45 protein-coding genes and 2 pseudogenes (2 of these 47 cut by a window edge) are annotated in these 57,671 nt (G+C 65.2%); 28 read left to right on the top strand and 19 right to left on the bottom strand.

All coding sequences use genetic code 11. From position 1 onward, the window contains the following. Window positions 1-821, bottom strand: the 5' portion of a protein-coding gene (locus tag JDV76_RS09520; protein ID WP_198736665.1) for a septum formation family protein. Its footprint begins 205 nt before the window's first position; the window shows 821 of its 1,026 coding nt (coding positions 1-821); it begins with the start codon at window positions 819-821; the stop codon falls past the left edge of the window. 90 nt (window positions 822-911) lie between these two features. After that, on the bottom strand, window positions 912-1,679 hold the full coding sequence (locus JDV76_RS09525; protein ID WP_198736666.1) for a GntR family transcriptional regulator: 768 nt from the start codon (window positions 1,677-1,679) through the stop codon (window positions 912-914). A gap of 101 nt (window positions 1,680-1,780) precedes the next feature. Between JDV76_RS09525 and serS the strand changes: the two genes are divergently transcribed. The 4 genes from serS (at window position 1,781) to JDV76_RS12805 (ending at window position 5,867) form a co-directional block, all read left to right on the top strand. Continuing rightward, window positions 1,781-3,040 (top strand): serine--tRNA ligase, encoded by a 1,260-nt coding sequence (serS, locus tag JDV76_RS09530; protein WP_198736667.1) that lies wholly within the window; start codon window positions 1,781-1,783, stop codon window positions 3,038-3,040. An 89-nt stretch (window positions 3,041-3,129) separates the two neighbouring features. Continuing rightward, window positions 3,130-4,098 carry a lysophospholipid acyltransferase family protein gene (locus JDV76_RS09535; protein ID WP_198736668.1) on the top strand — a complete coding sequence of 323 codons (969 nt, stop codon included), beginning with the start codon at window positions 3,130-3,132 and terminating at the stop codon, window positions 4,096-4,098. Continuing rightward, window positions 4,095-4,919, top strand: a complete 825-nt coding sequence (locus JDV76_RS09540; protein ID WP_198736669.1) for a Cof-type HAD-IIB family hydrolase — start codon at window positions 4,095-4,097, stop codon at window positions 4,917-4,919. The genes JDV76_RS09535 and JDV76_RS09540 overlap by 4 nt, the downstream gene beginning before the upstream one ends. Before the next feature lie 303 nt (window positions 4,920-5,222). Continuing rightward, the gene (locus tag JDV76_RS12805; RefSeq protein ID WP_198736670.1) at window positions 5,223-5,867 is read left to right on the top strand and encodes a TetR/AcrR family transcriptional regulator; all 645 of its coding nucleotides are present in this window, start codon (window positions 5,223-5,225) and stop codon (window positions 5,865-5,867) included. A gap of 77 nt (window positions 5,868-5,944) precedes the next feature. Here the strand turns inward: JDV76_RS12805 and JDV76_RS09550 are convergent, their stop codons facing one another. After that, window positions 5,945-7,969 carry an N-acetylmuramoyl-L-alanine amidase gene (locus JDV76_RS09550; RefSeq protein ID WP_198736671.1) on the bottom strand — a complete coding sequence of 675 codons (2,025 nt, stop codon included), beginning with the start codon at window positions 7,967-7,969 and terminating at the stop codon, window positions 5,945-5,947. 196 nt (window positions 7,970-8,165) lie between these two features. Here JDV76_RS09550 and JDV76_RS09555 point away from each other — a divergent pair, with 196 nt between their 5' ends. Together JDV76_RS09555 and glf are read left to right on the top strand one after the other, a co-directional pair. After that, window positions 8,166-8,351, top strand: a complete 186-nt coding sequence (locus tag JDV76_RS09555; RefSeq protein ID WP_198736672.1) for a hypothetical protein — start codon at window positions 8,166-8,168, stop codon at window positions 8,349-8,351. Further along, entirely contained in the window at window positions 8,348-9,547 is a 1,200-nt protein-coding gene (glf, locus tag JDV76_RS09560) for a UDP-galactopyranose mutase (protein ID WP_198736673.1), read from the top strand. The genes JDV76_RS09555 and glf overlap by 4 nt, the downstream gene beginning before the upstream one ends. Window position 9,548: 1 nt before the next feature. On the opposite strand, the gene JDV76_RS09565 is transcribed toward glf, so the two are convergent. After that, the gene (locus tag JDV76_RS09565) at window positions 9,549-10,958 is read right to left on the bottom strand and encodes a DUF5129 domain-containing protein (protein ID WP_198736674.1); all 1,410 of its coding nucleotides are present in this window, start codon (window positions 10,956-10,958) and stop codon (window positions 9,549-9,551) included. A 208-nt stretch (window positions 10,959-11,166) separates the two neighbouring features. Between JDV76_RS09565 and JDV76_RS09570 the strand changes: the two genes are divergently transcribed. The 11 genes and pseudogenes from JDV76_RS09570 (at window position 11,167) to JDV76_RS09615 (ending at window position 28,371) form a co-directional block, all read left to right on the top strand. Continuing rightward, window positions 11,167-13,194, top strand: a complete 2,028-nt coding sequence (locus tag JDV76_RS09570; RefSeq protein ID WP_198736675.1) for a glycosyltransferase — start codon at window positions 11,167-11,169, stop codon at window positions 13,192-13,194. Next, a complete protein-coding gene (locus JDV76_RS09575; RefSeq protein WP_198736676.1) occupies window positions 13,187-13,699 on the top strand; it encodes a phosphatase PAP2 family protein in 513 nt (170 codons plus the stop codon). The genes JDV76_RS09570 and JDV76_RS09575 overlap by 8 nt, the downstream gene beginning before the upstream one ends. Continuing rightward, window positions 13,696-14,676, top strand: coding sequence for a decaprenyl-phosphate phosphoribosyltransferase (locus JDV76_RS09580; RefSeq protein ID WP_198736677.1), 981 nt, complete (start codon window positions 13,696-13,698; stop codon window positions 14,674-14,676). Before JDV76_RS09575 ends, JDV76_RS09580 begins: the two co-directional genes overlap by 4 nt. A gap of 140 nt (window positions 14,677-14,816) precedes the next feature. Next, window positions 14,817-15,842, top strand: a complete 1,026-nt coding sequence (locus tag JDV76_RS09585; protein WP_198736678.1) for an alpha/beta hydrolase — start codon at window positions 14,817-14,819, stop codon at window positions 15,840-15,842. A gap of 453 nt (window positions 15,843-16,295) precedes the next feature. Further along, entirely contained in the window at window positions 16,296-18,284 is a 1,989-nt protein-coding gene (locus JDV76_RS09590; protein ID WP_198736679.1) for an alpha/beta hydrolase-fold protein, read from the top strand. Next, window positions 18,284-18,823 (top strand): DUF732 domain-containing protein, encoded by a 540-nt coding sequence (locus tag JDV76_RS09595; RefSeq protein ID WP_198736680.1) that lies wholly within the window; start codon window positions 18,284-18,286, stop codon window positions 18,821-18,823. Before JDV76_RS09590 ends, JDV76_RS09595 begins: the two co-directional genes overlap by 1 nt. A gap of 5 nt (window positions 18,824-18,828) precedes the next feature. Further along, on the top strand, window positions 18,829-19,809 hold the full coding sequence (locus JDV76_RS09600) for a cutinase family protein (RefSeq protein ID WP_198736681.1): 981 nt from the start codon (window positions 18,829-18,831) through the stop codon (window positions 19,807-19,809). A 109-nt stretch (window positions 19,810-19,918) separates the two neighbouring features. After that, window positions 19,919-21,763, top strand: coding sequence for a FadD32-like long-chain-fatty-acid--AMP ligase (locus tag JDV76_RS09605; protein ID WP_198736682.1), 1,845 nt, complete (start codon window positions 19,919-19,921; stop codon window positions 21,761-21,763). Window positions 21,764-21,930: 167 nt separating this feature from the next. After that, a pseudogene (locus JDV76_RS09610) lies at window positions 21,931-25,600 on the top strand (beta-ketoacyl synthase N-terminal-like domain-containing protein); the annotation flags it as partial. Between the two features lie 191 nt (window positions 25,601-25,791). Next, entirely contained in the window at window positions 25,792-26,796 is a 1,005-nt protein-coding gene (locus tag JDV76_RS13060; protein ID WP_418884424.1) for an alpha/beta fold hydrolase, read from the top strand. Window positions 26,797-26,820: 24 nt separating this feature from the next. Continuing rightward, entirely contained in the window at window positions 26,821-28,371 is a 1,551-nt protein-coding gene (locus JDV76_RS09615; protein ID WP_198736683.1) for an acyl-CoA carboxylase subunit beta, read from the top strand. 119 nt (window positions 28,372-28,490) lie between these two features. Here JDV76_RS09615 and JDV76_RS09620 read toward each other — a convergent pair whose 3' ends face one another. Beyond that, window positions 28,491-28,760 carry a PLDc N-terminal domain-containing protein gene (locus JDV76_RS09620; RefSeq protein WP_198736684.1) on the bottom strand — a complete coding sequence of 90 codons (270 nt, stop codon included), beginning with the start codon at window positions 28,758-28,760 and terminating at the stop codon, window positions 28,491-28,493. A gap of 623 nt (window positions 28,761-29,383) precedes the next feature. Here JDV76_RS09620 and JDV76_RS09625 point away from each other — a divergent pair. Continuing rightward, on the top strand, window positions 29,384-29,839 hold the full coding sequence (locus JDV76_RS09625) for a hypothetical protein (protein ID WP_198736685.1): 456 nt from the start codon (window positions 29,384-29,386) through the stop codon (window positions 29,837-29,839). Window positions 29,840-29,842: 3 nt separating this feature from the next. Then, a pseudogene (locus tag JDV76_RS12640) lies at window positions 29,843-30,028 on the top strand (helix-turn-helix transcriptional regulator); the annotation flags it as partial. Window positions 30,029-30,958: 930 nt separating this feature from the next. Here JDV76_RS12640 and JDV76_RS09635 read toward each other — a convergent pair. The 6 genes from JDV76_RS09635 to JDV76_RS09660 form a co-directional block, all read right to left on the bottom strand. Further along, a complete protein-coding gene (locus JDV76_RS09635; protein ID WP_336244254.1) occupies window positions 30,959-31,447 on the bottom strand; it encodes a DUF3054 domain-containing protein in 489 nt (162 codons plus the stop codon). Between the two features lie 91 nt (window positions 31,448-31,538). Beyond that, window positions 31,539-32,705 (bottom strand): N-acetylglucosamine-6-phosphate deacetylase, encoded by a 1,167-nt coding sequence (nagA, locus tag JDV76_RS09640; RefSeq protein ID WP_198736686.1) that lies wholly within the window; start codon window positions 32,703-32,705, stop codon window positions 31,539-31,541. A 106-nt stretch (window positions 32,706-32,811) separates the two neighbouring features. Next, entirely contained in the window at window positions 32,812-33,642 is an 831-nt protein-coding gene (locus JDV76_RS09645) for a DeoR/GlpR family DNA-binding transcription regulator (RefSeq protein WP_198736687.1), read from the bottom strand. A gap of 137 nt (window positions 33,643-33,779) precedes the next feature. Beyond that, window positions 33,780-34,616, bottom strand: coding sequence for a class II fructose-bisphosphate aldolase (locus JDV76_RS09650; protein ID WP_198736688.1), 837 nt, complete (start codon window positions 34,614-34,616; stop codon window positions 33,780-33,782). Window positions 34,617-34,645: 29 nt separating this feature from the next. Further along, a complete protein-coding gene (locus JDV76_RS09655) occupies window positions 34,646-35,602 on the bottom strand; it encodes a 1-phosphofructokinase family hexose kinase (protein WP_198736689.1) in 957 nt (318 codons plus the stop codon). A gap of 31 nt (window positions 35,603-35,633) precedes the next feature. Further along, window positions 35,634-36,530, bottom strand: coding sequence for an SIS domain-containing protein (locus JDV76_RS09660; protein ID WP_198736690.1), 897 nt, complete (start codon window positions 36,528-36,530; stop codon window positions 35,634-35,636). A 592-nt stretch (window positions 36,531-37,122) separates the two neighbouring features. On the opposite strand from JDV76_RS09660, the gene JDV76_RS09665 reads away from it, so the two are divergent. The 5 genes from JDV76_RS09665 to JDV76_RS09685 all read left to right on the top strand — a co-directional run bounded on the left by JDV76_RS09665 (window position 37,123) and on the right by JDV76_RS09685 (window position 41,815). Continuing rightward, window positions 37,123-37,566: a PTS sugar transporter subunit IIA gene (locus JDV76_RS09665; RefSeq protein ID WP_198736691.1), complete on the top strand. Its 444-nt coding sequence runs from the start codon at window positions 37,123-37,125 to the stop codon at window positions 37,564-37,566. 56 nt (window positions 37,567-37,622) lie between these two features. Beyond that, complete coding sequence (locus JDV76_RS09670) at window positions 37,623-37,907, top strand: PTS sugar transporter subunit IIB (RefSeq protein WP_198736692.1); 285 nt, start codon at window positions 37,623-37,625, stop codon at window positions 37,905-37,907. A gap of 39 nt (window positions 37,908-37,946) precedes the next feature. Then, window positions 37,947-39,281, top strand: coding sequence for a PTS ascorbate transporter subunit IIC (locus JDV76_RS09675; RefSeq protein WP_198736693.1), 1,335 nt, complete (start codon window positions 37,947-37,949; stop codon window positions 39,279-39,281). A 117-nt stretch (window positions 39,282-39,398) separates the two neighbouring features. Further along, the gene (locus tag JDV76_RS09680; RefSeq protein ID WP_198736694.1) at window positions 39,399-40,148 is read left to right on the top strand and encodes a sugar isomerase domain-containing protein; all 750 of its coding nucleotides are present in this window, start codon (window positions 39,399-39,401) and stop codon (window positions 40,146-40,148) included. A gap of 194 nt (window positions 40,149-40,342) precedes the next feature. Beyond that, window positions 40,343-41,815, top strand: a complete 1,473-nt coding sequence (locus JDV76_RS09685; protein ID WP_198736695.1) for a hypothetical protein — start codon at window positions 40,343-40,345, stop codon at window positions 41,813-41,815. Between the two features lie 438 nt (window positions 41,816-42,253). On the opposite strand, the gene JDV76_RS09690 is transcribed toward JDV76_RS09685, so the two are convergent. From JDV76_RS09690 to trmB, 4 genes are read right to left on the bottom strand one after another with little or no spacing between them, the layout of a single operon-like run. Continuing rightward, window positions 42,254-43,348 (bottom strand): lysylphosphatidylglycerol synthase transmembrane domain-containing protein, encoded by a 1,095-nt coding sequence (locus tag JDV76_RS09690; protein WP_198736696.1) that lies wholly within the window; start codon window positions 43,346-43,348, stop codon window positions 42,254-42,256. Next, the gene (locus JDV76_RS09695; protein ID WP_198736697.1) at window positions 43,345-45,663 is read right to left on the bottom strand and encodes an MMPL family transporter; all 2,319 of its coding nucleotides are present in this window, start codon (window positions 45,661-45,663) and stop codon (window positions 43,345-43,347) included. Before JDV76_RS09695 ends, JDV76_RS09690 begins: the two co-directional genes overlap by 4 nt. A 47-nt stretch (window positions 45,664-45,710) precedes the next feature. Further along, entirely contained in the window at window positions 45,711-46,397 is a 687-nt protein-coding gene (locus tag JDV76_RS09700; RefSeq protein ID WP_198736698.1) for an NYN domain-containing protein, read from the bottom strand. Window positions 46,398-46,451: 54 nt separating this feature from the next. Further along, entirely contained in the window at window positions 46,452-47,219 is a 768-nt protein-coding gene (trmB, locus tag JDV76_RS09705; RefSeq protein WP_198736699.1) for a tRNA (guanosine(46)-N7)-methyltransferase TrmB, read from the bottom strand. A gap of 313 nt (window positions 47,220-47,532) precedes the next feature. On the opposite strand from trmB, the gene JDV76_RS09710 reads away from it, so the two are divergent. Beyond that, window positions 47,533-49,362: a phosphoenolpyruvate carboxykinase (GTP) gene (locus tag JDV76_RS09710; protein WP_198736700.1), complete on the top strand. Its 1,830-nt coding sequence runs from the start codon at window positions 47,533-47,535 to the stop codon at window positions 49,360-49,362. A gap of 694 nt (window positions 49,363-50,056) precedes the next feature. Here the strand turns inward: JDV76_RS09710 and JDV76_RS13065 are convergent. Beyond that, on the bottom strand, window positions 50,057-50,296 hold the full coding sequence (locus tag JDV76_RS13065; protein ID WP_198736701.1) for an IS110 family transposase: 240 nt from the start codon (window positions 50,294-50,296) through the stop codon (window positions 50,057-50,059). 1,404 nt (window positions 50,297-51,700) lie between these two features. Between JDV76_RS13065 and JDV76_RS12935 the strand changes: the two genes are divergently transcribed. After that, window positions 51,701-52,057, top strand: a complete 357-nt coding sequence (locus JDV76_RS12935; RefSeq protein ID WP_198736702.1) for an LPXTG cell wall anchor domain-containing protein — start codon at window positions 51,701-51,703, stop codon at window positions 52,055-52,057. Between the two features lie 196 nt (window positions 52,058-52,253). Here the strand turns inward: JDV76_RS12935 and JDV76_RS09725 are convergent, their stop codons facing one another. Then, complete coding sequence (locus JDV76_RS09725; RefSeq protein ID WP_248140929.1) at window positions 52,254-53,033, bottom strand: class I SAM-dependent methyltransferase; 780 nt, start codon at window positions 53,031-53,033, stop codon at window positions 52,254-52,256. A 42-nt stretch (window positions 53,034-53,075) separates the two neighbouring features. On the opposite strand from JDV76_RS09725, the gene JDV76_RS09730 reads away from it, so the two are divergent. After that, window positions 53,076-54,194: a glycosyltransferase family 4 protein gene (locus tag JDV76_RS09730; RefSeq protein WP_198736703.1), complete on the top strand. Its 1,119-nt coding sequence runs from the start codon at window positions 53,076-53,078 to the stop codon at window positions 54,192-54,194. Here the strand turns inward: JDV76_RS09730 and JDV76_RS09735 are convergent. Continuing rightward, the gene (locus JDV76_RS09735; RefSeq protein WP_198736704.1) at window positions 54,139-55,635 is read right to left on the bottom strand and encodes an MmpA family trehalose lipid delivery protein; all 1,497 of its coding nucleotides are present in this window, start codon (window positions 55,633-55,635) and stop codon (window positions 54,139-54,141) included. The genes JDV76_RS09730 and JDV76_RS09735 overlap by 56 nt on opposite strands. Window positions 55,636-55,645: 10 nt before the next feature. Continuing rightward, window positions 55,646-56,836: a cell envelope lipid trafficking protein PgfA gene (gene pgfA / locus JDV76_RS09740; RefSeq protein WP_198736705.1), complete on the bottom strand. Its 1,191-nt coding sequence runs from the start codon at window positions 56,834-56,836 to the stop codon at window positions 55,646-55,648. 73 nt (window positions 56,837-56,909) lie between these two features. Between pgfA and JDV76_RS09745 the strand changes: the two genes are divergently transcribed. Continuing rightward, window positions 56,910-57,671, top strand: partial view of an acyltransferase family protein gene (locus JDV76_RS09745; RefSeq protein WP_198736706.1) — the 5' portion only. The gene runs 453 nt beyond the window's last position; only the first 762 of its 1,215 coding nucleotides appear in the window; the start codon lies at window positions 56,910-56,912; its stop codon lies beyond the right edge, outside the window.

A 57,671-nucleotide genomic window follows, 5' to 3' on the forward strand; every position in this document is an offset into this window, starting at 1 on the left:
GGGTCATCGCCGCCGAGGTGATCCTGGGCGGCCTGGGTGCAGGCGTTCTTGAGATAGGCGTCCTGGTCCTCGACGGTGGGGGTGCCCTCGGGGAAGACGGGCTTGAGATCGATGACCGCGGTGATCTCGAGCTGGTGCGGGTCGGCGCAGTTCACCGCGCGGGGTGCGCCGGCTGGGCCGATGGTTACGCACTCACCCGGCTGGAAGATCCGGGACTGGTCCTGCTCGGCGGCCCGACCGCGGGTGGCTAGTGTCCGGCCGTCGTCGTCGGTGACCTGCACGCCGCAGAGCATGGTGCGGTCCCCGGCTTCCCAGGCGCTCGCCGGGGGCAGGATCGGGGCGATGGAGTACCGGCCGTGCGGTGTGTAGCGCCCGCCCAGGTAGTCGATGGTTGGGGTCTTGCAGAGCTCCTCGCGCAGTTGTGCCTGTCGGGTGAGGTTGGGCGCGGGGGCGGAGGGGCCGAACTCGCTCGAAGGGTAGGTGCCGAGATCCTCCCGGGCGGAGACCTCGAAACGGTGTTCAGCGGCACAGTCCGCCTTCTGGAAGTTCGAGACCGTGCCGTCGGCGGCGGTGTCCCAATTGAGGCAGTCCCCGACATCGGCGGTGGTGAACGGGGCGGCTTCCACCTTGGTGGTCGTCGTATTCTCGGTGCTTGTCGACCCCTCGCTGGTCACGGTGCCGGTGCCGGTACCAGAGCTGGGGGCCGCTGTGGATTCAGAAGCGACATAGCTGTAGGACCCGACGCCGACGGAAGCGACGAGCATCGCGATGAGTGCCGCCTGGACTGCGGTAGCTGAACGCCAGGATCTGGTTGCTTTCATGATTCCTCCATCATGCCGGGTGTACCGGTCGGACGCACGCAGCGCCCGGCTGCGGGGGCGGGGACCATCGGGAGGCGTGGCGGGACCGTGTCAGTCGGAGGTCGGGTCCGTGGCCCGTTCCACGTGGGTCTTCAGCGTGTACCGGTCGGTGCGGTAGAGCGAGGAACACCACTCGACGGGGTGCTCCCCGGAGAGGGACAGTCTGACGATCTTGAGCAGCGCCGTACCGGGTTCCACATCCAGTATCCCGGCGGTCGTCTCATCCGCGTTGACGGCGGTGGCGATCTGCTCGGCTTCCGTGACCGGAAGCCTGTAGTCCCTGTCCAGGATGCCGTAGATGGATGTGCGGACATCCTTGCTCAAGAGGTCCGGGGCGTGGACCCTGTTGTACCAGCTATCGTCGATGGCGTAGGGGCGGCCGTCACCCAGCCGGAGGCGGCGGAGGTGCACGTGCTGCCGTCCCCCGTTGCGGAAGAACGCCTCCACCTCCTCGGGTGCGGTGGTGACCTCGGAGAGCAGGACCTCAGAGGTGGCCTGCAGCCCCTGGGAGCTCATCTCGGAGGAGAAGGAGGCGAGATGTAGGCGGGAGATGAGGGGCGCGGGGGCGACGAAGGTGCCCTTCCCGCGGGCCCGCTTCAGGCGACCGGAGGCGACGAGGTCCCCGATGGCGCGGCGGACGGTGATCCGGGAGACGCCGAAGGTCTCCTCCAGGACGCGTTCGCCGGGCAGCATGTCCCCGGGTTCCAGCTTGGTGGTGCAGATTTCCTCGAGAATTTCCCGCAGCTGTGCGTGTTTCGGTTTCGGCCCGTCGGTGAGGCGGCGGGCCGGGAGCTCCGGAAACTTCGGGGAGGTGGCCATGCACTCAGTATACCGCGGTGGTCATAACCGGATGGCTCTCTTTGTTGTGATGATCCACCACCCCGGGCCGTCGTGCTGCACCGTTCGGTAGGCTGGCACCCGTGATTGATCTCAAATTCCTCCGCGACAACCCCGACGTGGTCCGTGCCTCCCAGCGCACCCGCGGCGAGGATCCAGAGCTCGTCGATCAGTTGATCGCCGCTGACGCCACCCGGCGGGAGGCGATCGTCGCCGCCGACAGTCTGCGCTCCGAGCAGAAGGCTTTCGGCAAGAAGATCGGCCAGGCCGCCCCCGAGGACAGGCCTGCCCTCCTGGCCGGCTCCAACGAGCTGAAGGCCAAAGTGAAAGAGGCCGAGGCGACCCAGAAGCGGGCCGCCGAGGAAGTCGACCGACTCCAGTCGCGCATCGGGAACATCGTCGAAGGCGCGCCGGCGGGCGGCGAGGACGACTTCATCGTCCTCGAGCACGTGGGCGAGCCTCCGAGCTTCGACTTTGAGCCGAAGGATCACCTTGAGCTCGGTGAGTCTCTCGGGCTCATTGACGTCGAACGCGGAACCAAGGTCTCCGGCTCCCGGTTCTACTTCCTCACCGGATACGGTGCGCTCCTGCAGCTCGGCATGCTCACCCTCGCCGCGCAGCGCGCCACCGCGGCCGGATTCACCCTCATGATCCCGCCGGTCCTTGTCCGTCCGGAAACGATGCAGGGGACCGGGTTCCTGGACAGTCACGCCGACGAGATCTACCACCTTGAAGAGGATGACCTGTACCTCGTGGGCACCAGTGAGGTTGCGCTCGCCGGTTTCCACTCCGACGAGATTATCGACCTCTCCGGCGGGCCGCTGCGCTACGCCGGCTGGTCCTCCTGCTTCCGCCGTGAGGCCGGCTCCTACGGCAAGGACACCCGCGGGATCCTCCGCGTCCACCAGTTCGACAAGGTCGAGATGTTCAGCTGGTGCAAGCCGGAGGACGCCACCGCCGAACATCAGAAACTCCTCCAGATGGAACGCGACATGCTCGCCGCCGTCGAGGTTCCCTACCGCATCATCGATGTCGCAGGCGGCGACCTCGGTAGCTCTGCGGCCCGGAAGTTTGACACCGAGGCGTGGGTCCCGACCCAGGGCACCTACCGCGAGCTCACCTCGACCTCGAACTGCACGACCTTCCAGGCCCGTCGCCTGAAGGTCCGCTACCGCGACAACGACGGACGCACCCAGCCCTGTGCCACCCTGAACGGCACACTCGCCACCACCCGATGGCTCGTCGCCATCCTCGAAAACAACCAGCAGGCCGACGGGTCCGTCCGGATCCCGCAGGCGCTGCAGCCCTTCGTGGGCCGCGAGATCCTCGAACCCGTGAAGTAGACACCCGGCTCTTCCCGCGGGACCACAACCCGCCCGCGGGTTGGCCGGGCGTCGATACGCGCCGCCAGCAGACACAGACAGGACCCCCAATGACCGAGCGTGAGTTCATCCGGGAGGGCATCTTCCGCTACCCCGCGGGCCTCGTCCGGGTATCCGACCACCCGACCGAAGCGACAGAGCCGTTTTACTCCCGCATCGTTGCCGCAGTCCGCGCGCTGATGGGGGCCCAGGACATCACCATCACCATCGAGGGCGTCGAGAATGTCCCCACGGAGGGTGGCGCGCTCCTCGCCTACAACCACACCGGCTACTACGACTTCATCTTCGGTGGCGTCGCCGGATACTTCCGTGGTCGCAGGCTGGTGCGTTTCATGGCGAAACGCGAGATCTACGATGTCCCCGTCGTCGGGTGGTTCATGAACCGCATGCGTCACATCCGCGTGGACCGCTCCGCCGGTCGGGGGGCCCTCGACGAAGCCGTGAACCGGCTCCGCGGGGGTCAGCTCGTCGGTATCTTCCCAGAGGGGACCATCTCCCGCAGTTTCGAGATGGACCGGTTCAAGACCGGTGCCGCCCGCATCGCGAAGGCCGCCGACGTGCCCCTCATCCCCGTTGCCATGTGGGGCTCGCAGCGCATCATCAGCAAGGGCGTTCCCCGGAACCTCGGACGCAAGCACATCCCCGTCTGGATCCGCATTGGCGAGCCCCTCTCCGCGGCCGGGGATCCCATCGAGGTCACCGACACCCTGCGGCATGCCGTCGCCGAACTTCTCGACGGCGTGCGCGCCGACTACGCCGCAGAGTACGGCGACTTCGCGGGCGCGCCCTGGATGCCCGCGTCCCTCGGCGGCAGCGCGCCCACCCTCGAGGAGGCTGCCGTGATTACCGCCGAGAAAAAGCAGGCGCGCGCAGACAAAAAGGCAGCCCGGGCGGCCGCACGGGCGGATCGACGGGCGGATTTCGCGCTTGAGAAGATCACCGAACATGGCCGTGCACTCCCGGCCCGGCTCCACCGCGCTTTCGCCCGGCTGGGGGCTTTCCTCCGGGGACTCCGGTGAAACGCCCCTTGCTCGTCGGAAGCGACATCGACGGCACCCTGATCACCACCGCCGACCGGGTCAGCCCCCGCACGCGTGAGTGTCTTAGCCGGTTCATCGACGCCGGGGGAGTTCTGGCCCTCGCGACGGGTCGGCCGCCGCGCTGGCTGCTCCCCGTCCTCGAGCAGTTACCGGTCCGCCCGATGGCCGTGTGCGCCAACGGGGCCGTCCTCTACGACAGTGCGGCGGACCGCATCATCGACACTCACCCGCTGCTCCCCGATCAGCTGCGGGCCATCGTTGACACCGCCCGGTCGGTCCTCGCCGACGACGGTGGCGTGGGCGTCGCGGTGGAACGTGCCGGAACGAGCGCCTTCGATCCCCAGCCTGAGCTCTTCATCATCGCCCCCGAGTGGGCACACGCCTGGCCGGCCATCGACTTCGGTGAGGCAGACGAGGACGATCTGCTCGCCGCGCCCGCGATCAAGCTTCTGCTCCGCAACGAGGCGCTGGATAGTGCGGACATGTACCGGCGCCTCGCACCGGCTATTCCCCCGGAGATGGCGCACCTGACCTACTCCGTCAGTGAGGGACTCCTTGAGGTCGCCGCGCCGGATATCACGAAGGCCGTTGGGCTCCGCGAGATCGCCCGCACCCTGGGGATTCCAGCCGAGCGGGTCATCTGCTTCGGTGACATGCCCAACGACACCGAAATGCTCCGCTGGGCCGGTACAGGCATCGCGATGGGTAACGCCGCGCCCGAATTAAAGGACATTGCCGACGAGTCGACCGCCACCAATGACGAAGACGGGCTGGCGGCCGTACTGGAGCGCTGGTACTGAGCAGCTTGCGGAAACGCTGCCGATGATGAAACTCGTTTATAGTAGCTCCATTGCCGTGAAACGAAATCGGATTTTCGGAGATAGTACTTCTGCCGGAACAGGGCCATGCTCGGCGTCACGGACACGGTCGGCCCGACCGCCTGCCGACAGGCAGAACGGGATCGGGTGCGGCTCCCTGTTCCGACTGTCACCTGTACGAAGCTACGGTGTGGCGGCAGGGCCGGGAATCGATCGCCTCCACGGCCCACCGCCACCGGAAAATGGGGAACGGTGAAAAACGCCAGGGATGCAAGAGGTAGAGCCGTGAGCGGTCGGCGCGGTCGTCCGCTCACGGTATCCCGCGACAAGGTCATTGAGATCACCGCACGCCAGATCCGGGACAATGGTGCGGATGGCTTCTCGATGCGGGGAGTGGCCGAGGAGATCGGTGTCACCGCCATGGCGCTCTACCATCACTTCGACAGCAAGAACGCCCTCATCGCGGAAGCGTTCCTCCGAACTCTGGAGGTACGGACACCCACGGAGCTCCCCGACGATCCGGTGGAACGGATAGTCGCCATTGCCTTGGAGATCATCGACCAGCTCGAGAGCTTCCCCTTCGCCAAGGAGATGATGATCTCCGGTGAGGACACGTCCATCGTCTTCGGGGCCCTCTACAGTGAATTCGCCAGGATCGCCCACGATTCTGGGGCTCCCGGCGAGGCCATCGTCCGGAGCGTGCAGTCGCTGCGCCGCATCATCGTCGGCGAGGTCATCGCCCGCCAGGTGGACAGTGCCGCATCTGCCGCGGGCAAGTCGTTCTACCTCGGCGACTCCCTCCCGGAGTCACTGCCCTGGGACCCCGAGCGGGCGGCCCGTCTCCTCGAGGAAGGCGCGCGTTCCTACTCCGTCGACGAGCTCCTGCGCATCGTTGCCATGGACATGCTCGGCGAACACGCGCGGAGCTGACGCCCCGGACAGGTTGTTCGGACACCGGGAGGGGGCGGCTCGCCGAGCCACCCCCTCCCGGTGTGGTGTCCTGGGAATCAGGATTCGTGGATTTGGACGTCACCGGTCGCCGGGTCGAAGGTGATCCACCCGCCCTGGAAGTCGGTGCGGATCAGATTGCCGTCCCGGTACTCTTCGTTGACGGGCATGCCCAGCGGGCCGGCGTCGAAGCCCTGCGCCGCCCACGCGTCACCGATCGCGCCCCAGATGGCGTGCGTACCGGTCTCGGGGGAGGACACGACCAGTCCACCGTCGAACGGCGTCACTTCGATGCGCGAGTTCCGCTCACCGACGGGCGTCGCGACCTGTGTGCCGCCGCGCTGGGAACCGAGCACCGGGCCGACTGCGGTGGTGACCCGGTCCCAGGCGCCCTTCACCTTAGGGTTGCTGCTGAATGACACGGCCTTGTCGACGAGGGCAGGGACATCGGAGAGCTTCAGCCCGGCGATCACTGGTGTTTGGCCGATCTGCGAGATGCGTTGCTGTCCCGCGCCCCGGGAGGTGAGGAACGCGACGGCGACGGCGAGGAGGGACCCGGCGACCCCGAGGACCGAGTTCAGTCGACCATCGCTACTGCCGAGGCTGGTCACGGCTGGCGTGGGTTCGGGGTTCTCCGGGTTGTCGGTCGGAGTGGGTTCCTTCGTCGTGGTCGTCGCTGTGGTCTCCGACTCCGTGGTTGCATCCGCGGTCGTCGTCTGTTGGGTCGTGTCCTCGCCGCGGAGCAATGCCCTGTACTTCGCATCGGCGAGTCCCCTGATCGTGTCCATCTGCGCGTATCCGGCATCGCCTGGACAAGAGGTGTTGCCGACGTCCCGGTGCGCGAAGATGTTCGGCAGCGTCACTTCCGTACCGTACGGGTACTTCGTGTACGAGGTGCCTTCGGAGTAGTGGGTGTCGGAGCCCATGGGGTCGAATCCGGCGACCTTCGCGCGCCATCCGGCGAGCTCACCCACCGAGCCCAGCATCTCCGGGGACGGCGTGACGGTGGAGTAGTCGCCGATCATGGAGATGGCCCACGTGTTCTCGTTGAATCCGCCTGCATGTGCGCCCTGCACGGCGCGGTTCATGCCGCCGTAGCGGCCTTCGTATATCCGGCCGTACTTGTCCACGAGGGACTGGTAACCGATGTCGCACCAGCCCAGTGTCTGGGCGTGGTACTGGTAGATGCCGCGGACGATACCGGCGGCCTGGCTGCGGTCGTAGTTGTTTGATCCCGCGGTGTGGTGGATGGTCAGTGCACTGACCTGATTGTCGTAGGTGACGTTTCCGCAGCGTTTGGACTCGTCCGCGCCCCAGCCCTTGCGGGAGATGACCTTCGGCATACCCCGGGCGTCCTCCTCGGCGTTCACGAGATCGACTGATGTACCTTCGGAGGCTTTACCGTCGACGAATACCGCCTCGATTGCGTCTGGGTCGATGGTCTCTGCGACGGGGGCGATCTCACCGACGCTGGTGGTGTACCCGATCTCGCTCGCCGGGGTGCCGTCGATCTCCGGGACACCGGTGAACACGGCGGGTTGCGCGGCGGCCGGAGTGGCGGTGTCGGCGACTGCGGTACCCGCAACCGGGGTGTCGTCGCCGGGGGTGATGTCGATGTTGCCCGTGGACACCTGAATCGTGTGTGTCGGTTCCACGTAGATGAGTTCTGTGCCGTTCGAGCCGTTCGGGTTTTGGAGGTCACCGGCGGGCTCCGCGTCGTACCAGGGGCTCCACGAACCGTCGGCACGCTTCGAGCGGAAGAATGCGGCGATGTCTTTCTCTCCGTGCCAGGTCAGGGCGAACATCGAGAACTCCTCGTCCCGGGTGAATTCCTTGACCGCCCGCAATCCGGTGGTCTCCTGGCCCTGGCTGATGATCGCCGCGTCCGGTACGACGACGTTCTCCCCGTCCGCGAAATTCTCTGTGGATATCGCAGCGGTGATCGGTTCCGTGCCGACGGTGTCTGTCCGGAGGATCGACTGGTTTCCCACCCCGACAACCGCCGAGGTGATCAGCGCGGCAGAAAGGACCACCGCCAGGGCCGGGCGTCTGGACTGCGTGGTGATGCGGCGTCGCTGCTTCACGTTTTTGGTTCTCCTTGATGTGACAGGTGGGGACCGCCGGCTGTTCCGCGGGCTACGGGTTCACCGGGATGGCCTCATGTGGCAAAAGGTGTCACTGTTGGGTGTTGGGACAAAAGGCACGGCAGAATAGCTACGGTGCCAATGGTAACAGTGATGCCGGTGTGATTGGTGGGATAATATTGCGTGTCGTTGAAACATGACCGCGAACACCGACCTCGGGAACTGGCGTGGAAGCCACCGGGCTGTGCCTGAGCCCGCGGAAGACTCCGGGCGCCACCGTCGACGACGGGGCGTACGCGGTGCACACCGGCAGGCCACCCACGCGGTCAACGGCGTGCCCGCAGGCCGTGCCGCTGTCCGGGCATTACTCTGGGGCCCATGACAAATCCCTCGACCAGCCCCGCCACGAACACCCCGTACGACCTCATCGTCGTCGGTTCCGGTCTCTTCGGACTGACCGTCGCCGAACGGGCCGCCAGCCAACTGGGGAAGCGCGTGCTCATCATCGAACGTCGCAGCCACCTCGGTGGCAACGCGTACTCGGAGGCGGAACCGACCACGGGCATCGAGATCCACAAGTACGGAGCGCACCTGTTCCACACCTCGAACAAGCGGGTCTGGGACTACGTCAACCAATTCACCGAGTTCACCGGCTACCAGCACCGGGTCTTCGCCATGCACGACGGACAGGCGTATCAGTTCCCGATGGGGTTGGGCCTGATCGCCCAGTTCTTCGGCCGGTATTACAGCCCCGACGAGGCCCGCGCACTGATCGCGGAGCAGGCGAGTGAGATCGACCCGGAGACCGCCTCCAATCTCGAGGAAAAGGCGATCTCCCTCATCGGGCGTCCGCTCTACGAGGCGTTCATCCGGGACTACACCGCGAAGCAGTGGCAGACCGACCCCACCGAGCTGCCGGCGGGGAACATCACCCGACTGCCCGTGCGGTACACCTTCGACAACCGCTACTTCAACGACACCTACGAGGGCCTGCCGAAGGACGGCTACGCGGCGTGGCTGGAACGCATGGCGGACCACGAGCTCATCGACGTCCGGCTCGACACCGACTGGTTCGAGGTCCGCGATGAGGTCCGCGGTGCCAGCCCCGATGCGCCGGTCGTCTACACCGGGCCGCTCGACCGCTACTTTGACTACTCCGAGGGCAAGCTCGGTTGGCGCACCCTCGACTTCGAGACCGAGGTCCTCGACACCGGTGATTTCCAGGGCACCCCCGTCATGAACTACAACGACGCCGACGTCCCCTACACCCGAATCCACGAGTTCCGGCACTTCCACCCCGAGCGTAAGGACACCTACCCGGACGACAGGACCGTCATCATGAAGGAGTACAGCCGCTTCGCCGGGGACGCCGACGAGCCGTACTACCCGATCAACACCCCCGACGACCGGCAGATGCTGCTCGCGTACCGCAGACGCGCGGATGAGGAGACCGCCGCGAACCGGGTGTTCTTCGGTGGACGCCTGGGCACCTACCAGTACCTGGACATGCACATGGCGATCGCGAGCGCCATGAACCTCTTCGACAACAAGCTCTCCCCGTTGCTCACGGGGGAGTAGCTCACCAGCCGCCGGACGCGGATCCGCCGGAGAATCCGCCCGAGGAGTATCCGGTGGTCGTGCCCGAGGAACCGGCTGAGGAACCCGTCGCCGATTCGTGCCACGAGTTCACCGTCACGAATGGCACGAATCCGGCGTACCCGTATCCCGGACGCCATGAATCATCCCAGATCCGTGGCGCAGGGGTGACGCCGTCCGGCTCCACGTCATCGAATTCGCGCCTGCGCACGGCCTCGATGACGATCCGGTAATCAGTGATGATCTGCGCGTAGGTCTCCATGAAATCCGGTGCATCCGGCGTATCCCGGAGCGCCAGGACCCGCTCGTCGATCTCCTTCAGATCCGCGCGCAGACCATCGTCGGACACCGTCGCCCGGGCTTCCGTCAGGTCCTCGTGCATCTCCGTCAGGCGCCGCCGACGGACGGTGCCGTCGCCGTGCTCCATCCGGAAGAACTCATCGATGTTGCCCTCCGCGTTTTCCATCTGCTGCACCGTCTCGTAGGCCTCGTTGATCTCCCGCCAGCGTCTGGCCAGCTCACGGTCACCGACTTCATCGCCGATACCACTCAAACGCTGCACCGTGCTGTCGATGGCCAGGAACCTGGAACGCACGTCCTCCCAGTCTCGGCGCACGGCATCGTCGGCGAGCGGAGAGGACAGGGAGTGGGCCTGGACGTTGATCGAATCCAGGTGCGCCGCAACCCGCGCGTAGTTGTCCACAACGTGGTTGTAGTGTTCCCGCATCCGCCGCCGGTGGTTGCGCAGGGCCCAGAACAGGCCCCCGGCGGTGCCCACGGTGGACACACCAAAGATCCCGCCGAAGATCCACCATCCCGACACACCGGAATCCTCCTTCTCCTCCGCGACGACCGTCGTGTCCCCGGACGCCCGGGCACCGGCCAGCAGCGCCGCCGCAATATTCGGGTCGCCCGACTGGCGCAACGGCACCCGCATCTCATCGAGGATCCCGTCCATGCGGCCCGCGCCGTAGAAGTTGATCGCGTTGCACACGTCGTCGCCGCAGGCCACCCCGACGCGGCGGGGATCCATACCCACCGCCACAATCAACGACCCTGGGGCGAACTTGTCTTTCGCCTCAGACAGCAGCGATCGGTCGTCGCGCTCCGCGTAGTAGCGGAGTGAATCGTTCAGGTTGGACTCATTCGATTCAAATACCAGGTACACCACCCGGTTGACCGCCGCGGGCAGCGACAGTCCCGGGGTCTCGTTCTCCAGGAGTCGGACATCGCCGTCTGTCAGCTGGCCGCCGCGTAGCGGCACCTCCACCGACCGTGCGGTGGTGGCGATCTGTGCGGTGGCCGCCGTCATCGGCAGGAGCAGCGCGACGAACAAGACGAGGAGGGCCGCCACTGGCCGGGTGTACCGGAGCGGGAAGTCGAGACGGTTCATGCAGCCAGTCTAGGAGAGACCCGGGGAAGAGGCTTTCCGTTGTGGTCCCCATCTGGGACGTCGGGTGAACCGGGTTTTCGGTGCCGTTGTCGTGGCGGATGCCCGCGGCCGGTGACGCCTGTCACCGCGTGGGTAACGCTGCCCACGCGTGGCAACGATTACATTGAGACGGGTACCAGACCAAAGGCCGAAAGGACGTTGAAACGTCATGAGCGAATCTTCCGCGCCCGCTTCCCGGGAAACGCCTGCTGCTCCGTTGGATCCCCAGGTGCCAGCTGATTCCAGGGCGGTGGAGCAGTTGCAGCGTGTTCTGCTGCCGAGGAGGGGCGAGCCGCACGACGTCCGTACGCTGTACCTGCTCGAGGCCGAGACGAACACTCAGCGGGTGACGTGGCCGGACCGCACGAGCTTCAGCGTCCGCGCCGGTCAGGAGGTCAGTTTCCAGACCTACTTCAACGCGTTCCCCGCGTCCTACTGGCGCCGCTGGTCACAGCTGACCACCGTCGTCCTCCGCGTTGAGGTCACCGGTGAGGCGCGTGTCGACGTCTACCGCTCGAAGATCGACGGTTCCCGGATCGCGGTCGCCGGGAAGCTCGTCGCTGACGGCGCCGCCGAGTTCGAGCTGTCACTGGACCCGTTCGAGGACGGCGGCTGGCTGTGGTTCGACGTGACCGCGGAGACGGATGCCACGATCACCCGCGCCGGCTGGTTCGCGCCGTCCGCACCCGCGCCGCAGACCATGCCCGATGGCACGACTGTCGGGCCGTTCGAGCCGCGGGTGACGGTGGGCATCCCCACGTTCAACCGCCCCGCGGATGCGGTCGCTGCGCTCGAGGCACTCGCCAGCGACCCGCAGGTTGACGCGGTGATCGACACCGTGATCATGCCCGATCAGGGCACCCGGCATCCGGCGGACGAGCCCGGTTACGCGGCGGTGACCGAGCACTTCGGGGACCGGTTCTTCGAGTTCCGCCAGGGTAACCTGGGTGGTTCGGGCGGTTACTCGCGCATCATGTTCGAGGCCCTCGGCGGCGTCGACGGCGCGGGGGAAGCCGGTGCGAAGAGGTCGCCGTACATCCTGTACATGGACGATGACATCGCGATTGAGCCGGACTCCGTGCTCCGGGCCCTCCAGGTCGCGCGCTACGCGAAGAGCCCCATGCTCATCGGTGGCCAGATGCTCAATCTCCAGGAACGCAGTCACCTGCACTCGATGGGGGAAGTCATCGACCGGTCGATCTTCATGTGGACCTCCGCGCCGCACGTGCGCTACGACCATGACTTTTCCACGTTCCCGCTGTCCCACCAGGGCCGACCGGGTGACGGCCCGAAGGACCGCAATTCGCGGGATCTCCACCGACGCATCGACGTCGACTACAACGGCTGGTGGATGTGCCTCATTCCGCGGGTCGTTGCGGAGCGGATCGGCCAGCCGCTGCCCCTGTTCATCAAGTGGGACGACGCCGAGTACGGTCTCCGCGCCGCGAAGGCAGGCTTCCCGACGGCGACGTGGCCAGGCGTGGCGATCTGGCATATGGCCTGGTCCGACAAGGACGACGCCATCGACTGGCAGGCCTACTTCCACCTGCGCAACCGGTTGATCGTCGCCGCCATGGACCACGATGGCGGCCCGGAGGGAATCGTGCGCAGCATGAAGAAGGCGACGTTGAAGCATCTGCTGTGCCTCGAGTACTCGACCGTCGCGATCCAGAACGAGGCGATGAAGGACTTCCTCGCCGGCCCGGACCACCTCTTCGACATCCTCGAGACGTCCCTGCCGCGCATCAACCAGCTGCGCCGCGACTATCCGGACGCCGTGGTTCTGCCGACTGCGGCGGAGCTGCCGAAACCGTCGGGTGCGCCGGGCGTACCGGTCAAGGACATCGGTGGCCGTCTGGCTCCGGTGAAGAAGGCAGTCTGGCTGGCCAAGGGACTGCTGCACTCCGTGCGCCCCCACGACCCCGCGCACCACGAGGTGCCGCAGGCCAACTTCGCCCCGATCGAGGCCCGCTGGTTCTCCCTGTCCCGCGTCGACGGAGCGACCGTCACCACCGCGGACGGCCGGGGCGTGGTGTATCGCCAGCGCGACCGGGAGAAGGCGAAGGCACTCCTCGCCGAATCGAACCGTCTGCAGCGTCAGGTCCTCGAACGCTTCGATGATCTGCGCTCCGCCTACCGTGCCGCCCACGCGGAACTCACCAGCCGTGACAGCTGGGGAAAGGTATTCCATGCGTGAGTCCGACCTCCTGGTGAAGATCCAGGACACGCTCTATGATCTCCCCGCTACGCTGCCGATGGCCAGGGGACTCAGTCTCTTCGGTGAGCACGCCGCCGGGTGGATGGCGCTCGGTGCCGTGGGAGCGGCCGTCGACGGGAACCGACGTGGACCGTGGTTGGCGGTGACCGGATCGGCGTTCCTCAGCCACGCGGCCTCGGTCGTCATCAAGCGGGTCGTGCGTCGGAGGCGCCCCCACGACCCACGGATCCGGGTCGGGGTGTCCACGCCGTCAAATCTGAGCTTCCCGTCGTCACACGCGACGTCCACCACCGCGGCCCTCGTCGTGGTGAGCCGGATCGTCCGGTCGCCTTGGCCGTTGGCCGGGGTGCCGGTGATGATGCTGTCGCGTATGGTGCTCGGAGTGCATTACCCGACCGACGTCGCAGCGGGGGCCGCCCTCGGGGCCGCAACCGCCGGTGCCGTGAGCCGGGTCGTCGACAAGCGTGAAAGGAACAACGCATGAGCCAGCCGCATGACGGGCTGCTCGGGTCAGAACCCCACACCCAGGGAATCGAGGGCACCCGCAAGCACCAGCCCCCGAAGAACCTCCCCGACGCCATGATCAAGGCACTCCGTCCCAAGCAGTGGGTGAAGAACGTCCTCGTCGTCGCGGCGCCCGCCGCGGCTGGATCCGCTGCGCTCCTCAGTGGCCGCACCATCGCCGACGTGGCGATCGCGTTCCTCGTCTTCTGCCTCGCTGCGTCTTCAATCTACCTGGTCAACGACGCCCGGGACGTCGACGCCGACCGGGCGCATCCCACCAAGCGCTTCCGCCCCATCGCCGCGGGCGTGCTCCCCGTGCAGCTCGCCTATGCGATGGCCGTCGGGCTGATGGTCGCCTCCGTGTTGATCTCCCTGCTGGCCTCGGCGGGCGTGAACCTCGCGGTCGTCGTCGCCGTGTACATCGCGCTCCAGCTCGGCTACTGCTTCGGCTGGAAAAACCAGCCCGTGATCGACATCGCGTTGGTCTCCTCGGGGTTCATGCTCCGCGCCATGGCTGGTGGCGTCGCAACCGGGATCGAACTGTCCCAGTGGTTCCTCCTCGTCGCGGCTTTCGGTTCCCTGTTCATGGCCTCCGGTAAGCGATACGCGGAGATCCTCCTCGTCGAGTTGTCCGGTGCGAAGATCCGGAAGTCCCTCGAGGGGTACACCGACACGTACCTCCGATTCGTCTGGACGCTGTCGGCCACGGCCGTTGTCATGAGCTACGCGCTCTGGGGCTTCGATGTCAGTCGTGCGATGGATGGGGCCGGTGGGGTCTGGTACCAGATCTCCCTGGTTCCGTTCACCGTCGCGATTCTCCGTTACGCCGCTGATATCGACCGGGGCGATGGTGGGGCGCCTGATGAACTCGCCCTGTCCGACCGGACCCTGCAGGCGCTCGCCGGGCTGTGGGTGGTCTGCATCGTGATCGCCGTCTATGTCATGCCGGCCCTGTAGGTGCACCCGGAAAGACGCCACAAACGCAGGCCCCAGTGTACGGTGATTGTGTAACGAAACGATCAAGCCCGGGGATAGTCCGACCGGTCGCAGTTTTCAGCGACCACCTGTTTTCGGAAAAGCGTCCCGCAAGGAGAACCATGTCAATCGCCTCTCGCCTGCACAGCGCAGGGAAGAAGGTCACATCCGTGGTGGCCGCAACCGCCGTGACGGCCACCCTCATGGTCGTCGGCGCGGGAACCGCCGAAGCCGCCAACCGCGACTGGCTGCGGCCGGACGCTACTGGCACCTGCGAATGGGATGCCTCCGGACACGGAGTGCAGCGCTGCGACGTGTGGTCGCCCTCCATGAACCGCACCGTGCCCGTCCTCGTACAGCCCTCCCAGCGCGGTGGCGACGCAGGTTTCTATCTGCTCGACGGGATGCGTGCGGATTCGCACCAGACCGGCTGGACGATGTACTCCGATGCGCCGGCCACGTACGAGGACAGCAACATCAACCTCATCATGCCGATCGGCGGCGCGGGCACATTCTACAGTGACTGGATCGCCCCCGGTAACTTTGGTTCCTCCGCACCTGAGGTTATTAAATGGGAGACCTTCCTCACCGCTGAGCTGCCGGGATACCTGCAGCAGCACTTCGGGGTCAACCCCCACCGCAACTCCATCGCGGGGCTTTCCATGGGGGGAACCGCGGCACTGAATATCGCAGCGCGCCACCCCGAGATGTATCAGCAGGCCATGAGTTTCTCCGGATATCTCACCACCACTGCTCCGGGTATGCAGACGTTGATGCGCATCGCTCTTCTTGAGACCAGTGGCCTGAACCTCAACTCCATGTATGGAGCGCTGATCAGCCCGCGGCGCTTCGAGAATGATCCGTACTGGAACATGGAAGGCTTGCGTGGTAAGGACATCTACATCTCCGCCGCGACCGGTATGTGGGCTGGCGGCGATTGGAATGTTCCACTCTGGGATCGCATCGTCGGGTGGGGCCTCGAGTGGGTCGCCCGCAACACCACGGTTGCCTGGGAGCTCAAGGCCCGTGCGATCGGCCTGGATCCGGCGGTCGACTATCCACCGACGGGTCTCCACAACTGGGGTATCTGGACCGATCAGATGCACAAGACCAAGGGCCGCGTCCTCGACGTCATGAACGCCTGGTGATTGTCCGCTCAACGTCATCCCCGCCGGAACCTGAAACGATTGGTTCGGGCGGGGATTCTCTCTGTCTGGATCGGGTGCCCGCGCGGATACCCCGGTTCGTCGCGGGCGGCACGCCCCGGTCCTCGGGGACGCCGGGTGACGTGGCTCGTGACGAGGTGACGCGTGGGGTAATGTCGGCGTGTCGCACGGTCAATATCGACGAATCGCGGCGAACTGCCTAAACTTAAAGTCGATCTTTAGGGTTTGGGTCGGACGCTAGTACAGCGGTTAGTAACGACCCGACCCTTGAGCGACGACATAGCAATACGAAAAGCCGGTGGCGGTTGTCACTGCCCATTCCGGGGGAGGGGAACTCCCGGAGCGGAGCAGGACACCAGTTCATGCCACCGGTTGCACCGGTCGGCCATTTTCCGGCGACCATTGATCTCAAGAACCGATACAAAGGACACCTTCATGCGCGACACCGCATCCAACAGCAGCCGGCGGCCTTACCGGATCGCCCTCGCTGCAGTCCCCACTGCCATCGCCCTGGGCGTCGGACTCCTCTCCCCGGTCGCCTCGGCCGAGCAATCGACGGTCCTGGCACAGAGCTCCGGCCTCGATGGCCTGTCCAGCGCATTCGGCTCATCCGGGGGAGTCTCTGACTACCTGAAGGAGGACAACGTCCCGGAGCGGACCCCCGTCAAGACGGAGTACCCCGACATCGACGGTCTCCCCGAGGGCGTTGACGTCGTCCGTCAGGAGTGGCTGAGCACGCACCGCATCGCCTTGTTCATCAAGTCGGCTGCGATGCCGGAGCAGCTGATGCAGGTGCAGATCCTGCTCGCCCGCGACTGGTACTCCCAGCCGGACGCGAAGTTCCCGAGCGTATGGCTGCTCGATGGCCTGCGCGCCGTCGATGAGGAGTCCGGCTGGACCCTGAACACGAACGCCGAACAATTCTTCGCGGACAAGAACGTCAACGTGATCCTGCCGATCGGCGGCGAGTCGTCGTTCTACACCGACTGGAACCGCCCCGACAACGGCAAGAACTACCGCTGGGAGTCATTCCTCACGCAGGAACTGCCCGCCGTGCTGCGACAGGGCTACCGGGCGAACGGTGAGCGTGCGCTCGCAGGTCTGTCGATGGGCGGCACCGGCGCCGTCAACATCGCCGAGCACCGCCCCGACCTCTTCAACTTCGTCGGCTCCTTCTCCGGATACCTGGACACCACCTCCACCGGTATGCCGGCGATGATCTCCGGGGCGCTACAGGAGGGCGGCGGCTACAGTGCCGACGCCATGTGGGGCCCCGCGGGCTCCCAGCGCTGGATTGACAACGACCCGAAGCTCGGCATCGAGGCGCTGAAGGGAAAGACCGTCTACATCTCCGCGGGCTCCGGGCGCGACGATTTCGGTGAGCCTGGTTCCGTCGCCACCGGTCCCGCCAACGAGGCGGGCAAGGGGCTCGAGGTCATCGCCCGGATGACCTCGCAGACCTTCGTCGAGGCGGCCAAGGACGCCGGTGTCCCCGTGATCGCCATGTTCCGGCCGTCGGGCGTGCACAACTGGCCGTATTGGCAGTTCGAGCTGACCCAGGCGTGGCCCTACATCGCCGATACCCTCGCCCTGAAGGACGCGGACCGGGGCGCGGACTGCGTCACCATCGGCGCGATCGCGGAGGCGACCGCCTCCGGCGCATGGGGCAACTGCGTGAACAACGAGTACGACGTCGTCGCCGGTGACGGTGACGCCGGTAAGGCGCAGGACTTCCGCGGGGGCCAGGCGTACTGGTCCGCGGACACCGGCGCGCACGTGATCATCGGACGCATCGCCGCCCGCTACGCGGAGCTCGGCGGGCCGCGCTCCTTCCTCGGCTTCCCGAAGACCAACGAGCTGGCCACGCCGGACGGCAAGGGTCGGTATGTCCACTTCGAGAACGGGTCCATCTACTGGACCCCGGAGACCGGCGCCCGTGAGATCCCGGGCGACATGTTCGAGGCTTGGGGCGATCAAGGCTGGGAGACCGGCGTGCTCGGGTACCCGGTGGCCGAGGCCAAGGAACTTGAGGGCAGCTGGATCCAGCAGTTCCAGGGCGGCTACGTCATCCGCACCCCGAAGAACGGGACATTCTGGTCCCGCGGCCTCATCGCCCGCAAGTACGGCGAGATGAAGGCTACCGCGTCGAAGCTCGGTGCACCGACCTCCAACGAGTTCCTGATCGCGGGGGGCGCGCTGCAGAACTTCGACAACGGCACGATCTACTGGTCCGCCTCCACTGGTGCACACGCTGTGTACAACGGCGACATCCGCGACCACTGGGGCAAGAACGGATGGGAGAACGGCAAGTTCGGGTGGCCCACCACCGATCTCGAGGAGATCCCCGCCGGTGGCCTGAAGCAGTCCTTCCGACACGGCACGATCAAGCAGATCAACGGTCGAATCGTCGAGGAAATGAACTGATGCGTAGGTTTACCTTTCCCCTGCTGACCGTCGCGGTGCTCGCACTCGCGGGATGCGGCGGAGCTACCTCTGAGAGTGGTGATGCCACCGAGACCCAGGCGATTACGTCCTCGCTGCCGACAGCGTCGTCTGCCGCCTCCGCGGAGGAGAAGGCCGCCCGCGAATCGAAGGAATCGTCACTCTCCTCCGCCAGCCCGGAGCACCGGGAGGTCGCCCCCCAGCCGGTGGTTCCCGCAGTGCCCGAGCCCCGGGACGGGGCAGCCAGGGAGATTGATGAGATCCCCGGGCTTGCCCAGGACCGCAGTCCCGCCGACCTGGACTACCTGAAGGCGCTCACGGGCAGCGGAATCACCGTCGACGGTGTCGAGGACCAGATGATTGGTGCCGCTGCCGAGGTGTGCCGCTCGGCCGCCAGCGGCGTGGAGAACTACACGCTGGAGGCCGTCGCCGGTCAACTCGTTGAGCAAGGGCGGGCCTCCGCCCCGGTCCCGGAGATCGCTAAGCGGATTGCCTCCGCCGCCAAGTCGGCGTACTGCTAGACGGTATGAAAAAGACGCTGACAGTCCTGGCCGTCATCATCGTGGTCGGCCTGATCGCCGTGGGAACATGGCGCTGGGTCAATGATGAGGGGATCATTCCCGGCCAGGAACCGGGTGGACCCGGCGGGCCCGCCGCCACCGGACCGGTACAGCCGGACTGGTGCCCCGACGTCGAGGTCATCGCCGCGCCGGGCACGTGGGAGTCGTCGCCCACGGACGATCCGGCCAACCCGTCGTTCAACCCCAACTCGTTCCTGCTGACGGTCACCCGGCCGCTGCAGAACACGTATCCGGCGGACCGGGTGAAGGTATGGACGCTGCCGTACACCGCGCAGTTCCGCAATCTCAACGCTGATCAGGAGATGACCTACGACGAGTCCCGGAACGAGGGCACGTCGACGCTGGAGAATGAGCTCCGGATCACCCATCGGGACTGCCCGCTCACCGACTTCGTCATGACGGGATTCTCCCAGGGAGCGGTCATCGTCGGTGACATCGCCAGCGAGATCGGCAACGGACACGGCGCCGTGCCTGCTGAACGCGTCAGGGGTGTCGCCCTGATCGCAGACGGTCGGCGCGAGCCCGGTGTCGGGCAGTCCGTGGGCAACCCGGTGTCCGGTGTCGGTGCCGAGATCTCCCTCGAATTGCTGAACCCGGCCGTGCAGCTGGTCACCCCGGGCGCCACGATGCGCGGCCCGCGGGATAGCGGCTTCGGTGTCCTGGACGACCGGACCTTCCAGGTCTGTGCCCCGAACGACCACATCTGCGATGCCCCGCTGGGCGTCGGGAACGCGGTGGAGCGGGCCCAGGGGCTGATCGAGAACAACGGGGTGCACGCACAGTACGCCACGAACCCGAACGTGTTCCCGGGGTCGACGACAACCCAGTGGCTGATCGGCTGGATCTCCGGCCTCATCGACCGGGCCCCGGCACCCGCGCAGGCGCCCGAATCCGGTGTGGTCAACTCCGTGCCTCCGGTGCCCTGACACCGCGCGTCGGCGGGTGTTTCGTCGGCAAAGTAATACACTGGACCAAACTTACGATGCAAAATACGGTGCCGGATAGTGCGCACCACACCGACGAACGAGGAGAATAATGGATCTCAAGGCGGCCATCGGCCAGTTCTTTGATGACAAGGGCCAGATCAACCTTCCGGAGCAGCTGACGCTGGCCGGACTGTGCGAGACCCTCTACATGGTGGAGGCCGCCTCAGGTGGCGTGGACCGTGACTGCCTCCGGTTCTGGGACTACTCGTTGAACCGCGACGGTGAGTGCACGGACTATTCGCGCAGGCAGATCAACACCCGAATCAAGGCTGTCGCCGCCCGTCTCCAGCAGATCGGTTCGCTCGGTGACCGGGTCGCGATCCTCGCCGGCAATAGCCCGGAGTACATGTTCGGCTTCCTCGGCGCGATGTACGCCGGCATGGCCCCGATCCCGCTCTACGATCCGATGGAGCCCGGTCACGGTGACCACCTCACTGCGGTCCTCGCGGACTGCGAGCCCAAGTTCATCCTGACGAACTCCGCCTCCGCAGCGGCCGTCCGCAAACTGTTCGCGTCCCGCCCCGCAGCAGAACGCCCGCGTATCCTCACGATCGATGCGCTCCCGGACTCCCTGGCCGAGAGCTTCGTCAACCCCATGGAGACCGAGGCCGGCAAGCAGCTCGCCGCGTCCTCGACGACGTCCCCGCTGGACCTCGTGGCGTTCCTGCAGTACACCTCCGGCTCGACCCGAACCCCCGCCGGCGTGGTTCTGACCAACCGCAATATCATGACCAACGTGCTGCAGATCTTCACCGCGGCGAATCTGAAGCTGCCGTTGCGGGTGGTCTCCTGGTTGCCGCTGCACCACGACATGGGCATCATTCTCGCCGCTTTCTGTGTGATCCTCGGGCTGAAGATCGAGATGATGAGCCCCCGCGACTTCATTCAGCAGCCCGGTCGGTGGCTAGACCAGATCGCCGCCGGTGACGAAGACGAGTACATCTACACCATCGTCCCGAACTTCGCCCTCGAGCTCGCCGTGCGCTACGGTCGCCCCGCCGAGGGGGAGACCCTGGACCTCAGCCGCGTGGACGGTCTGATCGTCGGCTCCGAGCCGGTTACCCCGAAAGCCATCAACCAGTTCATCGACGCCTTCGGTGGGTACGGTCTGAACACCAACGCCATCCGCCCCTCCTACGGTCTGGCCGAGGCATCGCTCATCGTCTCCACCCCGCAGACCGACACCCGCCCGCTGATCACCTGGGTCGACCGGGACCGCCTCAACGAGGGCACCGTGGAGCTCGTCGACGGCCCCGGTGAGCACGCCGCCGCCCTCGTGTCCAACGGCCAGGTGGCCCGCCCGCAGCACCTCGTCATCGTCGATCCCGAGACCCGCTGCGAGGTGCCCGACGGCACCGTCGGTGAGATGTGGACCCACGGCGACAACACCGCCGCCGGCTATCTCGACCGCCCCGACGACACCGCCGAGACGTTCCGCAACACCCTTGCCGGTCGTCTGCCCGAGAACTCCCGCGCTGAGGGCGCCCCGGACGATGACCGCTGGCTGGCAACCGGCGACCTCGGTGTGATCGTCAACGACGAGCTCTACATCACCGGCCGCCGCAAGGACCTCATCATCATCGCGGGCCGGAACCACTACCCGCAGGACATCGAGTACACCGTCGACCACGCCTCGGACCACATCCGCCCCGCGGCCATCGCTGCGTTCGCCATCCCCGGCGACGAGGTGGAGAAACTGGTCATCATCGCGGAACGCGATCTCGGACGGGACGCGGACGGTGACGCTGCGGCGATCGACGCGATCCGCACCGCCGTGTCCACCTCGCACGGTGTCGTTCCGGAGGACATCGTGATCGTCGCACCCGACGAAATCAAGCGCAGTTCCAGCGGTAAGATTGCCCGGAGGGTCTGTCGCCGCGACTATCTCGCATAGGGATCATCAGCCACCACCGGACAGGCCCCCCGTGGTTCCCCTCCCGTCACACCGGCGGGAGGGGAACCACGGGGGGCCGCGCCGTTACCGGGGTGAAACGATCACCGTGGCGAATCAGATAATTCATCAAGACCGAAATCACCACACGAAAAGAGTGAAGCCACCGCATGGATCACAGTCAGCAGTCCTCGTCGATGACCACCGCAGAACTACGTACGTGGCTGCGTGACTGGGTCGTCAGGACAACAGGCCTGCCCGAGGAGGAGATCACCGATGACAAGCCGATGGAGACCTTTGGGCTGTCCTCGCGTGACGTCGTGGTTCTCTCCGGCGAGCTGGAGAACCTCGTCGGTACCCAGCTCGATGCGACTGTGGCGTACGAGTTCCCGACAATCGGGGCCCTGGCTCGCCGCGTGATTGAGGGGCCCGTAGCGGTGAAACGCAGCCCCCGCGCGCAGGCTGGGGTGCGTACCGCCTCCACGAACGGGACACCCGGCAGCCACGATATCGCGATCATCGGGATGGCTGCCCGCTATCCGGGCGCGGACAACCTCGACGAGATGTGGGATCTGCTGGTCAGTGGCCGGGACGGAGTGGGGGACCTGCCCATCGGGCGCTGGTCCGAGTACTCGGGCGACGACGTCATGGCGCGCAAACTCGCCGAGGTCAACACCACCGGCGGCTACCTGGAGGACATCGCGACGTTCGACGCCGAGTTCTTCGGGTTCTCACCGGTCGAGGCCGCCAACATGGACCCGCAGCAGCGCATCGTCCTTGAGCTTGCCTGGGAGGCTCTCGAGCACGCGCACATCCCCGTCTCCTCGCTGCGCGGCGAGCCGGTCGGTGTCTTCATCGGCTCCACCAACAACGACTACGGCATGCTGATCTCCGCGGACCCGGCCGAGGCGCACCCCTACGCGCTCACGGGAACGGCGAGCTCGATCATCCCGAACCGTATCTCCTACGCCTTCGACTTCCGCGGGCCCTCGGTGTCCATCGACACCGCCTGCTCATCCTCGCTCGTCGCGGTACACCACGCCGTCCGCGCCCTGCGCGACGGGGACGCCACCGTCGCACTCGCCGGCGGCGTCAACATTCTCTCCTCACCTTTCATCTCCACCGCCTTCGGGGAACTCGGGGTGATTAGCCCCACGGGTAAGATCCACGCGTTCTCGGAGGATGCCGACGGCTTCATCCGCTCCGATGGGGCAGGCCTCGTCGTGCTCAAGCGCGTCGACGACGCCATTGCCGATGGCGACGAGATCCTCGCCGTGATCAAGGGCACCGCCGTCAACTCCGACGGCCGTTCCAACGGGCTGACCGCCCCGAACCCAGAGGCCCAGATTGACGTCCTCGAGCGCGCCTACGCCGATGCCGGCATCGACCCGGCAGTCGTCGACTACGTCGAGGCCCACGGCACCGGCACGATCCTCGGTGACCCGATCGAGGCCACCGCGCTCGGCACGGTGCTCGGCGCGGACCGGGACGCCGCCGACCCGACCCTGCTCGGCAGCGCGAAGACGAATTTCGGGCACTCCGAGTCCGCCGCGGGCGCCGCGGGCCTGATCAAGGTCGTCCTCGGCATGCGCAACGGCGTGATCCCGCCGTCTCTCAACTACAGCGGCCCGAACCCCTACGTCGACTTTGACGCAGAGCACCTCGAGGTCGTCGAGGACCCGCGCGAATGGCCGTGCTACTCGGGTCGCCCCACCGCGGGCGTGTCCGGCTTCGGCTTCGGTGGCACCAACGCCCACGCCGTGGTGCAGGCTTTCGACCCGATGGACTACGACATTGAGCGCCCGGAGATCGAGGCCCAGCTCGACGACGGCGAGGCCGTCCTCCTGCCGGTCTCCGGTCTGCTGCCGTCCCGCCGCGCGCGGGCCGCTGGTGTGCTCGCTGAGTTCCTCGAGGGCCGCCCGGACTCCGATCTGCCTAAGGTCGCCCGTTCCCTGGCCCGGCAGAACCACGGCCGTTCCGCCGCGGTCGTCACCGCATCCAGCGTCGCGGAGGCCGTCAAGCGCCTGGGTATCGTCGCCGAGCGCAAGAAAGGCGCCGGGATCGCCGTCGCCGATTCCCCCGCCCAGCCCGGCCCCGTGTTCGTCTATTCGGGATTCGGGTCACAGCACCGCAAGATGGCCAAGGAACTCTACGAGCTGTCGCCGTTGTTCCGTGAGCGGCTCAATGAACTTAACGAGATCATCGGCTTCGAGTCGGGCTGGTCGCTGACCGATATCATCACCGACGACGAGCAGACCTACGACACCGAGACCGCGCAGGTTGCCATCACCGCGATCCAGATCGCGCTCACCGACCTCCTCGCGCACCTTGGGGCGACCCCCGCCGCCGTCGCGGGCATGTCCATGGGCGAAATCGCCGCGGCCTACGCCGCCGGTGGCCTGTCCGCCGAGGACGCCATGCGGGTGGCCTGCCACCGGTCACGTCTCATGGGTGAGGGGGAGAAGTCCTTGCCCGAGGATCAGCTTGGCGCGATGGCCGTCGTGGAATTCTCCGTCGACGAGCTGGACACCTTCATCGCCGAGAACCCCGACTTCGCGGGCATCGAACCCGCCGTCTACGCCGGCCCCGGCATGACCACCGTCGGCGGTCCCCGGGATGCCGTCGTGCGCTTCGTCGAACTCCTGGAGAAGCAGGAGAAGTTCGCCCGGCTGCTCAACGTCCGCGGCGCTGGCCACACCAGCGCCGTCGAACCCCTCCTCGGTGAGCTCGCCGCGGAGACCGCCGACATCGAGCCGCGTCCCCTGACCATTCCGCTCTACAGCTCCGTCGACCGCGGCGTAGTCTACCCGGCGGGATCCGTCGTCCACGACACCGACTACTGGGTGCGCTGCACCCGCGGGCGGGTCTGGTTCCTGGACGCGATCTCCCGCGTCTTCGCCGACGGCCACGACATCCTCGTCGAGGTCTGCCCCAACCCCGTCGCCCTGATGGGCATGATGAACACAGCATTCTCGGTGGGCAAGCCCGACGCGCAGCTGCTGCACACCCTCAAGCGCAAGGTGCCCCCGGCCGAGACCCTGCGCGATGTGCTGTCCCGGCTCTACGTCGCGGGCCAGCCGATCGACCTCGGCCTGCTCATCGGCGACGGGGAGCGCATCAATGCACCCGGCGTGCGCTGGAAGCACCAGCGCTACTGGACCGCCGCCCGCCCCTCATCCACGTCCGTGTCCAGCATCCCGGGCAACCGGGTGTCCCTGCCCGACGGCTCCGTGGCGTTCTCAATCCTCGCGGAGACCGTGCCCTCGACACTCGCGCTCGTCGAGGCCGCGGCCGAGGCACTGAACCCGGAGACCACCGTCGTCGCCTTCGAGGAACGGGGTACCTTGCCGCCCTCCGGTGAGATCACGACGATTGCCCGCCGTCACCTCGGCGGCGTCGACGTCACCGTCCACCGAATGCTCGGTGGCACCGCGACCCTCGTCGCCGAGGGCTTCGCCGCAGCACACACCGGTGACGGGCTCGGCCCGGTGCCCGGTGGTGCGGGTGTTGGCAGCTACGACTCCGATTCCGAGGCCGCCGACCCATCCGAGACCGGTCTGCCCGAGATCGTCGTCGACGCCGTCCGTTGGGACCCGGCGAGCGGGGAGAGCGTCGAGGACCGGCTACGGACCATCGTTAGTGAGTCCATGGGCTACGACGTTGACGATCTTCCGGGTGAACTCCCGCTGATCGATCTCGGGCTCGACTCCCTGATGGGTATGCGCATCAAGAACCGCATCGAGAACGACTTCCAGATCCCGCCGCTCCAGGTCCAGGCACTGCGGGACGCATCCGTCGCGGACGTCGTGGTCCTCGTGGAGCAGCTCGTTGCCGACCGTCACGCGGCACCGGCCGAACCGGAGTCGACTGCCTCGGCACCCGCCGAGGAAGCCGGGACCTCCGTTGCGGCAGCCGCCGACGAAACCCCGACGAACCCCCAGCGCCAGGGCGTCGGCGTCGCCCCCCGCGACGCCTCCGAACGTCTCGTCTTCGCGACCTGGGCGACCCTGACCGGTGCCGCTGCGACCGGGGTGACCAGTGATCTGCCCGAGGTCGACGAGGAGACCGCCACCGCTATCGCGGAGCGCCTCACGGAACGCTCCGGCACGGAAATCACGGCGGCTCAGGTGCACGAGGCACAGACCCTCGAACCACTGGCTGATGCCGTGCGCGAGGGACTGGAGACCGAGGTTGAGGGCAACATCCGGGTCCTGCGGCCCCGCCCCGAGGGCTCCGACAAACCGGCCGTGTTCATGTTCCACCCGGCGGGTGGTTCCTCGGTGGTCTACCAGCCCCTGATGCGGCGCCTCCCGGAGGACGTCCCCGTCTATGGTGTCGAGCGTCTCGAAGGTTCTCTCGAGGAACGTGCCGCCGCGTACATCGACGAGATCCGCGCCCACTCCGAGGGGCAGCCCGTGATCCTCGGCGGCTGGAGCTTCGGCGGCGCACTGGCCTACGAGGTCGCGCATCAGCTCGTCGGTTCCGACATCGAGGTCGAGCAGATCGTGCTCCTCGATACCGTACAGCCCTCCGAACCGGTGCCGGACACGATGGCGGAGACGAAGGCGCGTTGGCAGCGTTACCAGGCGTTCGCCAAGAAGACCTACGGTCTCGATTTCCCGGTACCCTTCGACCTCCTTGAGAGCGCCGGCGAGGAAGCCCTGTTGGCGATGATGGGTGAGTTCCTCGCCAACACCGACGCCACCGAGCACGGACTGTCCGCCGGTGTCCTCGAGCACCAGCGGGCCAGTTTCGTGGACAACCGCATCCTCGACACGGTCGATCTGGGGCGCTGGGCCGACGTCCAGGTGCCGGTCCTGCTGTTCCGGGCGGAGCGCATGCACGACGGTGCGATCGAGCTCGAGCCGCGCCTCGCGCGGATTGACCCCGACGGCGGATGGTCCGCTATCGTTAATGAGTTGGAGATCGTTCAATTGAGCGGCGACCATCTCGCCATCGTGGACGAGCCGGTCATCGGGACCGTCGGCGCGCACCTGACCCGGCGCATCGAAGAGCTCGCCCGCGACGATAATTAGAATTAGAAGAGGTAAAGGGGCGACGTGACCGGCCACACCACCGCTGAGAAACTCGCGGATCTGCACGCCAAACTCGCGCGGGCACAGGACCCGGGCAGTGAGAAAGCCCGTGCCAAGCGTGACGCCGAAGGTCTGACGACGCCCCGCCACCGCATCTCCCGGCTCCTCGACGAGGGCTCCTTCGTCGAGATCGGGGCACTTGGGCGCACCCCGGACACCCCTGACGCCCCCTACGGTGACGGCGTCGTCGCCGGCTACGGCCGCATCGGCGGGCGTCCCGTCGCCGTCTACGCCCACGACAAGACCGTGTTCGGCGGTTCGGTGGGCGTGACCTTCGGCAAGAAGGTCTGCGAGGTGATGGACATGGCCATCAAGATCGGCTGCCCCGTCATCGGCATCAACGATTCCGGTGGCGCCCGCATCCAGGACGCCGTCACCTCCCTGGCGATGTACTCCGAGATCGCCCGCCGCCAGCTGCCTCTCTCGGGACGCAGCCCGCAGATCTCGATCATGCTGGGCAAGTGCGCCGGTGGTGCGGTGTACGCCCCCGTGACCACCGACTTCGTCGTCGCCGTGGCGGACCGCGCCGAGATGTACGTCACCGGTCCCGAGATCATCAAGAGCGTCACCGGCGAGGTCATCTCATCGGCCGAACTCGGTGGCGCCTACGAGCAGATGCTCAACGGCAACGTCTCCTACGTCGCCACCGACGAGGAGGACGCCTACGACTACGTCCACGAGCTCCTCGACCACCTGCCGAGTTCCTGCTTCGAACCGGCGCCCGTGTACGCCGCCGAGGACGACACACCCACCGAACGGGACATGGCGCTCGACTCGTTCATGCCGGACGACACCAACGCCGGCTACGACATGCACGATCTCCTCGACCAGATCTTCGATGACGAGGGCCTGCTGGAGATTCAGGCCGACTACGCGCCGAACATGATCACCGGTTTCACACGTATCGATGGACACAGCGTCGGTGTCGTGGCTAATCAGCCGATGTTCTACGCTGGCTGCATCGACGCCGACGCCGCCGACAAGTCCTCCCGCTTCATCCGGATCTGCGACGCCTACAACATCCCGCTGGTGTTCGTCGTCGACACCCCCGGCTACCTGCCCGGCGTCGAGCAGGAGAAGCTCGGCCTGATCCACCGTGGTGCGAAGCTCGGGTTCTCCGTCGTGGAGGCCACGGTGCCGAAGATCTCCCTCATCGTCCGCAAGGCATACGGCGGCGCCTACGCCGTGATGGGCTCGAAGTCCCTCTCCGGTGACATCAACCTCGCGTGGCCCACCGCCCAGGTCGCCGTCATGGGGGCCGCCGCAGCCGTCGTGATGATCCAGGGCCGGCAGATCGCCGCCGCCCCGCCGGAGCAGCGCGAGTACATGAAGAAACTGTTCATGGACTTCTACGACGAGAACATGACCAGCCCCTACGTCGCGGCTGAACGCGGCTACATCGACGCCATGATCGAACCCAACCAGACCCGTGTTGCGCTCCGGCAGGCCCTGCGGCAGCTGTCCACCAAGCGCGTCCCCGTGGAGCAGAAGAAACACACGATCATGCCGATGTGACAGCACTCCGGGAGGGGGCAGGCACCATGCCTGTGACCAGCGGGAACCGCCACTCCACAGTCTGTGAGCAGCCTGTTCCGGGCCCCGTTGCCCGCATTCATCCCGCAGCGGGCGGTCCCTCAGTCGCGGTGGTGCGTGAGCGGAACGATGACCCTGCGTACGAGTAGCCACACGGCGGGGCCGATCACCGGGGTGAGTAGGCACAGAACCGCGCACAGCAGAGCCGTCGTTGGCGTGGACTCCGCCCGTTCCACGGAATAGACGGCGGTCGCCGTGAGAACCACGAGTACCAGAGCACTGAGCCAGACCGTCGGGCTGTCCATCGCCGCACCGTACCCTGACAGGGACAGTGGGCCGTGGGCGGTACTCGGGGTGGTGGCGGTGGGCACGGGGTTCCTTCCCGATGGCGGTGACTGTGGACGACCGGGGCCGGTGGATCGGATGCGGTGGACTGTGTTTCAGAGCGCGAACTGCATGGTACATCCCGACGTCGAGCAGCCCGTCGGCCAGATATGCCCCGGGCGCTATTCGCCCCGGGCAGTTCTCAGTCGGCCCGACCAGTCGACTCCGGTGGGCAACCCGACGGGTGCCGCTGACCGGCATCGTGACGGAAGGGGGCTTTCTCGGCCGGCTGTCCGGTCCGCGCAGGATGCGTACTTCCACTTCCACGGCGCCGCTCATTCGGCGGCGTCCCGGTCGCACGCACTCCCCGGTGCGCCACGTGTGAGCCTACGCATCGCTCGCCGGGTGGGGTTGGCTGCACGAATACTGTCACATTCAGGATGGCTGGCGGGGAGGCCGGTCGGCTTCCGGCCGGGACGGAGCCTCGGCACGCGGTTCCAGCCGTACACAGCGGTGCTTTCTCGGGGGTGATCTTCGACCCGATGGTGGGGCACCGAGCTCGTCCGGGCGTCGCGGCGCCCCGGTGACTGTCAAAGACCCTTGACCACGACGGTAGCCCGGCCTAGCCTCGGTGATGTCAAGGAAACTTAACTCCGAGGAGTGGAAAACCATGAACGGGACCCGCACCCGATTCGGCCGCGCGAAGTTCGGCGGAACCCCGAAAACCCTGATCGCGCTCTCCCTGGTGAGCGGCATCATCGTCGCGGTCGGCTTCGGGAGCGTTGTGGCGCTGACGCGATTCACCGGCAACCCTCTGCTCGCAGTCACCGTGTCCAGCGTGTGCATCGCCCCGGTGTCCACCGCCGGAGCATGGGCGCTGATGGTTGACCGCGGGTCCATCGCGGGTGCCGTGGAGCGGCCCGGGGAATCGATCGAGAACCACTGGTACGCGCAAGCCGCACAGGACACCTTTCATACGGCGCTGATCTCGGTCGGAGTGCTCGGTGTCGCATCGGTGTTCTGGGACTTCTCTGTGTCCGGGTCCCTGATGGCGATATACGTCGGTTCTTTCCTGATGGGGGTCTTCGCCGTCGACTTCGGTCTCCGCAAGCTGCGGGAAAGCTAGATCGTGGACAACAGGCTCAGGCAGCTACGTGAGCAGCACGGGCTGTCGCAACAGAAGTTGGCTGACTCCCTGGGGGTGTCACGGCAGACCGTCATCAGCATTGAGAAGGGCCGCTACCACCCTTCCCTGCGCCTGGCGTTCCAGCTGGCCGAATGCTTCTCCTGCCGCATCGAGGACATATTCATCCCACATCCCGGCAGGGGGGGCGGACCGGGGAGCCGTCCAGGTGTGAACTCTCTCATGGACGGATCAGTCGGTTATGACCAGTCCCCGCCCAACGGGGGGGGACGTCGCCTCGGGCTGGGGAAAACTCGCCCGTCGGTGTCGCAGTGCCCTTGGGTGCGAGCCGCCTCGCCCGGTACCGTGGTGATCCCGGCTCGGTACGGGCGGTCAGGATCTTCGCGGAACTGCCGGTTTCGGGCACCGGCTGTTCCGCGCGGCCCCGCAGATCGCGTGGCCGCAGGCCGCAGGCGCCCGAGGACATGAACCCGGCGGGAGGGGACCTCTTTCGTGGTGGTTTCGCCGAACCGGTTCCGGTGGGCAGGGGATCTGTCGGTCGTACCCCTTTGAAACCGACACCCTGCATCCACGGTGAAGTCGGGTTCGGAGATGAGCGTCCCGGGCCGGGCCACCTTTCGACGAAAACTCCCCGGGGTGTTCCCGAGCGGCGTTTCCATCCACCGGAGGGGACCGGGAGTTCCTGCCCGCCTGATCTTGAGGGGCTCCGCCGGTTGGGGGTCACCTCCCCGGGCAACTGGGCCCGGTTATCCGGCACATGTGTGAAGTGAACACGGTTGCGATGAATCAGCTCCGGGCCAGGATTGATTCGCGGGGCGCCCCGGCGGACACGACCGCTCTCGGCCCGCGTCCCTGATCGAACGGACTCCGCCCGGTGAGACCACGGGTGTGGACACCGGGTTGTAGTGTGGATGGGCACCAGCCCCGCCGGAGAACCCCGTCCCCGGTTGCCTGATCACCCCGGAGGAGAACACCCTTGTCCAGCGCGCTGTCCACTGCCGTCGATCTCCTGACCGATATTCCGGGGATGTTCGCCTTCGCGTACCGCGCGTACGTCGAGCCGCTCCTGCGGCGCTAGGAGCACCGCGCGGGGCTGGGACGTTACCTCAACTGACGTTTGTCGTTCCGGGAGCGGCGCCTGTGCGGCTGGCGGTCCGCGCCGTTGAAGCGGTTGCCGACCCGCACCCACCCCATACGGCGAGCCACTGTCCCGAAGGTCCGCCACCCGAGCAAAAGTAGTCCGGACATGAGGCCTGCGACGATCATGAAGGACCAGTGGGGGATCGCCGAGTGGCGCACCCCCCAAATCGCCAGGCCAGTCACGAGGGTGACGAGCCAGACGGTGAGTCCGCCGGGGTTGATCGGCAGCGGTTCGCGGCGTTTGACCGCGAGGATTCCGTAGGCGAGCAGGACCCCGACAAGAAACGGCCATGCGGTGCCCAGCCATCCACCGATTGAGAATTCGAGTCCGTCGCCGCGGTGAGCAAGCCGTGCCAAGAGTGCGAAAAGAAGGAGTGCGGCCAGGTCAGCGTGCAATGCACGATGGCGGCCGGTGATGAAGGCGAGGGGGGAGTTCGGGGGTCTAGTCACTGTGGTGCTCCTCACTGCGGGCCTCTCGGCGGAAGGGCCCGACGCCGGTACCCGGCGTCGGGCATCTCACCCTTGACTCTACCCCGCCCGGTCAGGCCGGCTCGACAGCTTCGCCGGCTGCCCAGATACGGGTGGGAAGTAGGCTTTCGGGGTCGAGGATCAGGACATCACCCGGGTATCCCTTCGCGATACGGCCGTAGCGGTCGTTCATTCCGATGCAGCGTGCCGCGTGTCCGGTGGCTGCGGCGACGGCGACATCGAGGGGAACACCGACCTCGTGCACAGCGTTGGCCACCGCACGGTCCATGGTCAGGGTGGAGCCTGCGAGTGAGTCGCCCTCCGCGAGGCGGGCGACACCGTCGCGGACCTTCACCTTGAGCTGGCCGAGCATGTAATCGCCGTCCGGGTTACAGGTTGCGGACATCGCATCGGTGACGAGCACGACCCGCTCCGGTGCCTCGAGGAACAGGGACCGCACCACCTGCGGGTGCACGTGGATTCCATCGTTGATGACCTCGACCCACACGCGCTCGTCGCGGAGCGCGGCGATGACCGGGCCGGGGGCTCGGTGGTGAATTCCGTTCATTCCGTTGAACGCGTGAGTGAGCTGGGTGGCCCCGTTGTTGAAAGCCTCGCGTGAGGTCTCGTAGCTGGCGTTGGTGTGTCCGACAGCGGCGACGACGCCGTTCTCGACGAGCAGTTTGACCGCTTCAGTGCCGTTGGTGCGTTCCGGGGCGATGGTCATCTGGACGATGGTTCCCTGACCGGCGTCGAGAATCCGCCGGACGTTCTCGTCGGTGGGGTCCTTCAGCTCGTGCTCGGGGTGCGCACCCTTGTGCCCCGGATCCAGGAACGGGCCCTCGGGGTGCAGGCCGATGACCCGAGGGTTGGTGCGGACGATCTCCGCGCCCTCGCGGATGCGCTTTTCCATCAGATCCAGGGAATCGGTGACGTAGGAGAGCACGGCGCGGGTCGTGCCGTGGGCGGCGTGCTTCGCCAGGGCCGTGGTGGCGGTTTCGGGGCCGTCGTCGTAGGCGAACCCGCCACCGCCGTGGTGGTGGACGTCAACGTAGCCGGGGACGACCGGGGCACCCGCAGCGTCGATGATCTCGGCTCCCTCGGAGGGCCAGTTGTGGGAGTCAGCGGTGGTACCGACATGGGTGATGACGCCGTCGGCGATGCGCAGCGCACTGTCGGTGGCGGTTCCACCGATGGTGCCGTCGTAAAGGGTGGCTGAGTAGATGATCAAGCTGGACATGGTTCTGAAACGGTCCTTTTCGAGTTGTCACGCAGGGGTGGCCGGGGAGATTCCGGCGGGTGGGGATGGAGTGTCAGGAACAGGTTTCGATATGCATCACCGGCTGTCAGATCGCGGAGCGTTGCGCCGAGGGGGTGTCCTGGCGGGCGATGATCACGTTGTATCCCAACTGGGTCAACCGTCTGGACCATGCAGGATCGACATCGGGGTCCGTGACGATGGTGTTCACGGTGTCGATACCGCCCAGGGAGGAGAACGACCTCCGGCCGAACTTCGCGTGATCCGCGACGACCACCGGGGTGATCGCGCGGGTCGCCATCATCCGGTTCGTCTGTGCCTCGAACTCGTCGACGGTGCCTGGGCCATTTTCATCGATGCCGTTCGCTCCGATAAAGGCGACGTCCATGCTCAGCTGGCCGAGGACCGTTGCTCCGAGAGGGCCGGTCAACTCGTAGGAGTTGCCGTTGAGGACCCCGCCGATGAGGACGATCTTCATGTTCGCGCTGCCCGCGAGCAGGTAGGCGATGTCGATGGCGTTCGTGACGACGGTGACCACCGGGTAGTTCGTCGGAACGTCGTCAGGGGACTGCTCCGCGGCCCATTCGACGAGTTGTTGGGCAATGGTGCCCACAGTGGATCCACCGGACATACCGACCACGCAGCCGGGCTCCAGGTAGTTGAGGCAATACCGGGCGATGGTGTTTTTCTCCGTGAGCTGCTGCATCCGCTTCTGACGGACGGGCGTGTCGAAGGCGACGATGTTGCTCCGGGCGCCGCCGCGGGTCCGGCGCAGAAGTCCGCGTTCGGCGAGAGCATCGAGGTCACGGCGCGCGGTGGCAGGGGAGATGTCGAGATCGTCAACGAGTTGCTCGACGGTCACCGTGCCGGTGTCGGCAATGGTGTCGAGAATCGTGGTGAGTCGCTCACTGCGGATCATCGCGGTTCCTCCTGCACTGTACTAGTGTCTAAATCCTGCGCAGCCGTGGTGCGCAGGAGGGGACAGAGAAATGTGGGGCGTCCGGTCACCGCTCTGTCCCATGAGCGGTGACCGGACGACTGGCCGTGTAGCTGATTCTATACTTCGGTGAAGACACCGATCAGGCGTTCGGCTTCGGTGCTCAAAGCCTCACGTCCCGCCTTGATGTACTTGCGGGAGTCCGTGACCGACGGATTGTCGTCCAGGAATGCGCGCACGGCACGGGTGAAGTGGCCGTTGAGGTGCGTCGACACATTGATCTTCGTCATGCCGGCACGGATACCTCGCTGGATCTCCTCGTCCGGGACGCCGGAGGAACCGTGGAGCACCAACGGCACACCGGCGGCGTCTTTGAGTTCGCCGATCAAGTCGATGTCGAGGGACGCGGTGCGTTCCTGCATGGCGTGTTCGGAACCGACGGCGACGGCCAGGCCGTCGACACCGGTGTCAGCGACGAACTGCTTGGCCTCGTCCGGGCTGGTTCGGACGCCCGGGGTATGGGCGGTCTTGCCGCCGATCTCACCGAGCTCTGCCTCGACCGTCGCACCGCGCTCGTGGGCGTAGCGGACGACCTCAGCGGTGTTCGCGATGTTCTCCTCGACGCTCAGAGTCGAGCCGTCGTACATCACGGAGTCGAAGCCGAGGTCGATGGCCTGTTTTGCCAGCTCGACGGACTCGCAGTGGTCGAGGTGGACGGCGATCGGTGCGGAGGATGCCTCTGCCAGCGCGATCATGGCGCGACCGATGGGCTCCAGGTTGTCCCCGTGGTAGCGGACACAGTTGTGGCTCATTTGCAGGATGACTGGCTTGCCGGCGCGCTCCGCTGCGGACACCAGCGCCTCTGCGGTCTCGAGGTGGATGACGTTGAAGGCCGCGGCGCCGATCTTCTTCTCCGCTGCGTCCTTAACGATATCGAAGGTGTTGATTCTGGTCATAGTGTCTGGGGTTCCTTCGTGTGGGGGTGTCAGTTGGTGCGTTCGTCGATGATCACGGTGTCGGCGAGCTCCCGCCACCGGTCGCTGATCACACCGGCGGTGTCCTCGAGGACGGCCGCCGCCGACCAGGCGGTGGCGCGGCGGAGGAGGGCCCCACGCTCGAGACCGTCGATGAGGCCGGTCGCGAGCGCAGAGACGAGTGCGTCGCCGGCGCCGGTGGGGTTGCCCGTCAGAGGCTCAGGGAGGCGCGCGCGGGTGCTGCCGGCACGGTCCACGGCGAGCAGCCCCTCCTCGCCCATCGAGACGATAACCAGCCCGACACCCAGCTCAAGCAGCTGTGCGGCCCCGGCTTCAGGATCGTCGGTCCCGGTGGTCGCCGCGAGTTCCGCGGCATTTGGCTTGACGACGTCAACTCCGGCGCGGCAGGCGGCTTTCAAGTGGGGCCCGGCGCAGTCCACGATGATCCTGGCTCCGGCTTTCCGGGTGCGGTCGATCATCATCTCGAGGATGCTCTCGTCCGCGCCGGGGGGCCAGGAGCCGGACACCGTGACGGTGCTGCCCGGGTGTGCCACGAGCGTGCGCTCAAGCTGATCGGCCAGTTGCGTCCAGATCTCCGCCGGGTGCCGGTCACCCCTCTCGTTGATGATGCTGGTCGCACCATCGTCGGTGGTGTGGAGAGCGAAGGTCTCCCTAAGGCGCACCGGCGTCGGGGTGAATGCCGCTTCGGGGGATGCTTTGCCTTCTGCTGGAACGTGTCCGGGCGCGTCGTCGTTGACTGGGCCGAGCATGACCGCAGGGTAACCCTCCGCAGCGGCGACCGCCGCGACGTTGACCCCCTTGCCACCGAGTTTGCGCTGCGCGGTGTCAATGCGGTGCGTCTTTTCGGGGACGAGGCGGTCCAGCGTGATCGTCACATCGAGGGCCGGATTCGGAGTGATGGCGACGACGGCGGCGGCGCCGGTGTCTGCGGTGGGTTGTGTACTCACGTGCTGATCCTTCGTGTCGGGGCCAGTCTGGTTACTTCAGGATGACCGAGCGGGTCAGGTTGCGCGGGTGATCCGCGTCGAGTCCACGTGCGCGGGCGGTGGCCAGCGCGATGCGGTGGACGCGGACGAGGTCGGCCATGGGGTCGATGTCCTCGTCGATGAAGGTGGCTCCGGTATCGGCGACCTGGGCGGCCAGTCCCTCGGGGGCGGGTCCGAAGTTCCAGGTGATGCGGCCTTCGGAGGCGATGGCGATCGGTCCGTGGCGGTACTCCATGGAGCTGTAGGACTCGGTCCAGGCCTGGCAGGACTCGCGCATCTTCAGGGCGGCCTCGGTGGCGAGGCCGAGACGCCAGTCGGTGCCGAGGAAGGAGTACTGCTCGGCGTTGACCAGCTTCTCGTCGAGATCGGCGGCCAGCACCTCGCGGGCCTGCGCGATCGAGCGCTCGATGACGGAGCGGTCGTCGATGGAGGCACGGAGGAAGGTCAGCGCGGTGGTGGCGAACCGAGTCTGGACGACGGACTGCTCGTCGGCGAACTCAAGGTTGATCACGTGATCGGCGAGTTCCGCGACGGGGGAGTTCTGGTCGCCGAGCACGGCGATGGTGCGCATGCGGTCGCCGACCTGCTTCAGCAGATCGATGATCTCGCTGGTGGTGCCGGACCGAGTGATCGCGATGAGGACGTCGTATTCACGGTCGAGGCGGGCCTCGGTGGCGGTGTAGGCGTCGGTGACGCCGTGTCCGGCGCTCTCCCGGAGGGCGGCGTAGGACTGTGCCATGAACCAGGAGGTGCCGCAGCCGACGACGGCGACGCGCTCGCCGGACTTCGGGAGGACGGAGCGCTCCTGCTCCATGTCGAGTGCCTTCTGCCAGGTGTCCGGCTGGCTGGTGAGTTCCTGTTCCATGTGGGTGCCGAGTGCACTGCTCATGTTGATCGTCTCCTAACGAAAAGACTTCGGGTGGCTGAATCGTTGCTCTGTGGCGGTAACGGCGATCCGCATCCTCTTCGTGGTGCGCGACGACCGACGGGCAGTCGGTCGGGAGGTGAAAATCAGCGGATTGTCATCCTCAATGATTGCAGATGATTGAAACCCTGTCTACCCAATCGCTAAACGATCAGAGATATTTCACACTCGGGGGTGGCGACTCCGGCTGTTTTTTGGGTCGTTAGTGACGCCTAGCGCTCATTGTCACTCCGTGTGACGTGAGTTATAAAAACGTAATAAATGCTGCTCAAAGAGTATTTTATGGGCGCTAATGGGTGTGAGGGGGTGAGTCTGGGGCCTGTCCAGATTGCCTTAGGTTCGGGGGGAGAATGTCTGGTCACCTTGATTGAAAATGGAAAATAGGGCTTGCGGCGAGCAAAATCGCTCAATACGATCAGTGTTGTGACAGGCACACAGTGCGTTTCATGGAGGACTGACACACAGTCAGGGCTCATGATTTTTGAAGATGGAATCCGACTGCCGGGTTCCGGAGACTGAAAACAATCACAAAACATCACCGGAGGATGAGGACACAATGACCTTCAAACCCGATGCGGTCGCCGCGAAGCAGACTGCCGCCGACTGGCGTGAGGCCATCCGCCTGGTCGGTGGGCTCTACGAGCGCGAGGGAATCGCCACCAGCGAGTACGCCGAAGCGATGATCAACGGTGTCACCGAGTTCGGCCCCTACATGGTGCTCATGCCGGGGCTGGCCATGCCGCACGCGAAGTCCGCTGCAGGCGTCAAGCGCGCCGGCACCGCCGTCGTCACGCTGTCCACCCCGGTGGAGTTCGGTAGCCCCGCCAACGACCCCGTCGATGTGCTCGTCTCCTTCGCCGCCGGCGACAAGAAGGGGCACATGGAGATGATCAAGTCACTCGCCAATGTGCTCTCCGACGGTGACCTGATCGACCGCGTCCGCGCCGCGAAGACCGACGAGGAACTCGCCGCCATCTTCACCGATCGCGCCGACGACTGACAGCTTCACCCGCTCCACACCAGACATTTCACGACACCAACAGTAAGGACCCCACAATGATCTCCATCGCAACCGTCTGCGGCATGGGCCTCGGAACCTCCATGATGCTCGCCAGCCAGATCCGCACCCTCCTCAAGGGCGAGAACATCGAAGCCCAGGTTCAGGCCATCGACCTCGGCTCCTTCAAGTCCCAGCCCTCCGACATTGTCGTCACCACCAGCGGCATGGCGAGCAACGTGCAGGGAACGAAGTCCATCGTCGTGCTCATCGACAACCTCATCGACAAGAACGAGGTTCGCACCAAGGTGCTCGACGCCATCAACGAGTTCAACTCCAAGTAATTCCTCCGCCCATTCCACACAGATCGGTGCAGAATCATCATGAATCCCGTTCTACTGTTCATCGTTGACCTGATCCAGATCCCGGCCGTCATCGTCGGTGCGATCGCCTTCATCGGACTGATGGTCCAGAAGAAGCCCACCGGCGATGTCGTCACCGGAACGGTGAAGACGGCTCTGTCACTGCTGATCATCGGCGGCGGTGCCGGCGTCCTGGTCCAGGGCCTCACCCCCATCCAGAGCATGTTCGAGATGGCGTTCCCCGCCTCGGGAATCACCACCTTCGTCACCTTCGATGAGGCCGTCGTTTCCGCGGTCCAGACCTCCGGTGTCGGTACCATCGGTTCCGAAATCGGCCTGACCATGCTGTTCGGTTACATGTTCCACCTGTTCCTGGCGCGTGTGACCCCCTGGCACTACGTCTACCTCACGGGCCACATGATCTGGGTCCACGCCGGTGCATTCACCATCCTGATGCACTCCCTCGGCTTCAACCCGTTCCTCACGGTCTTCACCGCGTCGCTCCTGGTCGGCTTCTACTACACGGTTGCCCCGGCCATCGCGCAGCCCTTCGTCCGCAGGATCACCGGCGGAAACGAGGTCGGTTTCGCACACGGCCAGACCCTACTGAACGTCCTCTGCGGCTACCTCGGCATGGTCATCGGCAACAAGGAGAAGTCCACCGAGGACACCCAGCTCCCCGAGAAGCTCTCCTTCTTCCGTGACGTCGCGGTCTCCACGACCATCGTCATGACGATCGTCTCCCTGCTGTCCGCGACCGCCGCGGTCATCTCCGGTGGCGTCGGCGCCTTCGAAGCAGCGACCGCTGACGGCGGCATCTCCGACGGCCAGAACTGGATCGTCTTCGCCCTGCTCATGGCGCTGCAGTTCACCGCCGGTATGCTCATCCTCCTCTACGGTGTCCGCATGCTGATCGGTGAGATCGTCCCCGCCTTCGAGGGCATCTCCCAGAAGGTCATCCCGAACGCCATCCCGGCGCTCGATGTCCCGGTCCTGTTCGCCTTCGCACCCAACGCCCTGCTCGTCGGTCTGATCTCCGGCCTCATCGGCCAGATCGCCGGTATGGCGCTGTGCGTCGCGCTCGGTTGGCCGGTCCCGATCCCGTCGATGATCGTCGCCTTCTTCGCCTCCGGTACCGCCGCGATCTTCGCGAACTCCACCGGTGGCCGCACCGCCGCCTGGATCGGTGGCTTCCTCTGGGGCTTCCTCGGCTGGATCCTCATCTCCTACGCCTTCAACATGCAGGTCTTCGGTGACCTCACCGATTTCGGCGCTGACGGACTCGGCTTCACCGTCCCGGACGCCATCGTCCCCGCCATCGTCGTGGACGGAATCGGAAAGATCTTCGGAGTCTGATAACCCCCTCCGGTGCCCGCGGTATCACCCCGGGCACCGCCCCAGGGCGGTGTCCGATCCGCCCGCCCACCGTTTCACACCCCCCACGCTCAACCAGAAAGAAGGAAGAGAAACACCATGTCCGACCTGCTCAACACCTACTTCGACGAAATCACCGCCCTGCTCGCGAAGATCCGCGAGGAAGAGCTCCCCAAGATCGAGGATGCCGCAGACACCATCGCCGACAAGGTCATCGCCGGCGGCCGTATCTTCGCCTTCGGTGCCTCCCACTCGTCACTGCCGGTTCAGGACATCGTCTACCGCGCCGGTGGTCTGATGCTCATCAACCCCCTCTACGGCCCGGGTATCGAGGCGCTGACCACGCGCCCCACCACGCTGGGATCCCAGATGGAGCAGATGCCCGGCTACGGTGAGGTGCTCTTCAACAACTCACCGCTGAAGGAGGGTGACGTCCTCATCGACGTCTCCGTCTCCGGCCGCAACGCGGTCCCGGTCGAGCTCGCCCGCTCCGCCAAGGAGAACGGCGTCTTCGTCGTCGCCCTGACCTCGCAGAAGTACACCTCCGCCGTCGACTCCCGCGTCCCGGACGGCACCAAGCTCCTCGACCACGCTGACGTTGTCCTGGACAACAAGGTCGATCCCGGCGACGCCGTGCTCTCCCTCGAGGGCATCCCGCAGAAGTTCACCCCGGCCTCCGGTGTGACCTCCACCGCGATGCTGCACAGCCTCTCCGCCGCGATCATCGAGAAGCTGCTGGCCAAGGGCTTCTCCGCACCGGTGTTCCTCGCCGCGAACCTCGACGGTGGCGCCGAGTGGAACGCCAAGCACATGGCCGAGAACGCCGACCGGATCTTCTACCTCAACTAGCGCGAACCGGCCACGGACGGCCCTCTCCAGGCCCAAACACACCGCCCGCCCCTTTCCCGCTGGAAAGCGGGCGGGCGGTGTGCGCAGGCGCACAAACTTCCCTGAATTTCCCCGACCGGTACGCCGATTTACAAAAAGGGGTCCGGTCATCCGCTAAGGTGCCCCAACGGCACCGGACCAGCAAGGAGAACACCTTGAAAAAACTCCCGCTGAAAAAAACGATCGCCATTTTGGCTGTCAGCGCCGTGAGCCTTCCGCTCTACGGTTTCGTGGGCTCGAGCAGCTCCGTCGGCTCGAGCGACATCGACTTCGGCAATCTGTTCAGTTCGTTGAACGGGTTCAGCAGTGCCACCATCAACCCGAACCCCGGTGGTGATGGGGACGCCCATCGTGACGGCTGGAAGCTCCAGTACCAGGAGACCTTCGACACCGCCCCGAACCTTGATGCGGTCCCGTGGGTTCAGGATACCTACGGTGACAACCGGTGGAACGTCGACGAGTTTGACGACGACGGCATCTATTTCAAGAACATCGGTGGCCCGTGGTTCGACCGGGCACTCAACAGCTTCAAGCTGCTGCGAAAGAGTGTCCCGATCGGCGAAAAGGGCTGGCTGACTGTCGAAATGGGCACCCGGGACATCAATCCCGACGGCACCAAAGCGACCCCACCCACCCTCGAGGTCGAGAATGGCGCAGCCAAGATCAACGTCCCGTGGGACGGTGGCCTGATCTTCACGGCAACCGACCCGCTGCCCAGCCAGTACCGCGTCGAGTACGAGCTCAAGACCCTCGACTTCGGTGGCAAGCGGCCCGGTGGGGAGAACAACGGGTGGGACTACGACGGCAAGACCAACGGCTACGTCCCCGGTGAGTGCAAGACCAACTTCCCCTGGACCCGCAGGGGTGACTACAGCCAGGGCGAGTCCGAGAAGGTCGACGGCTGCGCGAAGCCCTGGGGCAACGTCACCGCAGAGAACGGCTACTACCTGCTGTCCATCATGGACTACGCACACCCCGCGCCGCACAACAACATCTTCATCCACAGCCACCGCAAGGTCGGCATGGACATCTACTCCGTGAACGGTGGCTGGGCCAAGGCCTACAAGACCTGCAACCCCGCCACCAAGGAGATCTTCTCCTACCTCGACTCCAACGGCAACGGTGTCAATGAGATCTTCTTCGACGGTGGTGCCTGGCGCGACAAGGGCTTCGCCTACAACCAGTTCGTCATGCACACCGAGTGCGGCATCCGCGACGGTTCGGAGAAGAACGCGACCATCGTCTCCGCAGTCGAGCTGCAGCCCGAGCTCATGCCGAACGAAACCTACACGTTCGCGATCGAGCGCACCGCCACCGGCTACGTGCAGGAGATGACCGGTAACTTCAAGAATGTCGGGCATCAGACCTACCGCTACGAGCGCCCGTTCGTCAGCGAGGTCAACGGTCGGCCCACGGCGATCTGGCACTACAACCAGACCCCCGAAGAGTACGACGGCAGCTTCAACGAGACACTGACCTTCGACGAGGGCACATACGGCTCGTTCTCGAAGGACATGTGGCCCAAGGGTTCCGCATATCCGGACAACTTCGTCATCGGGATCCCGCACCTGAACTACTACGAAGGCTCCGCCACGGTCGACAACATCCGGCTTTACACGCCGGAGTAGACCGACAGTGAGCGGCTCGGTCACCGCAGTCGACGGCTCAGGACGTCACCTGCGGTGACTCCCGATGGTTCGATACCATCGGGAGTAAAATCCGGCGGAACCCGCGTGCCCTGACCAAAAGGTCGGCACGCGGGTTCCGCCGTTCCCTGTCTCGGCGTCGACCCGCATCGGAGCCTCCCCCGCGTATAGCTTCGGGGACGAATAAGCACGCTCACGTGAATCCACCACCGCCGTCCACGCCGAGGTCCGATGAGCCGGTGGCAGCTGTGTTCCACGGCAGACGGTGTGGCGCAGTGCCCGGTGCAGACGGGGGACAGCGCAACCGGACAGTCGCCCGGAAAACGACTGGCACGGGGAGCTGCGTGCCCCGGGACACCGGAGAGAAATACCCCGAGCTGCCTTAGACTGGAGCGTAGTTACCGGAGCTTCCGCGTCGTGTCAGCGGAGTCGGTTGCGGTCGTCCGGGGGCACGACGGCCCCCGCAGCGAGGGATTTCTTATTCACGCCACGTCGGGTGAAGTAGACGAGGTAGACGAGCCAGCCGATCGCGGTGACGGCGAGGAAGGACACCATGCGATAGACGAAGACCGCGCCAAAGGCGTTGACACCCGTCATGCCGACGGCCACGAGAGTCGCGGTCATCGCAGCCTCGACGGGACCCAGACCGCCTGGCGTTGCCTGGACGGTGCCGGCTATCTTCGCGGTCACGTAGGCGAGCGTCACTCCGGCGATCGTGGTGTGGTCGGGGTCCGCGTAGACGGCGGGGAAGACTCCCGTGATCGCCCAGACACTCGCCCAGAGTGAGACGATGTCGAAACACCAGTTGAGCAGCGACCAGAGGGCGATGACCGCGAACCTCGGTACCGTCAGCCGGACATCGTGGAGCTGGTGCACGTTGTCGAGGACGTCGTCGAGCCCTTCATCGCGGTCCCTCCGCCGCAGTCTGTTGAAACGGGGCCACCACCTGCGGACCCACCTCGCGACGTTGCGGGGGTTGTCGGAGGCCCAGTAGACGGCCCACGCCAGCAGAGACATGACGGCGAAGGTACCGATCAGCGACAGTAGCGACAGATCTGCTCCGAGGACCACGATCGCGGAAACACCCAGGGCGACGAGCCACATTGTGGACAGGGCCCCGGAGAGGACGATCTGCCAGGAGCAGACCATGACCCCGGCACCCCAGGAACGCATGGTCTGGTACTGGAGGACGGTCGCGAATGCCTGGCCGCCGGGGAAGGAAGAAGACCAGGCGTTGGAGGCGAAGGTGAGCGCGTTTGCGTCCCGGCGGCGAACCGGGACCCCACCGGCCCGGAGCAGCAGGCGGAGGACGGCGGCCATGGACCACAGGGAGGCAAGGGAAGCGAGCAGAGCGAGACCGACTCCCAGGGGTTCAGCCCTCCGGACGGCGGCGAGACCCTGGCTGAAGAGGTCCGTGCGGTCCCGGAGGAAGAAGACAGCCAGAGCGACGAAAATCAGCGGAGTGATCCACCTGACCCAGGGGTTGCGGCGGAGCGCCCTGAACCTCTGGGTCATCTTTCGGTTCCCCGATCCAGCTGGGGGCGGTCGTCGTCAGCTTGCAGGCGGGCGAGGAGCTCGGGGAAGGGAATGAGGGCGTCGTCCTCGCGGATGGTCCGACCGTGGCGTGCGGCTTCACTGTCGTCGATGACGACCGCGTGAGTGACGGGGATTTCTCCGGGCTCGGGCACAGAAGTCGGAACCTCCGAACCGTGCCCGAGCCGGGCCGCGGCCTTCTTGATGAACAGCGGTGCCCACCAGTTGTCCTCGCGGAGAAGGTGCATGACGGCGGGCACGAGGAGCATGCGGATGATGGTTGCGTCGAGAATCAGCGCGGCGATCATGCCGAATGCGATGTACTTCATCATGACGATCTCGGAGAACCCGAAGGCACCGCAGACGACGATCATGATGACGGCGGCGGCGGTGATGATGGATCCGGTGTGCGCCGTGCCGTAGCGGATCGCCTGGTCCGTGGTGGCGCCCCGTTCCCGGGACTCGACCATCCGAGAGACGAGGAACACCTCGTAGTCCGTGGATAGTCCGTAGATGATCGCCATGATGAGCACGAGGACTGGGCTCATGAGCGGCCCGGCGGAGTACCCGAGGAACGACGATCCGAGGCCGTCGACGAACATGGCGGTGAGGATACCGAGGGTTGCCCCCATCCCGAGGATGGTCATGATCACGGCCTTGGCAGGCAGGATCAGGGAACCGAAGGTCAGCGCCATGAGGATGAACGTGGCGATGACCACGTAGAGCGCCATCCACGGCAGTTTCTTGAAGAGCGCCTCGATGGACTCCACTTCGAGGGCGGGTGTGCCACCGATGTAGACGTCGACGCCCTCGGGGACGTTGATCTCCCGGAGCTTCTCGACGACCGACTCATTGAATGTTCGGTCGGTGATTCCGGCTGCGAGGATGGTGGTGCCGTTCTCGGTGGGGGAACTGGGGCTGAATCGTCCGGTCAGCCCGGGTACGGCGTTGGCCTGCTGGTAGACCTGAACGAGCTGATCGTTGGTGGCGCCAGTGACCACGAGTTTGATGGGTTCCGTGCGGAAGGCCGGAAAGGTCGAGTCGAATTCGGCCTGGGCCTGTCGGACATCGTTGGCCGGGGGGAGGTAGGTCTCGTTGATCCCACCGAACTTGACTCCGGCCAACGGCAGGGTGAGCAGGAGGAGCCCGGTGACGATCGCGAGTGTGACGATTTTCGAGTGCCGCATCGCCCAGGCGGGGACGCGGCCCCAGAAACTCTGGGTCACATCCTCCCCCGCGTGCGAGGTATTCCGGATCGAGAACCTGTCCACACGACGCCCGAGGAGGCCGAAGATGCTGGGCAGCACCGTGATGGAGAGGAGTGCCGCCAGACCCACGGCGCTGATCGCACCGTACGCCACGGACTTGAGGAACGCCTGGGGGAAGATGAGCAGGCCGGACAACGCGACGGCCACCATGCCCGCGGAGAAAACCACGGTCTTGCCGGCCGTCGCCGTTGTCGTCGCCACGGCGTCGGGGATGTCGGCCCCGCGGTCCAGTTCCTCCCGGAACCGGGACACCATGAACAGCCCGTAGTCGATCGCGAGCCCCAGCCCCAGCAACGTGACCACCGACTGGGCGAACACGTTGACCTGGGTGAAACCTGCGAGGATCGAGAGGATACCGAGTGATCCCAGGATCGACAGGACACCGACGATCAGTGGCATGGTGGCCGCGATGATCGAACCGAAGACAATGATGAGTAGGAGTGCCACCGCGGGGAGGGCGTAGACCTCGGCTCGGGAGACATCGCCTGCCATGCCCTCGTCGAGGGCATCCGCCACGGCGGTCGATCCGGCGACGGATACCTCGAATCCATCTGGGAGCCCGTCCGGGAGCAGGTCATCCTCGACCGCCCGGAAATCCTTCAGGGTCTGTTCGCCATCGCCCTTCAGGCCAATCGCCGCGAACGCCGTTCGGTGGTCGTCCGTGACCAGCTGCCGGTTCCGGGTGGCGTCGAAGTAACCGGTGACGTGACTGATCTCGTCAGGGTGCTCGGCCCGGAGGCGTTCGAGATGCCGGGAGATCGCGGTGAACGCGACCGAATCATCGACGGTGGCACCTTCGGGGGCGTTCACCAGGAGAATGATGTCGCCGTTGTTGTTCCGACCGAACGTCTCGAGCTCGATGGCGGCGGCGCGGGAGGACGAGGAACCGGGATCGTCCCAGCCCTCCTGACTCATCCGGTCGTCGAGGCGTAGACCGAACAAGACGTAAAGCGCACAGATCGCGGTGAGTACCACCAGCGGGACGATGCGGCGGTAGCGGTAGGCGAGTCGTCCCCAGGTTGTGAACACGGTGGTGTCGACTCCTTATCTTCGGTCTCGGGGATGGAACGGTCAGGTCAGGAGCGGCCGGAGAGGAGCGCCGACAGCGGACGGAAGGGCTGCAGCCAGGCACCTCCCTCGGGCAGGGAGTCCAGGGAGATGCGCGGGAGCGGCTCGCGGAACACTCCGGGGATTTCCTCCAGATCGATGAACTCGATCAGCTCCGAACTCACCGCCCATGAGGCGTGTTCGTGGAAACCGATCACGGTGACGGGCATCTCGTCGGCGAGTTCCTCGAGTGTCTCCCGGAAGTTCTGGCCGTCGGCGCTGGCGACGACGAGCCCATGGAGAATACCTTCCTCGTGGCGACGGCGGATATGGGCGAGCATGTCCGGGTCGACGTCGGAGTCCTCGTCGGTCTTCGGCTTGGCGAAGACCGCGAAACCGACGTTCCGGAGGGCCTCGACCCAGGGGCGGACGACATCGGAACCGCCGGGGGCGACGTTGGTGAACACCGTCGCCTCGGGCTCCAGATGGAATCCCAGCTCCTCCGAGCGGACGTCCGCACGTCCGAGAAGCCAGCGGCCGATGGCGTCGAAACGGGGACGATAGACGGCGGTGGGGCGTCCCCCGAGGATGGCGCCGAGTCCCATGTCGAGGTTCGGTGCGTCCCAGACCAGCAGGAGGGTCTCGGGCCCCGCATCCGCCGTGTTGTCGGTGTGCTCGCTGTAGTTGTGTGTGTGATCGTGATGGGCGCTATGCATAAGTGGATCTTTCGCTGATTATGGGATCGAAGGAGGTGACAGAGAAGGCTACTCTCACAGGGGGCGCTGCCAGAGGAACTCCGTGATGTCATGGTCGCGATCAAGGCCCTTGCCCTCGAACTTGGTGATGACCTGTCGGTCAACCAGCTGCGGGCAGTCCGGCCACGGCCAGCCCCGGTATTCCAGCTGGGGTTCGACGTTGACGAGCTCAGAGATCCACTCGGCGTAGTCGGCGTGATCCGTCGCGACGTGCAGAATCCCGCCGGGCTTCAGGCGACTGGCGATGAGGTGCAGTGGCCCCGACTGGATGATGCGGCGCTTGTGGTGCCGCGCCTTGGGCCAGGGGTCGGGGAAGAAGACCCGTACACCGGACAAGGAATCCGGCGCGATCATCCGGTTAAGCACCTCAATGCCGTCGCCTCGGATCATCCGTATGTTGTCGATGCCGCCCCGGACGGTCGCCCCCAGTAGCTTCGCCAGTCCCGGCTTGTAGAGTTCGACCGCGATGACATTGACATCGGGTTCCTCGACCGCCATCGCCGCGGTGGACGTACCGGTCCCGGAACCTATCTCGAGGATCGTCGGTGCGCTCCGGCCGAACCACGCGTCGGTGTCGATCGTTTCGTCAACGAGCACTTTGCCGAGGCGAGGCCAGTGCTCGTTCCACAGCCGCTGCTGGTTATCGGTCAGGGTGCCGCGCCGGAACGTGACGTTGCCCAGGCGCGGGTAATCGAGTCCATCATTGAATACGGATTGGAGACGACGGCCGGAGGGAAGCTCTCCGAGATCGTCAGGGTTAGGGGAATTATCAGTGCTAGACATCCCCCCCAGTTTGCCTGTTCTGCCGGACAAACTTCAATCCAGTGATCGGTTTCCCGTCGCCGGATAGTTTTCCACAGGATCCACGTGACGGTGCCCGGACAGGGATGGCGATGAGGGCACCCTGGCGAGGGGGTAATCGAGATTTGCCTAAATGGGCGTACCATGCCGCGTCAAGGGGCTAAATTCGGGGGTATCAAACTGGTCATGACAAATGTGGTCAGCGTCTCAATGCGTGTGGCTGCGGGGCGCCATTGCCGGGGCTACGCTGGTCGTTGAGAACTCTGCCGAACGACAGAAGATATCAGGAGTAAAGATGACCGAGTCAACAATCCCGCGCCTTGAGGGTGCACTGCCCACGAAGAACAAGGAACTGATCCGATGGATCTCTGAAGCTGTGGAACTGTTCCAGCCGGAGCGGGTCGTCTTCGCCGACGGATCCCAGGAAGAATGGGATCGGCTCGGGGCTGAACTCGTCGAGGCTGGTACCCTCATCAAGCTGAATGAGGAGAAGCGCCCGAACAGCTACCTGGCGCGCTCGAACCCTGCCGATGTAGCCCGCGTCGAGTCGCGCACGTTCATTTGCTCAGAAGATGAGTCGGGAGCCGGCCCGACCAACAACTGGATGGACCCGGCTGAGATGAAGGCCGAGATGACCGAGTGCTTCCGGGGGGCTATGAAGGGGCGGACGATGTATGTCGTTCCGTTCTGCATGGGTCCGATCAGTGATCCCGATCCGAAACTCGGCGTCCAGCTGACGGATTCCGCTTATGTGGTGATGTCCATGCGCATCATGACCCGCATGGGAACGGAGGCTCTGGACAAGATCGGCGATGACGGCGAGTTCGTTCACGCCCTGCACTCTGTTGGCGCGCCGCTTGAGCCCGGCGAGGAGGACGTCGTCTGGCCCTGCAACGACACCAAGTACATCACCCAGTTCCCGGACACCCGTGAAATCTGGTCCTACGGTTCCGGCTACGGCGGAAACGCCATCCTGGCGAAGAAGTGCTATGCCCTGCGTATCGCATCCGTCATGGCCCGCGACGAGGGGTGGATGGCTGAGCACATGCTCATCCTGAAGCTCACCTCCCCGGAGAACAAGTCCTACTACATTTGCGCCGCTTTCCCGTCTGCCTGTGGCAAGACGAACCTGGCCATGCTGGAACCCACCATCGATGGCTGGACCGCCGAGGTTGTCGGTGACGACATCGCGTGGCTGAAGTTCGGTGAGGATGGCCGCCTCTACGCCGTCAACCCGGAGAACGGCTTCTTCGGTGTCGCACCCGGCACCAACTACGACTCCAACCCAAACGCCATGAAGACGATGGAGCCGGGCAACTCCCTGTTTACCAACGTCGCACTCACCGATGACGGTGATGTCTGGTGGGAGGGTCTCGAGAACAAGCCCGATCACGCGATCGACTGGAAGGGCAACGACTGGACCCCGGACTCTGAGGAGCCGTCCAGCCACCCGAACTCCCGCTACTGCGTCCCGATCTCCCAGTGCCCGGTTGCGGCCGAAGAGTTCGATGACTGGCGTGGGGTCCCGGTCTCCGCGATCCTTTTCGGTGGCCGCCGCCCCGACACCGTCCCGCTGGTCACCCAGGCCTTCGACTGGAACCACGCCACCATGATCGGGACCCTGCTGTCCTCCGGGCAGACCGCCGCTTCCTCCGAGGCAAAGGTCGGTGCACTGCGCCACGACCCCATGGCCATGCTCCCGTTCATCGGCTACAATGCGGGCGAATACCTGCAGCACTGGATCGACATGGGCAACAAGGGCGGCGATAAGATGCCGCCGGTCTTCCTGGTCAACTGGTTCCGCCGCGGCGATGACGGGCGTTTCCTGTGGCCCGGATTCGGCGACAACAGCCGCGTCCTCAAGTGGATCGTTGACCGCATTGAGGGACGTGTCGGAGCCGACGAGACCGTCGCAGGGCACACCGCTCGCGCAGAAGACCTGGACCTCACCGGCCTGGACACCCCGCGGGCCGATGTTGAGGAAGCCCTGACCGCTCCCCCGGAGCAGTGGGCACGCGACATGGAGGACAACGCTGCCTGGCTGGAGAAGCTCGGACCGGCCGTCCCCAAGGAGGTCTTCGAGCAGTTCGAGGCACTCAAGGAACGCATCGCGAAGCACTCCTGATATTGCGGTAAACGGCAATCCCCCGGACCAACCGATCCGGAGGATTGCCGTTTCTGTATCATCACCGTGTCGGTACGGCTGGGGCAGATTGATATTCTCAAATACTCAAGGATAATCACCGGTCGCTAAATTGCTCAAATTCTAAGCGGGGTGGTCCGGATACTCCTGCGGTGTCACTAGGGTAGATCACATCTACTCTAGAATGGGTGTTTTTGATTATGTGGTCATTACATCTGTGCTTTTCCAAGATGGGTTATTCATGTAGATGCTTATTTCCTCGATCATTTCTCGACTTAGATGGCAGTACTGCGCATGACCGGGGCGTCTGTCCGGCTTCTGCGATGACGTCGGCTATGACCTCCTCCAGTTCGGTGTTGGTGGCAAGGATCTGCTTGAGGTCACGCTCGGGCTGGACTGCGCCGGGAATCATCACAGTCTGGTTGCAGTGGGCCTTGAGAACGCTTGCGGACAGGCCCTGGGAGCGGTGGCGACGTACTTACCGGCGAACGTCCGCAGCCGTTCGTGGCCTGTATGTTTGACGTTGCCCATGCTTTAGTCGTGCAGCAGAATCTCCAGCACCCAGCGTCGCTGAATCGTGCCGCAGGCCAGAGCGCGTTCAAACGCCAGGTAGCTGTTGACAAGCAGTGAACGCAGATGGTTGACCAGCTTGGCTCAGGTGAACTGAAGGTTTTCTTCAACCCCGTAAGTGACTTGATGCTGGTGGAGGCTCGACACCCCGGGCGACCGGTCGTAGTGTGTGGGGACGGCTGCGGGCGCTGTCAGTGACGATGTACGCGTCATGCTTGTCGGTTTTGGAATTGACGGGGTAGGTTTCGGGCAGCTTTCGCATGGTGAATGCTGGCAGATATACGCCATCGCAGCCGTAGTGGCGGGAAACACACATGGTGGGCTTGCCGTGGTGTTGGGGCGTCAACGGTGACCTCGACAGTGCCGTATGTCTTGGCCTGATCGAAAGTTCCGACGAGGGGAGCCTGCTTCTGGTTGATCCTTCAGGCGAAAAACCTCACCGTCCGCGGCTACGGCGTAGGCGTAGTCGAATATCTTGCCGGGAGTTCGAGCCGAGGTAGACATCGTGAGACTTGTCGATGCCTCCTGGATCGACTGCTCCCGTGACAATCGCCTGGGTGCGGTCGTTGGGACAGGTTTCTGCGGACGTCATATCCGGTGATGACTGGGAACGGTTGAGGGATTCCTCGATGGTGAACTGAGATCGTCGGTATCATGAGTTGCATCTGTTTCCAGGCGCGCTGTGACGGATGTTAATTACCTAACCTCTTATTGATCGACATCGCCGGTTCTCGGACATCCTATTCGGGGGAGCTTAAAAACTATAGGATATCGCTGATGGATCAGAAGAGCCAAGATGATCATCTTGGTGTATCAAACGCTCCCATCGGACCAGCGGGGACTGGATGCGGTTCGTCGGCCTGTATCCGTGTGGGAAAATACTCGTTCTCTTTGACCAGAAAGTAAGATGGTCACAATGATAGAAGGATTATTTAGAATTCGGTCTTTATCGATGAGGGTGTTTATATCGCTAATGTCCGTTTTTATGCTGGTGCTGTCCGTACTGGCAGCACCAGAGGCTGGGGCGGAGGGGGCTCGGATAGAACCGCTGACTACGTAACCAATGTAGATTTCACCCGCACCTCCGGGAAGGCTGCATCCGAGCCATTGACTTCGGATGAATCAATTAGTTTAAAGACCGACTTCAGTACGAAAAGTATCAGGACGATCCTTCGAAATCCGTGAAACCGGGCAAATATATGCTGTTTCAACTTCCGGGTCGGCTACATACGGTGAGTAAACCTGTCAATCTAGCTAATGGCAGTGGGGATGGCATTATTGAATGTGAAAACGCCAATGACAACTTCGCCGTCAAGTGTGTGTTGACCGACTAAAAAGATGTTTAATATTAAATCGGTAACTCTCAATGTTACCGATATTATGAACGAATCTGTCGTTGATGAGGGGGTGTAGGGCCCGGATCAGGGGCCGCTCCTGTTTGAAGTTTTCACGAAAATCCTACCAAATACGGTTATTTATTTCGTCGAAGTCAGCGACTGGACCAATGGCATGGGCGTGGTCCGGTGGAGTGTCATTGTTCCCGTTAGCGGTTGGTTGATGACAATTATCGACGATTTTGTGGAGCCGCAACGCCCACATGAAAATTCGAATACGTACGAAGTGGGACTTCGTCAGGGGGTAACTGGCATATGTGGCCGCAGTGTCTGCTGGTGTTCCTGGTCATGTGGTGACGGTGTCGCCGGATTCGTCGACGGTGATTGTTGCTGCGGATGATAGTGACAACGTGGAGGTGACCAACACCTACAGTGAGGTTCCCCCCAACGCCGGTGGCTCCGTGTTCGGATCCTCGGAAGGAAACGGGTGGATCAGTCCCGTCATCGGTGCCGTCGCCCTCGGATCAGCATTCCTCCTGCCTGCCCTCTCTTCGGGCGCATTGAGTGCGGCCCAGGGACCCTCCAATGCGGGGATCGCGGAAGAGCCGGTTCACACCGACACACCGGCCCCTACAAACCAGGTTGAACAACCGAAGGAAGAACACCGGGGAGGGATGCTCGCTCAGACCGGGGCGAACGTTCTGATCCTCATTCTGATCGCTCTCGTCCTCATGGGGCTTGGACTGCTGCTGGTGCTACGCCGTCGCCGCTGATTCGAGCTGATCAGTGGTGGTTGATCTCTAAGAGGCCGACCCGGGAGTATTCCTCCTCGGCCGGCCCTTTCAGCTCTGTGGTCCGGTACTCCGACGTTGCGGCAGGGAGAACATCAATCTAGCCACCACCAGAAAGGTGAACCTGCCCCGGTAAATCGCCGCCCCGGAACCGACACACCAGCAATCCAGGGTCCGGTCACTGCTTTCTTCGCAACACGATCACCACGTTGCTCACCACGAATTCCCGCAGTATCGGTACGCGGACCATCCACCACGCCCATGCTGGGTGATACCGCGGAAATACGCTGCACACCTCTGCTTTTGTGGATCTCGCCCATCGCACACCGGCCGTACACGAGACGTCGAAAAGTGACTGGCCGAACACATTCTTCGGTGGATGCCCGTGTCGTCGCGTGTACCGGTCCCGGGCATAGGCACCACCGATGTAGTGCGGGATCAGACCGGTCTCGTGGCCACCGAACGGGCCGAGCCACACCGTGTAACTCAGCACCACCAGACCACCCGGACGGGTAACCCGCAGCATCTCCTCGCCCATCGTCCAGGGATCCGGAACGTGCTCGGCGACATTGGACGAGTAGGTCACGTCGAACACCCCCTCCCGGAATGGCAGCGCGGTGCCGGAACCGCGGACGGATGCGTCGACAGCAATACCTGCGGCTGCCATCTCCCCGGCGTCCGGTTCCACCGTGACGTATCCGCAGTTGCGTGCGGCGAATGCCTGCGAGAAATAACCCGGTCCACCGCCGACATCCAGGATTCGCCGCCCGGCGAGCCCGCCACCCACGCAATCCGCGTGGAGACACTCAAGCAGCAGAGCTGTATCCTCCGCGAGACGCCCGTAGAAGACCTCCGGGGCGGTCTGCTCGAAGCGGAAACCGCGCAGCAAGTTGAATGACCTGCGCAGTGTCGCCAGACCACGGGTCCGGGGGAGACGAGACGTGAGGGGAAATCGCACGGTGACAGTGTATCGGTGCCGGGTGGTTAAACTGGCGGGGTCATGAAGATCCTGTTTCTGTGCTGGCGCGATACCACCCACCCTCAGGGGGGCGGCAGTGAACGTTACCTGGAGCGCGTCGGAGAGTACCTCGTCCAGCACGGTCACGAGGTCGTCTATCGGACTGCCGCACACGATGCCGCTCCTCGCAGGCAGGTCCGCGACGGAATTCGTTTCAGTCGCGCCGGTGGAAAGTTCACCGTCTATTCGCGGGCCTGGTTGGCCCTTCTCGCTGGGCGGCTCGGTGTGGGCCCGTTACGGGGCGTCGACGTGGTCGTGGACACTCAGAACGGGATCCCATTCTTCGCCCGCGTATTCAGCGGACGGCCTACGGTACTGCTGACCCACCACTGTCACCGGGAACAATGGCCGGTGGCGGGCCCAGTGCTGAGTCGGGTCGGGTGGTTCCTGGAACGTCGTGTCGCACCACGGGTCTACCGGTCGAGCCCGTACGTCACGGTGTCGGAGTCGTCCGCGGGGGAACTCGTGGAACTTGGGGTCAATGCTGAGGCAATCCGGATCATTCGAAGCGGCATCGACCCCGTCCCGGTAGATTTCGCCCGCTATCCGGACAGCGGGACGACACATCTGGTGACGCTGTCCCGTCTCGTACCGCACAAACAGATTGAGCACGCCATGGACGTCATCGCGGCTCTTTTACCGACGCATGACGTTGTGCTCGACGTCATCGGCTCAGGATGGTGGGAGCAGCAGCTCCGCGACTACGCAGTGTCACTCGGTGTCGGGGACCGAGTGATTCTGCACGGTCAGGTCAGCGAGGAACACAAACATGCGCTCCTCGCCCGCGCCACCCTGCATCTCATGCCCTCCCGGAAGGAGGGATGGGGGCTGGCGGTCATCGAGGCTGCCCAGCACGGCGTACCGACCCTCGGGTACCGCAGCTCAGCGGGACTCAACGATTCCGTGATCGACGGTGTCACCGGAGTACTCGTGGACGATAAGGCGGCCCTCATCCGGGCGACGGCGGATCTCATCGACGATGGTCCAGGCCGTTCCCGTCTCGGCGCGGCCGCCGAGAGACGCGCCACCGAGTTCTCCTGGGAATTCACCGGCGAGCAGTTCGCCGAGCTCCTGAACCACGTCGCAGGAAGACGACGGTGAAGGGAACCACGAACCACAATCCGGTTAATCCGAGACCCAGCCACCAGCGCCAGCCCCGTCGCGGTGCGCCGCCGAGGTCGTGGGTCTCGCCCCCATCGACGACGACCCCAATCCCCGTCGACCGAACGGCATCGATGTCCCCGTCCCGCCATGCCTCGACAGCGGTGACCCACCGTGGATTCGGCTGATCGGTCAATTCACCGTCCACCCGCAGACCGCCCGGCTCCACGAGGGAGACGGCCTTCGCCCTGGGATCGAGGGTCGTCCGGCCGCGGTACGTGGTTATCGTGCCCGCATCCGGAACCAGAACGTCACGCCCCGCTGCTATCTCAGATAACTCCACCCAGGCCGGGTCCACCGGAACAGGTCGCAGGGAGACCACGGCACGTGGCGCGTCCGGGACCTGCAGTACCGCGAGGACAATCACCAGGCCCCCGATGAGCCACCGCCGGTCCACGGCCAGTGCAGCGAGCGCGCTGAACGCGGGGACAGCCAGTGCGACATATTTCTGAGCGTCCCGCAGCAGACCCGCCCCCGGAACGTGGAGCAGTAACCACTCCGCCGCCCAGGGGAACAGCCACCAGGCGACTGCGATGCCGAGACCGGCCCCCGCGAGGACCAGCAGCGGCCGGGGGCAGCGGCGCAACCCCGTTGACAGTGCCACCGCGAGCAGGACACCGAACACCGCGAACCCCGCGGAGCGTGACGCCGGGACAGCCGCGCCGTTCCAGATGCCACCCAATCCGGCCAGTGCCCCGGCGGTGCCGACGAGATGCTCCGCTCGGGGGGCGAATGCCGTGGCACCACCGATACCCGTTCCAGGCACACCCAGCAGGGCGGGTACCAGCCACGGCAGTGACGCGACTGTACCGACCCCCGCGGCGAGCAGTCTCAGCTGTCGCCTGCGCCACGAACACACCAGCGCCACCGTGATCCCCAGCAGAGCACCCGTCGGGGTGAGCGATGCCGCCCACATCCCCACCACCAGCACAATTCTGTTCCCCACGAGCCCTGCCCAGGCGACGGCAGGCAGCATCCACGCCGCGACCACCAGCGACCAGTGTCCCTGCGCCAGGCGCTCGACCACGAATGGGTTGACCACGGTCAGCGTCACCGAGGTGATCTGGGGGAGAACCCGTGATCCGCCGGTGACATGGCGGGCCAGCGCTGCCGCTCCCGCAGCCCCGGAGAAACCGGCGACGAGGAGAAAAAGGCGAGTGACGAAGGAGGCATCGGCGAAGGACCCCACCACCGCCAGGACACCATCCTGGGGGGCGTTCCTGGCCGGAAGATCCCCAAACCCCAGCGCGGACAGGCTCAACGCCGGGTGTGGGAGAACCACCATGTCCCTCTGGATCAGGGCACCCGCCCCGGCGATCGGCCACAGCAGGACACCGACGCAGAACACCGACCACGCGGTCAGGACGATGCGGCGAGTCACCCCACAGAGTCTACGGTCGGGATGTCGGTCGGCGGCGCAGTAGCCAGATCCCCAGCAGGGTCAGCAACGCACCGGCGATACCGAGGCTCCAGCCGACCGTGCCCAGGAGGGTCAGCTTCGACCGGCCTTCGAGGGCTTTCTTCCACTGGCGGTCCTGCGTGTCCGCACTCCACTCGGCCGTCATCGCGAGTGCTGTGCGGTTCGGGTTGACGGCCGCGTCGGGATCATCGAAACGTGCCTGTGCCAGGGCACGCGCCTCGTCATCATCACGCGCGAAGAAGTAGTTGAGGTACTCCCGCCCGTGCACGATGACGCCCGTCGACGGCTCCACCCACACCGTGCGGTCGTTGGCGTAATAGCGGGTCATCGTCACCCTCTCGTCCGGGGTGAGGCCACGGTCCCGGAGTTCCTGGGGCGTGTACCAGTCACGCGCGGGACTGCTCATTCGCAGGGCGTTCAGCGATGCCTTCTCGTGCTCACTGATCTCACCGTCCAGATTGAACACCCCACTGATGGCGGTGAACATGTTCACTGGGCCGATCTGCTGGTTGTAGCGCATCACCTCGACATCCTCGTGGCCGGGCAGAATCTCCTCGTCGACGAAATCGATCGGTTGGGTCGCCTGCGCGGTGGTATCGAAGTACGGGTAGGACCGGGCATCCGAATCGAAGGGGAACTGGTACTGGACGCCCTCGCGGGTGAAGCCGTTGCGCATGTCGTCCAGCCCGAGGCGCGGCGATGTCGCGTGGAAGCTCGACACCGGCTCCGGAACCGGGAGCGCGGTGCGCCGGTTGAGGGTGATCGTATCCACTGTCGCGGAGATTACGTTCTCCGGTTCAGGCCGGTCGGTACGCATCAGCACATTGCCCGCGCGCAGAGTCACGACCTTCGCGTCCGCAGGCTCGACGACGCTGATGCTGCGGTTGCCGTAGATGGGGGTCGCATGGCCGATGAAGCAGGCCACCGGGGGTTCATCGCCCTCGCACGCGGGGTCGTCCCTGTGCTCGGGGAGCACCTCACGGGAACTGAAGGCGCGGGAGTCGAGGAGCGTGGCCTCCACCTCTCGGGTGACGGTCTTACCGCCCGCATCCAGCGGGATCACCTTCAGGCGTGGAATCAGGAAAGACGGCAGGAGAAGGGCGACGGCGATGAGCGCAACGCCGAGAGTGAGGGCGATGAGACCGGAGACCCGCGAGGCCATCGCGACCCCCTTCCAACTAGGATCTGTGCAAGAACATGTGCCCGGATGACGCGGGCGGAAAGGCGGCCGCGCCATGGGCACAGAAGGATCGTACCCGGAAACTACCCGGTTCAACGCCTCGCTCGAGGGGCTGCGTGCCGTCGCCTCCATCGGGGTTCTGCTCACCCACGTCGCCTTCCAGACCGGTCTGCCCCCCACGAGCTTCCTCGGCGGGATACTCGGGCGGTTCGACTTCTTTGTCCCGGTTTTCTTCACGTTGTCGGCGTTCCTCCTGTGGCGACGCTACGGCCCCCGCGCAGGCCGGGACGTCTCGTGGCTCCGGTACCTGGCCAGCCGCATGGGACGGATCTTTCCCGCCTACCTGGTTGTGGCCGCCGGAGTGCTGCTGCTCCTGCCGAACGCCTACCGCGCCACCGGAGTTCAACGCCTGGCGAATCTCACCATGACCCAGATCTATGTCCCCGGTGGACTCGCCCCCGGGCTCACACACCTGTGGTCCTTGTGCGTCGAGGTCGCTTTCTATGCCGCGCTGCCGCTGTTGGCGCTCGCAGTGGGACTCCTGCCCGCCCGTGCCCGCATCCCGGTGATCCTCACCGTCGCGGCGGTGAGCGTGGGATGGGCGTGGCTGCCGTTCGTCGCCGCGTCGCCCGCGCCGGGCGTACCCAATCTCCAGATCCTCCCCCCAGCATTTGCCTGCTGGTTCGCCGTCGGCATGATCGCCGCCGAAGTGGAGGGCCGGCTTCCCCGGAGGGTGCTTCGGGTGCTGGGGCGACGCCCGGTGTGGTGGGTGCTCGCCGTCGTCACGCTGTGGATCGCGGCCCAGCCCTGGTACGGG

It is taken from the genome of Corynebacterium marambiense (assembly GCF_016342275.1).
Classification (GTDB): domain Bacteria; phylum Actinomycetota; class Actinomycetes; order Mycobacteriales; family Mycobacteriaceae; genus Corynebacterium; species Corynebacterium marambiense.

Coding starts and splice junctions, on each gene's coding strand:
- JDV76_RS09525 (WP_198736666.1), bottom strand. CDS start 1,679: ATGGCCACCTCCCCGAAGTTTCCGGAGCTCCCGGCCCGCCGCCTCACC.
- JDV76_RS09535 (WP_198736668.1), top strand. CDS start 3,130: ATGACCGAGCGTGAGTTCATCCGGGAGGGCATCTTCCGCTACCCCGCG.
- JDV76_RS09555 (WP_198736672.1), top strand. CDS start 8,166: ATGACCGCGAACACCGACCTCGGGAACTGGCGTGGAAGCCACCGGGCT.
- glf (WP_198736673.1), top strand. CDS start 8,348: ATGACAAATCCCTCGACCAGCCCCGCCACGAACACCCCGTACGACCTC.
- JDV76_RS09565 (WP_198736674.1), bottom strand. CDS start 10,958: ATGAACCGTCTCGACTTCCCGCTCCGGTACACCCGGCCAGTGGCGGCC.
- JDV76_RS09570 (WP_198736675.1), top strand. CDS start 11,167: ATGAGCGAATCTTCCGCGCCCGCTTCCCGGGAAACGCCTGCTGCTCCG.
- JDV76_RS09575 (WP_198736676.1), top strand. CDS start 13,187: ATGCGTGAGTCCGACCTCCTGGTGAAGATCCAGGACACGCTCTATGAT.
- JDV76_RS09580 (WP_198736677.1), top strand. CDS start 13,696: ATGAGCCAGCCGCATGACGGGCTGCTCGGGTCAGAACCCCACACCCAG.
- JDV76_RS09585 (WP_198736678.1), top strand. CDS start 14,817: ATGTCAATCGCCTCTCGCCTGCACAGCGCAGGGAAGAAGGTCACATCC.
- JDV76_RS09590 (WP_198736679.1), top strand. CDS start 16,296: ATGCGCGACACCGCATCCAACAGCAGCCGGCGGCCTTACCGGATCGCC.
- JDV76_RS09595 (WP_198736680.1), top strand. CDS start 18,284: ATGCGTAGGTTTACCTTTCCCCTGCTGACCGTCGCGGTGCTCGCACTC.
- JDV76_RS09600 (WP_198736681.1), top strand. CDS start 18,829: ATGAAAAAGACGCTGACAGTCCTGGCCGTCATCATCGTGGTCGGCCTG.
- JDV76_RS09605 (WP_198736682.1), top strand. CDS start 19,919: ATGGATCTCAAGGCGGCCATCGGCCAGTTCTTTGATGACAAGGGCCAG.
- JDV76_RS09625 (WP_198736685.1), top strand. CDS start 29,384: ATGAACGGGACCCGCACCCGATTCGGCCGCGCGAAGTTCGGCGGAACC.
- nagA (WP_198736686.1), bottom strand. CDS start 32,705: ATGTCCAGCTTGATCATCTACTCAGCCACCCTTTACGACGGCACCATC.
- JDV76_RS09645 (WP_198736687.1), bottom strand. CDS start 33,642: ATGATCCGCAGTGAGCGACTCACCACGATTCTCGACACCATTGCCGAC.
- JDV76_RS09650 (WP_198736688.1), bottom strand. CDS start 34,616: ATGACCAGAATCAACACCTTCGATATCGTTAAGGACGCAGCGGAGAAG.
- JDV76_RS09660 (WP_198736690.1), bottom strand. CDS start 36,530: ATGAGCAGTGCACTCGGCACCCACATGGAACAGGAACTCACCAGCCAG.
- JDV76_RS09665 (WP_198736691.1), top strand. CDS start 37,123: ATGACCTTCAAACCCGATGCGGTCGCCGCGAAGCAGACTGCCGCCGAC.
- JDV76_RS09670 (WP_198736692.1), top strand. CDS start 37,623: ATGATCTCCATCGCAACCGTCTGCGGCATGGGCCTCGGAACCTCCATG.
- JDV76_RS09675 (WP_198736693.1), top strand. CDS start 37,947: ATGAATCCCGTTCTACTGTTCATCGTTGACCTGATCCAGATCCCGGCC.
- JDV76_RS09680 (WP_198736694.1), top strand. CDS start 39,399: ATGTCCGACCTGCTCAACACCTACTTCGACGAAATCACCGCCCTGCTC.
- JDV76_RS09690 (WP_198736696.1), bottom strand. CDS start 43,348: ATGACCCAGAGGTTCAGGGCGCTCCGCCGCAACCCCTGGGTCAGGTGG.
- JDV76_RS09700 (WP_198736698.1), bottom strand. CDS start 46,397: ATGCATAGCGCCCATCACGATCACACACACAACTACAGCGAGCACACC.
- trmB (WP_198736699.1), bottom strand. CDS start 47,219: ATGTCTAGCACTGATAATTCCCCTAACCCTGACGATCTCGGAGAGCTT.
- JDV76_RS09710 (WP_198736700.1), top strand. CDS start 47,533: ATGACCGAGTCAACAATCCCGCGCCTTGAGGGTGCACTGCCCACGAAG.
- JDV76_RS09730 (WP_198736703.1), top strand. CDS start 53,076: ATGAAGATCCTGTTTCTGTGCTGGCGCGATACCACCCACCCTCAGGGG.
- pgfA (WP_198736705.1), bottom strand. CDS start 56,836: ATGGCCTCGCGGGTCTCCGGTCTCATCGCCCTCACTCTCGGCGTTGCG.